At 71.6% G+C, this 57671-nt stretch carries 48 protein-coding genes and 14 pseudogenes (2 of these 62 cut by a window edge); 31 read left to right on the top strand and 31 right to left on the bottom strand.

Going from position 1 to position 57671, the window contains the following annotated elements:
* The 9 genes and pseudogenes from H0S67_RS26585 to ppdK form a co-directional block, all read left to right on the top strand.
* Nucleotides 1-2271 carry the 3' portion of a maltotransferase domain-containing protein gene (locus H0S67_RS26585; protein WP_281368986.1) on the top strand. It extends 1497 nt beyond the left edge of the window, so only the last 2271 of its 3768 coding nucleotides appear in the window; its start codon lies beyond the left edge, outside the window; the stop codon is at nt 2269-2271.
* Nucleotides 2272-2302: 31 nt separating this feature from the next.
* Nucleotides 2303-2542 (top strand): annotated as a pseudogene (locus H0S67_RS28015) (maltotransferase domain-containing protein); the annotation flags it as partial.
* A 37-nt stretch (nt 2543-2579) separates the two neighbouring features.
* Nucleotides 2580-4027 (top strand): annotated as a pseudogene (locus H0S67_RS26580) (alpha-1,4-glucan--maltose-1-phosphate maltosyltransferase); the annotation flags it as partial.
* Between the two features lie 119 nt (nt 4028-4146).
* Nucleotides 4147-5797: pseudogene (treS, locus tag H0S67_RS08995) on the top strand (maltose alpha-D-glucosyltransferase).
* Between the two features lie 96 nt (nt 5798-5893).
* A complete protein-coding gene (locus H0S67_RS08990) occupies nt 5894-6676 on the top strand; it encodes a maltokinase N-terminal cap-like domain-containing protein (RefSeq protein WP_246355234.1) in 783 nt (260 codons plus the stop codon).
* A 100-nt stretch (nt 6677-6776) separates the two neighbouring features.
* A complete protein-coding gene (locus H0S67_RS08985; RefSeq protein ID WP_180936312.1) occupies nt 6777-7055 on the top strand; it encodes a hypothetical protein in 279 nt (92 codons plus the stop codon).
* 203 nt (nt 7056-7258) lie between these two features.
* Nucleotides 7259-9401 (top strand): annotated as a pseudogene (gene glgB / locus H0S67_RS28010) (1,4-alpha-glucan branching protein GlgB).
* A 407-nt stretch (nt 9402-9808) separates the two neighbouring features.
* Complete coding sequence (locus H0S67_RS08975) at nt 9809-10198, top strand: NUDIX domain-containing protein (protein WP_281368983.1); 390 nt, start codon at nt 9809-9811, stop codon at nt 10196-10198.
* A 48-nt stretch (nt 10199-10246) separates the two neighbouring features.
* A complete protein-coding gene (ppdK, locus tag H0S67_RS08970; RefSeq protein ID WP_180936310.1) occupies nt 10247-12913 on the top strand; it encodes a pyruvate, phosphate dikinase in 2667 nt (888 codons plus the stop codon).
* A 24-nt stretch (nt 12914-12937) separates the two neighbouring features.
* On the opposite strand, the pseudogene H0S67_RS08965 reads toward ppdK, so the two are convergent.
* Nucleotides 12938-13747 (bottom strand): annotated as a pseudogene (locus H0S67_RS08965) (EamA family transporter); the annotation flags it as partial.
* 92 nt (nt 13748-13839) lie between these two features.
* On the opposite strand from H0S67_RS08965, the gene H0S67_RS08960 reads away from it, so the two are divergent.
* On the top strand, nt 13840-14751 hold the full coding sequence (locus H0S67_RS08960; RefSeq protein WP_180936309.1) for a LysR family transcriptional regulator: 912 nt from the start codon (nt 13840-13842) through the stop codon (nt 14749-14751).
* Here the strand turns inward: H0S67_RS08960 and H0S67_RS08955 are convergent.
* Nucleotides 14748-15722 (bottom strand): co-chaperone YbbN, encoded by a 975-nt coding sequence (locus H0S67_RS08955; protein ID WP_180936308.1) that lies wholly within the window; start codon nt 15720-15722, stop codon nt 14748-14750. The two genes, H0S67_RS08960 and H0S67_RS08955, sit on opposite strands and share 4 nt — an antisense overlap.
* Nucleotides 15723-15837: 115 nt before the next feature.
* Between H0S67_RS08955 and H0S67_RS08950 the strand changes: the two genes are divergently transcribed.
* Nucleotides 15838-18939 (top strand): ATP-binding protein, encoded by a 3102-nt coding sequence (locus H0S67_RS08950; RefSeq protein WP_180936307.1) that lies wholly within the window; start codon nt 15838-15840, stop codon nt 18937-18939.
* Nucleotides 18940-19065: 126 nt separating this feature from the next.
* Entirely contained in the window at nt 19066-20397 is a 1332-nt protein-coding gene (locus tag H0S67_RS08945) for an FAD-binding oxidoreductase (RefSeq protein WP_219635586.1), read from the top strand.
* 546 nt (nt 20398-20943) lie between these two features.
* Here H0S67_RS08945 and icmA read toward each other — a convergent pair.
* From icmA to H0S67_RS08910, 8 genes and pseudogenes are all read right to left on the bottom strand, one after another.
* Nucleotides 20944-22153 (bottom strand): annotated as a pseudogene (gene icmA / locus H0S67_RS08940) (coenzyme B12-dependent isobutyryl-CoA mutase large subunit); the annotation flags it as partial.
* Nucleotides 22154-22190: 37 nt separating this feature from the next.
* On the bottom strand, nt 22191-22739 hold the full coding sequence (locus tag H0S67_RS26565) for an MmcQ/YjbR family DNA-binding protein (protein ID WP_180936306.1): 549 nt from the start codon (nt 22737-22739) through the stop codon (nt 22191-22193).
* Between the two features lie 6 nt (nt 22740-22745).
* Entirely contained in the window at nt 22746-23237 is a 492-nt protein-coding gene (locus H0S67_RS08930) for a MarR family winged helix-turn-helix transcriptional regulator (RefSeq protein WP_180936305.1), read from the bottom strand.
* Nucleotides 23238-23272: 35 nt separating this feature from the next.
* Nucleotides 23273-23794, bottom strand: coding sequence for a PH domain-containing protein (locus H0S67_RS08925; RefSeq protein WP_180936304.1), 522 nt, complete (start codon nt 23792-23794; stop codon nt 23273-23275).
* On the bottom strand, nt 23791-23961 hold the full coding sequence (locus tag H0S67_RS08920) for a hypothetical protein (RefSeq protein WP_180936303.1): 171 nt from the start codon (nt 23959-23961) through the stop codon (nt 23791-23793). Before H0S67_RS08920 ends, H0S67_RS08925 begins: the two co-directional genes overlap by 4 nt.
* A 112-nt stretch (nt 23962-24073) precedes the next feature.
* Entirely contained in the window at nt 24074-25189 is a 1116-nt protein-coding gene (locus H0S67_RS08915) for a UDP-glucose dehydrogenase family protein (protein WP_343050495.1), read from the bottom strand.
* A gap of 70 nt (nt 25190-25259) precedes the next feature.
* Nucleotides 25260-25343, bottom strand: a pseudogene (locus H0S67_RS27275) (hypothetical protein); the annotation flags it as partial.
* Between the two features lie 188 nt (nt 25344-25531).
* A pseudogene (locus H0S67_RS08910) lies at nt 25532-26587 on the bottom strand (glycosyltransferase family 4 protein); the annotation flags it as partial.
* A gap of 77 nt (nt 26588-26664) precedes the next feature.
* On the opposite strand from H0S67_RS08910, the gene H0S67_RS08905 reads away from it, so the two are divergent.
* The gene (locus H0S67_RS08905) at nt 26665-27543 is read left to right on the top strand and encodes an alpha/beta hydrolase (protein ID WP_180936302.1); all 879 of its coding nucleotides are present in this window, start codon (nt 26665-26667) and stop codon (nt 27541-27543) included.
* 9 nt (nt 27544-27552) lie between these two features.
* Here H0S67_RS08905 and meaB read toward each other — a convergent pair whose 3' ends face one another.
* Both meaB and H0S67_RS08895 read right to left on the bottom strand, forming a co-directional pair.
* Nucleotides 27553-28527: a methylmalonyl Co-A mutase-associated GTPase MeaB gene (gene meaB, locus H0S67_RS08900; protein ID WP_180936301.1), complete on the bottom strand. Its 975-nt coding sequence runs from the start codon at nt 28525-28527 to the stop codon at nt 27553-27555.
* 8 nt (nt 28528-28535) lie between these two features.
* The gene (locus tag H0S67_RS08895; RefSeq protein ID WP_180936300.1) at nt 28536-29717 is read right to left on the bottom strand and encodes an acetyl-CoA C-acetyltransferase; all 1182 of its coding nucleotides are present in this window, start codon (nt 29715-29717) and stop codon (nt 28536-28538) included.
* A gap of 163 nt (nt 29718-29880) precedes the next feature.
* Here H0S67_RS08895 and mce point away from each other — a divergent pair, with 163 nt between their 5' ends.
* On the top strand, nt 29881-30336 hold the full coding sequence (gene mce / locus H0S67_RS08890; protein WP_180936299.1) for a methylmalonyl-CoA epimerase: 456 nt from the start codon (nt 29881-29883) through the stop codon (nt 30334-30336).
* A 100-nt stretch (nt 30337-30436) separates the two neighbouring features.
* Nucleotides 30437-30730, top strand: coding sequence for a hypothetical protein (locus H0S67_RS08885; protein WP_180936298.1), 294 nt, complete (start codon nt 30437-30439; stop codon nt 30728-30730).
* A 25-nt stretch (nt 30731-30755) separates the two neighbouring features.
* Here the strand turns inward: H0S67_RS08885 and H0S67_RS08880 are convergent, their stop codons facing one another.
* Nucleotides 30756-31139, bottom strand: coding sequence for a hypothetical protein (locus H0S67_RS08880; protein ID WP_180936297.1), 384 nt, complete (start codon nt 31137-31139; stop codon nt 30756-30758).
* Between the two features lie 248 nt (nt 31140-31387).
* Between H0S67_RS08880 and ccrA the strand changes: the two genes are divergently transcribed.
* The 4 genes and pseudogenes from ccrA (at nt 31388) to H0S67_RS26555 (ending at nt 35346) form a co-directional block, all read left to right on the top strand.
* Nucleotides 31388-32725: a crotonyl-CoA carboxylase/reductase gene (ccrA, locus tag H0S67_RS08875; RefSeq protein WP_180936296.1), complete on the top strand. Its 1338-nt coding sequence runs from the start codon at nt 31388-31390 to the stop codon at nt 32723-32725.
* A gap of 128 nt (nt 32726-32853) precedes the next feature.
* A complete protein-coding gene (locus tag H0S67_RS08870) occupies nt 32854-34191 on the top strand; it encodes a coiled-coil domain-containing protein (RefSeq protein ID WP_180936295.1) in 1338 nt (445 codons plus the stop codon).
* A pseudogene (locus H0S67_RS26560) lies at nt 34188-34934 on the top strand (AI-2E family transporter); the annotation flags it as partial. The gene H0S67_RS08870 and the pseudogene H0S67_RS26560, both read left to right, overlap by 4 nt.
* Before the next feature lie 115 nt (nt 34935-35049).
* A complete protein-coding gene (locus H0S67_RS26555; protein ID WP_281369033.1) occupies nt 35050-35346 on the top strand; it encodes an AI-2E family transporter in 297 nt (98 codons plus the stop codon).
* Here H0S67_RS26555 and H0S67_RS28005 read toward each other — a convergent pair.
* Nucleotides 35343-35486, bottom strand: a complete 144-nt coding sequence (locus H0S67_RS28005) for a hypothetical protein (RefSeq protein WP_425489902.1) — start codon at nt 35484-35486, stop codon at nt 35343-35345. The two genes, H0S67_RS26555 and H0S67_RS28005, sit on opposite strands and share 4 nt — an antisense overlap.
* Before the next feature lie 416 nt (nt 35487-35902).
* A pseudogene (locus H0S67_RS28000) lies at nt 35903-36220 on the bottom strand (EamA family transporter); the annotation flags it as partial.
* A gap of 132 nt (nt 36221-36352) precedes the next feature.
* Between H0S67_RS28000 and H0S67_RS08855 the strand changes: the two are divergent.
* Both H0S67_RS08855 and H0S67_RS08850 read left to right on the top strand, forming a co-directional pair.
* Entirely contained in the window at nt 36353-36889 is a 537-nt protein-coding gene (locus tag H0S67_RS08855) for a CGNR zinc finger domain-containing protein (protein ID WP_180936294.1), read from the top strand.
* 141 nt (nt 36890-37030) lie between these two features.
* A complete protein-coding gene (locus H0S67_RS08850; RefSeq protein ID WP_180936293.1) occupies nt 37031-38221 on the top strand; it encodes a M23 family metallopeptidase in 1191 nt (396 codons plus the stop codon).
* Nucleotides 38222-39094: 873 nt separating this feature from the next.
* Here H0S67_RS08850 and H0S67_RS24765 read toward each other — a convergent pair.
* The 5 genes and pseudogenes from H0S67_RS24765 to H0S67_RS08830 form a co-directional block, all read right to left on the bottom strand.
* Entirely contained in the window at nt 39095-39475 is a 381-nt protein-coding gene (locus H0S67_RS24765) for an endo alpha-1,4 polygalactosaminidase (protein ID WP_425489927.1), read from the bottom strand.
* Nucleotides 39427-39849: pseudogene (locus tag H0S67_RS27995) on the bottom strand (endo alpha-1,4 polygalactosaminidase); the annotation flags it as partial. The pseudogene H0S67_RS27995 and the gene H0S67_RS24765, both read right to left, overlap by 49 nt.
* 48 nt (nt 39850-39897) lie before the next feature.
* Complete coding sequence (locus tag H0S67_RS24760) at nt 39898-40260, bottom strand: hypothetical protein (RefSeq protein WP_246355233.1); 363 nt, start codon at nt 40258-40260, stop codon at nt 39898-39900.
* Complete coding sequence (locus H0S67_RS24755) at nt 40257-40673, bottom strand: hypothetical protein (protein WP_246355232.1); 417 nt, start codon at nt 40671-40673, stop codon at nt 40257-40259. The genes H0S67_RS24760 and H0S67_RS24755 overlap by 4 nt, the downstream gene beginning before the upstream one ends.
* Nucleotides 40674-40677: 4 nt before the next feature.
* Nucleotides 40678-41634: a helix-turn-helix transcriptional regulator gene (locus H0S67_RS08830; protein WP_180936291.1), complete on the bottom strand. Its 957-nt coding sequence runs from the start codon at nt 41632-41634 to the stop codon at nt 40678-40680.
* Between the two features lie 61 nt (nt 41635-41695).
* Between H0S67_RS08830 and H0S67_RS08825 the strand changes: the two genes are divergently transcribed.
* Nucleotides 41696-42277, top strand: coding sequence for a DinB family protein (locus H0S67_RS08825; protein ID WP_180936290.1), 582 nt, complete (start codon nt 41696-41698; stop codon nt 42275-42277).
* Between the two features lie 137 nt (nt 42278-42414).
* Nucleotides 42415-42870, top strand: a pseudogene (locus tag H0S67_RS08820) (mycothiol transferase); the annotation flags it as partial.
* On the opposite strand, the gene H0S67_RS08815 reads toward H0S67_RS08820, so the two are convergent.
* The 5 genes from H0S67_RS08815 to H0S67_RS08805 all read right to left on the bottom strand — a co-directional run bounded on the left by H0S67_RS08815 (nt 42867) and on the right by H0S67_RS08805 (nt 47479).
* Nucleotides 42867-44009 carry an MFS transporter gene (locus tag H0S67_RS08815; RefSeq protein WP_281369032.1) on the bottom strand — a complete coding sequence of 381 codons (1143 nt, stop codon included), beginning with the start codon at nt 44007-44009 and terminating at the stop codon, nt 42867-42869. The pseudogene H0S67_RS08820 and the gene H0S67_RS08815 sit on opposite strands and share 4 nt — an antisense overlap.
* A gap of 167 nt (nt 44010-44176) precedes the next feature.
* Nucleotides 44177-44311 carry a hypothetical protein gene (locus H0S67_RS26550; RefSeq protein ID WP_281369031.1) on the bottom strand — a complete coding sequence of 45 codons (135 nt, stop codon included), beginning with the start codon at nt 44309-44311 and terminating at the stop codon, nt 44177-44179.
* Between the two features lie 2 nt (nt 44312-44313).
* Nucleotides 44314-44469 (bottom strand): hypothetical protein, encoded by a 156-nt coding sequence (locus tag H0S67_RS24750; RefSeq protein ID WP_246355231.1) that lies wholly within the window; start codon nt 44467-44469, stop codon nt 44314-44316.
* A gap of 603 nt (nt 44470-45072) precedes the next feature.
* The gene (locus H0S67_RS08810; protein ID WP_246355230.1) at nt 45073-46875 is read right to left on the bottom strand and encodes a 3-hydroxyacyl-CoA dehydrogenase family protein; all 1803 of its coding nucleotides are present in this window, start codon (nt 46873-46875) and stop codon (nt 45073-45075) included.
* A gap of 73 nt (nt 46876-46948) precedes the next feature.
* On the bottom strand, nt 46949-47479 hold the full coding sequence (locus H0S67_RS08805) for a GNAT family N-acetyltransferase (protein ID WP_180936288.1): 531 nt from the start codon (nt 47477-47479) through the stop codon (nt 46949-46951).
* A gap of 25 nt (nt 47480-47504) precedes the next feature.
* On the opposite strand from H0S67_RS08805, the gene nucS reads away from it, so the two are divergent.
* The 3 genes from nucS to H0S67_RS08790 are packed head-to-tail and all read left to right on the top strand — an operon-like array spanning nt 47505 to nt 49293.
* Nucleotides 47505-48203 carry an endonuclease NucS gene (gene nucS, locus H0S67_RS08800; protein WP_180936287.1) on the top strand — a complete coding sequence of 233 codons (699 nt, stop codon included), beginning with the start codon at nt 47505-47507 and terminating at the stop codon, nt 48201-48203.
* Nucleotides 48204-48250: 47 nt separating this feature from the next.
* Complete coding sequence (locus tag H0S67_RS08795; protein ID WP_180936286.1) at nt 48251-48976, top strand: class I SAM-dependent DNA methyltransferase; 726 nt, start codon at nt 48251-48253, stop codon at nt 48974-48976.
* A gap of 2 nt (nt 48977-48978) precedes the next feature.
* Nucleotides 48979-49293, top strand: coding sequence for a DUF952 domain-containing protein (locus tag H0S67_RS08790; RefSeq protein ID WP_180936285.1), 315 nt, complete (start codon nt 48979-48981; stop codon nt 49291-49293).
* Nucleotides 49294-49304: 11 nt separating this feature from the next.
* Here H0S67_RS08790 and H0S67_RS08785 read toward each other — a convergent pair whose 3' ends face one another.
* Both H0S67_RS08785 and H0S67_RS08780 read right to left on the bottom strand, forming a co-directional pair.
* Nucleotides 49305-49814, bottom strand: coding sequence for a SixA phosphatase family protein (locus H0S67_RS08785; RefSeq protein WP_180936284.1), 510 nt, complete (start codon nt 49812-49814; stop codon nt 49305-49307).
* A gap of 8 nt (nt 49815-49822) precedes the next feature.
* A complete protein-coding gene (locus H0S67_RS08780; RefSeq protein WP_180936283.1) occupies nt 49823-50758 on the bottom strand; it encodes an FAD-dependent oxidoreductase in 936 nt (311 codons plus the stop codon).
* A 144-nt stretch (nt 50759-50902) separates the two neighbouring features.
* On the opposite strand from H0S67_RS08780, the gene H0S67_RS08775 reads away from it, so the two are divergent.
* The gene (locus tag H0S67_RS08775) at nt 50903-51973 is read left to right on the top strand and encodes an alpha/beta fold hydrolase (protein ID WP_180936281.1); all 1071 of its coding nucleotides are present in this window, start codon (nt 50903-50905) and stop codon (nt 51971-51973) included.
* A 22-nt stretch (nt 51974-51995) separates the two neighbouring features.
* Here H0S67_RS08775 and H0S67_RS08770 read toward each other — a convergent pair.
* From H0S67_RS08770 to H0S67_RS08760, 4 genes and pseudogenes are all read right to left on the bottom strand, one after another.
* A pseudogene (locus tag H0S67_RS08770) lies at nt 51996-52603 on the bottom strand (histidine phosphatase family protein).
* 23 nt (nt 52604-52626) lie between these two features.
* Entirely contained in the window at nt 52627-53334 is a 708-nt protein-coding gene (locus H0S67_RS24745) for a cobalamin B12-binding domain-containing protein (RefSeq protein ID WP_281368980.1), read from the bottom strand.
* Nucleotides 53335-53470: 136 nt separating this feature from the next.
* Nucleotides 53471-54619, bottom strand: a pseudogene (locus H0S67_RS08765) (methylmalonyl-CoA mutase family protein); the annotation flags it as partial.
* Between the two features lie 131 nt (nt 54620-54750).
* A complete protein-coding gene (locus tag H0S67_RS08760; protein ID WP_246355229.1) occupies nt 54751-55050 on the bottom strand; it encodes an STAS domain-containing protein in 300 nt (99 codons plus the stop codon).
* 160 nt (nt 55051-55210) lie between these two features.
* On the opposite strand from H0S67_RS08760, the gene H0S67_RS08755 reads away from it, so the two are divergent.
* The 4 genes from H0S67_RS08755 to H0S67_RS08740 form a co-directional block, all read left to right on the top strand.
* Complete coding sequence (locus H0S67_RS08755; RefSeq protein WP_180936276.1) at nt 55211-55783, top strand: cob(I)yrinic acid a,c-diamide adenosyltransferase; 573 nt, start codon at nt 55211-55213, stop codon at nt 55781-55783.
* Between the two features lie 85 nt (nt 55784-55868).
* Entirely contained in the window at nt 55869-56657 is a 789-nt protein-coding gene (locus H0S67_RS08750) for a basic amino acid ABC transporter substrate-binding protein (protein ID WP_180936275.1), read from the top strand.
* 40 nt (nt 56658-56697) lie between these two features.
* Entirely contained in the window at nt 56698-57498 is an 801-nt protein-coding gene (locus tag H0S67_RS08745; protein WP_180936274.1) for an amino acid ABC transporter permease, read from the top strand.
* 4 nt (nt 57499-57502) lie between these two features.
* On the top strand, nt 57503-57671 hold the 5' end (the start) of the coding sequence (locus H0S67_RS08740; RefSeq protein WP_180936273.1) for an amino acid ABC transporter ATP-binding protein. 584 nt of this gene lie beyond the right edge of the window; 169 of the gene's 753 nt are visible here — the first part of the coding sequence; it begins with the start codon at nt 57503-57505; its stop codon lies beyond the right edge, outside the window.

Raw genomic sequence — 57671 nt, 5'->3', positions numbered from 1 at the left:
GCCCAGGCCCCGGTCTCGCCGACCCGCGACTACACCGGGAAGTTCACCGACGCCTGGAACAACTCCCGGTGCGACCCGACCCAGCTGCACCCCGGCGGCAACGACATCGACCAGGTCGTGACCAACCTGTTCGTCGCCCACAACCGGATGCACGACTTCTCCTACTACCTCGGCTTCACCGAGGCGAACTACAACCTCCAGCAGGACAACATGGGCCGCGGTGGCGTCGCCAACGACTCCGAGACCGGCAATGCCCAGGCCGGCGCCCTCGATGGCGGGTCGCCGTCGTACCTCGGCCGCGACAACGCCAACCAGGTCACGCTGCAGGACGGCACCCCCGGCATCACCAACCAGTACCTCTTCCAGCCGATCGCCGGTGCGTTCTACTCCCCCTGCACCGACGGCGCCCTCGACATGAGCGTGGTCGGGCACGAGTACACCCACGCCATCAGCAACCGGATGATCGGCGGCCCCGACGAAGGCATCACCTCCGCACAGGGCGGTGCGATGGGCGAGTCGTGGGGCGACCTGACCGCGGGCGAGTACATGTTCAGCCACGGCTACTCGACCGGGACCAACCCGTGGGTGGTCGGCCCCTACGCCACCGGCAACAGGTCGGCGGGCATCCGGGACTACGCGATCGACAAGAACCCGCTCAACTACTCCGACATCGGGTTCGACAGCACCGGTGTCGAGGTGCACGCCGACGGTGAGATCTGGAACGGCACCCAGTGGCAGGTCCGCCAGGCGCTGGTGAAGAAGTGGAACGCCAGGTTCCCCTACGACGACCGGGGGCTGCAGCTCAAGTGCGCCCAGGCCGGTCCCACCCGGTCGCCGCTGCCGCCGAGCCGATGCCCCGGCAACCGCCGCTGGATCCAGCTGGTGTTCGACGCCTTCCTGCTCCAGCAGGGAGCGACCTCCATGCTCGACGCGCGCGACGCCATGATCGCCGCCGACACGATGCGCTTCGGCGGCCGGGACCGCACCGTCCTGTGGAACGCCTTCGCCCGTCGCGGCATGGGTGCGGGTGCCTCGACGCCGAACGCCGACTCGGGCCAGCCGACGCCGAGCTTCGCCTCCCCCCGGGCACGCAACGCCACGGTGACCTTCCGGTCCCCGGCCGCGGGCAAGCTCTACGTCGGCCGCTACGAGGCCCGCGTGACCCCGGTGGCCGACACGGTGCGCCGGAGCAAGCTGGGCAACGTCGTGCACCTGGTGCCCGGCCGACACCAGATGCTCTTCACGTCCAAGGGGCGCGGCTTCACCCGCTTCGCCGTCGCCGTGAAGCCGGGCGAGCACCGGACCGTGCGCCTGCACGCGCCTCGGAACCTCGCGTCGGGCCCCGGCGGGGGCGAAGGTGATCGGCGCCAGCGCGGGCTCGCTGAACCCGAAGCTCCTCATCGACGGCACCGAGGGCACCGCGTGGGGCGGCGTGAGCGACAGCAACGTCGACGCCACCCACCCGTACGTGGACGTCGACCTCGCCGGCCGGGTGCACCGGGTCCGGCGCGTGCAGGTGAGCGCGATGCTGGACCCCGCGCCCTCGAGCGGCACCGAGGTTCCCCTCGCGGCCGACCCGGACACCGGGTCGCGGTTCACGGCGCTGCGCCAGTTCGCGCTGGAGGCCTGCCTGAGGCACTGCTCGTCGGACCGGGCCACGTGGAAGCGGTTCTACACCTCCCCCGCCGACGCGTTCCCGGCGCTCCGCCCCCGGCCGGTGGCGCCCAACCTGCTCCTGCGCTCGTTCAAGGTCCCGGCCACGCGCGCCGCCGCGATCCGGTTCGTGGCACTGGAGAACCAGTGCACGGGCTTCCGTGGATACGCCGGCGAGCAGGACGCCGACCCGACCAACGACACCGACTGCAAGACGGCGTCCGACCGCGGCTCGATCGTCCACGCGGCCGAGCTGCAGGTGTACTAGTACGCACATCGGGTACGCATCCACTCGCGATCCACGGTGGGCTCCGCTCCGGAGTCCACCCGTTGGTCGTTCCGCTCCCCGGCGGCTTGCGCCGCGCGGGGCGAGTCCGAAAGTGTGGAGGCATGGTCGGTCGAATCCCTGTCATGAACGTCATGCCCGTCGTCGACCTCGGCCGACAGTCGGCCAAGGCCACGGTCGGTGAGCCCTTCCCGGTCTCGGCGACGGTCTTCCGCGAGGGCCACGACAAGCTCGGTGCCGAGGTCGTGCTGACCGGTCCGGACGGCCACCGCCGTCCGCCGGTGCGCATGGTCAAGCACCCCGAGATCCCCGACCGTACGACGCTTCGGTGACCCCCGACGCCGCGGCGCATGGACGTTCGAGGTGCAGGCCTGGTCCGACCCGGTCGCCACGTGGCAGCACGCCGCCGGCCTGAAGATCCCCGCCGGTGTGGACGTCGACCTCATGTTCGTCGAGGGACGGCTGCTGCTCGAGCGCGTCAAGGCCGACCTCGACCGCAGCGACCGTCGCGGCCACGAGATCCTGGACGGTGCCATCGAGGCGGCAGCCGACGAGAAGCGCCCGGTCGGGGCCCGGCTCGCGGCGCTCCAGGCCCCCGAGCTGGACGCTGTGCTCCTGGCCAACCCGCTGCGCGAGCTGGTCACCGTGGAGGGTCCCTACCCGGCGACGCCGACCGCCCGCGCCGCTGTTCGGCAGCTGGTACGAGTTCTTCCCCGCTCCGAGGGCGCGACCCGCGACGCCGTGACCGGCAAGGTGACCAGCGGCAACTTCCGGACCGCCGCCAAGCGCCTGGACGCCGTGGCGTCGATGGGCTTCGACGTGATCTACCTGCCGCCGATCCACCCCATCGCGAGGTCAACCGCAAGGGCCCCAACACACACCCTGACGCCCGGCCCCGACGACACCGGCTCGCCGTGGGCCATCGGGTCCAAGGACGGCGGCCACGACGCGATCCACCCTGACCTGGGGACCTTCGAGGACTTCGACGCCTTCGTCGCCCACGCGCGCGGCCTGGGCCTGGAGGTCGCCCTCGACCTGGCCCTGCAGGCCGCGCCCGACCATCCCTGGGTGACCAGCCACCCGGAGTGGTTCACGACCCGCGCCGACGGGACGATCGCCTACGCGGAGAACCCACCCAAGAAGTACCAGGACATCTACCCGGTCAACTTCGACAACGACCCCACCGGCATCTGCCGCGAGGTGCTGCGCGTGGTCCGGATGTGGATGTCCCACGGGGTGCGGATCTTCCGCGTCGACAACCCGCACACCAAGCCCGTGGCGTTCTGGGAGTGGCTGCTCAAGGAGATCCGCCGCACCGACCCCGACGTGCTCTTCCTGGCCGAGGCGTTCACCCGCCCGGCGATGATGCAGGGCCTGGGCGCGATCGGCTTCCAGCAGTCCTACACGTACTTCACCTGGCGCAACGCCAAGTGGGAGCTCGAGGAGTACCTCCGCGAGCTCGCCACCGAGACCGACCACCTGATGCGGCCGAACTTCTTCGTCAACACCCGACATCCTGCACGCCTACCTGCAGTACGGCGGGCCTGGCGCGTTCAAGATCCGGGCGGCCGTGGCGGCGACCGGATCGCCCAGCTGGGGCGTGTACGCCGGCTTCGAGCTCTTCGAGCACGTGGCGGTCAAGCCCGGGAGCGAGGAGTACCTCGACTCGGAGAAGTACCAGATCCGGATCCGGGACTGGGACGCCGCGGAGCGCGAGGGCCGCACCCTGGCGCCGTACCTCACCCGCCTCAACGAGATCCGGCGCGCGCACCCCGCGCTGCAGTGCTCCGCAACGTCCACATCCACCACAGCGACGACGAGAACATCCTGGTGTTCTCCAAGCGGGCGGCCGGGCCGGCGGGCGGCGAGGACGACGTCGTCATCGTCGTGGTCAACCTCGACCCGCACGCGACCCGCGAGACGATGGTGCACCTCGACCTGCCCGCGCTCGGCCTGGCCTGGGACGACTCCTTCGTCGTGCACGACGAGATCACCCGTGAGGACTGGAGCTGGGGCCAGCACAACTACGTGCGCCTCGACCCGTCGTACGAACCCGCCCACATCCTGACCGTGAGGAGCCCCCGTTGACCGAGCTCTCGACCAGCCCGACCGACGACCCCGCTCCCACCGCACCGACCGACGACACGCTCGACGCCGACCCGTTCCCGGACACCGTCGGGAGCACCCCGGACTGGTTCAAGACGGCGGTGTTCTACGAGGTGCTGGTGCGGTCCTTCCGGGACTCCAATGGCGACGGCACCGGCGACTTCAAGGGCCTGACCGAGAAGCTCGACTACCTGCAGTGGCTGGGGGTCGACTGCCTGTGGGTGCCGCCGTTCTTCAGCTCCCCGCTGCGCGACGGCGGCTACGACGTCGCCGACTACACGAACATCCTCCCCGAGTGCGGCTCCGTCGAGGACTTCCACCACTTCCTCGACGAGGCCCACAAGCGCGACATCCGCGTGATCATCGACTTCGTCATGAACCACACCAGCGACCAGCACCCGTGGTTCCAGGCCAGCCGGGAGGATCCCACCGGCCCGTACGGCGACTTCTACGTCTGGTCCGACACCGACGACCTCTACCAGGAGGCCCGGATCATCTTCGTCGACACCGAGCCGTCCAACTGGACCTGGGACCCGGTCCGCCAGCAGTACTTCTGGCACCGGTTCTTCTCCCACCAGCCGGACCTCAACTTCGACAACCCGAAGGTCCACGAGGCGATGCTCGAGGCGATGTCGTTCTGGCTGGACATGGGCCTGGACGGCTTCCGCCTCGACGCGGTGCCGTACCTCTACGAGCGTCCCGGCACCAACGGCGAGAACCTCCCCGAGACCCACGAGTTCCTGCGCAAGTGCCGCCGCTTCGTCGACGACAACTACCCCGGCCGGGTGCTGCTCTGCGAGGCGAACCAGTGGCCGGCGGACGTCGTCGAGTACTTCGGCGGACCCGGCCGTCGGCGGCGACGAGTGCCAGATGGCCTTCCACTTCCCGGTGATGCCGCGCATCTTCATGGCCGTGCGCCGGGAGTCGCGCTTCCCGATCTCGGAGATCCTCGAGCAGACCCCGCCCATCCCGGACGGCTGCCAGTGGGGCATCTTCCTGCGCAACCACGACGAGCTCACCCTCGAGATGGTCACCGACGAGGACCGCGACTACATGTGGGGCGAGTACGCCAAGGACCCCCGCATGAAGGCCAACATCGGCATCCGGCGGCGGCTGGCGCCCCTGCTCGACAACGACATCAACCAGATCGAGCTCACCGCCCTGCTGCTCTCGCTGCCGGCTCCCCCGTCCTGTACTACGGCGACGAGATCGGGATGGGCGACAACATCTGGCTCGGTGACCGGGACGGGGTCCGCACCCCGATGCAGTGGACGCCCGACCGCAACGCCGGCTTCTCCTCCGCGACCCCCGGCAAGCTGCACCTGCCCGCATCCAGGACCCGGTCTACGGCTACCAGAGCGTCAACGTCGAGGCGCAGCTGGAGAACTCATCCTCGCTGCTGCACTGGACCCGCCGGATGATCCAGGCCCGCCGGCGCCACGAGGCGTTCGGCCTCGGCTCCTTCGTCGACCTGGGCGGGTCGAACCCGACGGTGCTGTCCTACCGCGCGCGAGCACGAGGGCGACGACGGCCGCCACGACGTCATCGTGTGCGTCAACAACCTCTCCCCGCTTCCCGCAACCGGTCGAGCTCGACCTGCGCCGCTGGGAGGGCATGATCCCGGTCGAGCTGCTCGGCGGAGTGCCCTTCCCCCCGGTCGGCGAGCTGCCCTACCTCCTCACGCTGGGCGGGTACGGCTTCTACTGGTTCCGCCTGACCCGGCCCGAGACCGACGAGGGGATGAGCCAGTGACCGAGCCCGTCGGTCCCCGCGCAGGACCTCCTCAAGCCCTTCATCGAGCAGAGCCGCTGGTTCGGTGGCAAGGGACGCGCGTTCTCGATCACCGGCGTGCGCCGGCTCGGGGAGGTGCCGCGGCACGTCGCCGACGGCCCACGGGTCTCGATCGACCTCGCCACGATCAGGTACGAGGACGGCGGCGAGGACGAGTACTACCAGCTGCCGCTGGCCTTCTACCCCGAGCCGCAGTCGCGCCTCGAGCACGCCTTCGTCGGCTCGTGGGCGGACGAGGACTTCGGCACCAGCTACGTGTACGACGCGGTGCACGACCGCGAGGCGATGGCCTGCTGGCTGCGCTCGTTCGCCGATCCGCCCGCGGGCGGCCCGCTGGCCTTCCACCGGCTGCCGGGGCACGAGCTGGACCTCGAGGCCCACTCCACGCTGTTCAGCGGCGAGCAGTCCAACTCCTCGGTCGCCTTCGGCGAGGACGCCCTGATGAAGGTGTTCCGCAAGATCACGCCCGGGGTCAATCCCGACATCGCCATCCACGACGTGCTGACCCGGGCGGGCTCGGACCACGTGGCGGCGCTCTACGGCTGGCTGGAGTGTCCTGCCGCCTGCGGCGGGAGGGCGACAGCGGCGACGCCGTGCTGCAGCTCGCCATGCTCCAGCAGTTCCTGCGCACCGCCACCGACGGCTGGGACCTGGCGCTCGCGAGCGTCCGCAACCTCTTCGCCGAGGCCGACCTGCACGCCGACGAGGTCGGCGGTGACTTCGCCGGCGAGGCCGCCCGTCTGGGCGAGGCCCTGGCCCAGACCCACCGGGCGCTGGCCGAGCACTTCCCCGTCGAGGAGCGCTCGAACGATGCCCTCGGCGCCCTGGCGGCCGCGATGAACCCGGCGCCTGGACGACGCGCTCATCGTCGTACCCGAGCTCGCACCGCACGCCGACCGCCTGCGCCGGGCCTTCGACGCCGTCAGCAGGGGTCGCGGGAGTGCGGGTCCAGCGGATCCACGGCGACCTGCACCTGGGGCAGACCCTGCGCACCGTGCGGGGCTGGAAGATCGTCGACTTCGAGGGCGAGCCGGCCAAGCCGCTCGCCGACCGCGCGCTGCCGGACTCCCCCTGGCGCGACGTGGCGGCATGCTGCGCTCCTTCGACTACGCACCGCGGGTCGTGGAGCGCACCTGGGGCGAGGACTACGACGACGCCGCCGAACAGCGGTCCTACCGCGCCGCGGAGTGGGCCGAGCGCAATCGCGAGGCCTTCCTGACCGCCTACGCGGGACGGGACCTGAGCGCCGACGAGAAGACCCTGCTCGAGGCGTACGTCGCCGACAAGGCCGTCTACGAGACCGTGTACGAAACCCGCAACCGCCGACCTGGGTGGGCATCCCGCTCGAGGCCGTCGCGAGGATCGGAGTGTCATGACCAGCACCCCCACCGCCAAGCCAGTCGCCGTCGAGGTGCTCTCCAGATCGTCCGGGGTGAGCACGGCGACCCGCACTCCGTGCTGGGTGCGCACCCCACGAGGGGGGTGTCACCGTGCGCGTCCTGCGGCCCCTGGCCTCCCGGGTCACGGCCGGTACGACGGGCAGGTCGCCGAGCTGGGCCACGAGCACGAGGGCATCTGGGTCGGGGTCCTCCCCGTCGCCGAGGTGCCGGACTACCGCGTCTCCGTGGCCTACGACGGCGAGCCGGTCGAGACCGACGACCCGTACCGCTTCCTCCCGACGCTCGGCGAGATCGACCTGCACCTGATCAACGAGGGTCGGCACGAGCAGCTGTGGGACGTCCTCGGCGCCCACGTGCACCACTACCGCACCCCCCTCGGCGAGACGATCAGCGGGACTGCGTTCGCGGTCTGGGCGCCCTCGGCCCGCGGTGTCCGGCTCAAGGCGTCCTCCTTCAACAGCTGGGACGGCCGCGAGCACCCCATGCGCCAGCTCGGCACGTCGGTGTCTGGGAGCTCTTCGTCCCGGGTGTCGGCAGCGGCACGGGCTACAAGTTCGTGATCCTCGGCGCCGACGGCCAGTGGCGCGAGAAGGCCGACCCGATGGCCTACCACACCGAGATCCCCCCGGCGACGTCGGTCGGTGGTCTTCGAGTCGACCTACACCTGGGGCGACCAGGAGTGGATGACCTCGCGCGCCGGCCGGCAGCCCGTCAGCGAGGCGATGTCGGTCTACGAGGTGCACCTCGCTCGTGGAAGAAGCACCACGGCGGAGGGCTCTACTCCTACGCCGACCTGGCCGACCACCTGGTCCCCTACCTGACCGACCTGGGCTTCACCCACGTCGAGTTCATGCCCGTCATGGAGCACCCGTTCGGCGGCTCCTGGGGCTACCAGGTGACGTCGTACTTCGCACCGACGGCGCGGTTCGGCGACCCCGACGGGTTCCGGCACCTCGTCGACCGGCTCCACCAGGCCGGCATCGGCGTGATCGTCGACGGGTTCCTGCGCACTTCCCGAAGGACGAGTTCGCCCTCTCCCGCTTCGACGGCACCCGCTCTACGAGGACCCCAACCCCTCGCGCGGCGAGCACCCCGACTGGGGCACCTACGTCTTCAACTTCGGCCGCCGCGAGGTGCGCAACTTCCTCGTGGCCAACGCGCTCTACTGGCTCGAGGAGTTCCACATCGACGGGCTGCGCGTCGACGCCGTGGCCTCGATGCTCTACCTCGACTACTCGCGCGAGCCGGTGAGTGGACGCCCAACGTGCACGGCGCCGGGAGAACCTCGAGGCCGTGCAGTTCCTCCAGGAGATGAACGGCACCGTCTACAAGCGGGTCCCCGGCGCGATCACGATCGCGGAGGAGTCCACGTCCTGGGAGGGCGTCACCCGACCCACGTCCGACGGTGGGCTCGGCTTCGGCTTCAAGTGGAACATGGGCTGGATGCACGACTCGCTCGGCTACATGCAGCACGAGCCGGTGCACCGCTCCTACCACCACGGCGAGATGACCTTCTCGCTCGTCTACGCCTGGTCGGAGAACTACGTCCTCCCGATCAGCCACGACGAGGTCGTGCACGGCAAGGGCTCGCTGCTGCGCAAGATGCCGGGCGACCGGTGGCAGCAGCTGGCCAACCTGCGCGCCTACCTCGGCTTCATGTGGGCCCACCCCGGCAAGCAGCTGCTCTTCATGGGCGCCGAGATGGGCCAGGAGTCGGAGTGGGCCGAGGCCCGCGAGCTCGACTGGTGGCTCCTCGACCACCCCGAGCACCGGGGTGTCCAGTCGCTGGTGCGCGACCTGAACAGGGTGTACGCCGAGACCCGGCCGCCTGGACCCGCGACAACGACCCGGGCACGTTCCAGTGGATCGACGCCAACGACGCCGGCCACAACGTCTTCTCGTTCATCCGGCGTGGCAGCACCGGCCCCGACCTCGTGTGCGTCGCCAACTTCGCGGCGATCCCCCACGAGGGCTACCGGCTCGGGCTCCCCGAGACCGGCGCCTGGGACGAGGTGCTCAACACCGACGCCGACTCCTACACCGGCTCCGGAGTGGGCAACATGGGCTCGGTGACCGCGGTAGAGGGCGACTGGTCGGGCCAGCCCGCCCACGCCGACATCGTGGTGCCGCCCCTGGCCACGGTCTGGTTCAGGCGTCGCGACTAGGGTTGTTGCGTGTCCGAGCAGCCCACCACCGTCTTCACGGTCGCCGACGGGGTCGCCCGCATCGAGTGGGTCCCCGAGCTGCACGACGAGGGGCTCTCGGCCGCGGTCGACGTCGTACGTCGTGAGGTCGAGGCCGCGCTCGTCGCCCACCCGCGGGTCGAGGCCCTGGTCGCGCCCGACGACGAGCTGGCCCAACGGGTCGCCACCTGGTCGGGGCTGCGCCGCGAGGGCGTGATGCGCGGCGTCACCGTCGGGGGCGAGCCGGTGGACCGGATCGTCTACGCGCGGCTGGTGACCGACGCGCCGGCGCACGAGCCGGACGGCTTCCGGGCCCTGCTCAACTCGTTCCTGCCCCGCAAGCGGGCGATCAGCCAGATGCTGCTGCGCGACCCGACGAGCGGGTGCTGTTGTGCCAGCTCACCTACAAGCAGGACTGGGACCTCCCCGGCGGCGTCGTCGAGGTCGGCGAGTCCCCGCAGCTGGCCGTGGCCCGCGAGGTGGAGGAGGAGCTCGGCCTGGAGATCGCGGCGGGCGGGCTGCTGCTGACCGACTGGCTGCCGCCGTGGGGCGGCTGGGACGACGCGCTGTGCCTGGTCTTCGACGGAGGCACCCACGAGGCCGCGATCGTGGACCGGATCGTCAAGCAGGCCCGCGAGATCCGGTCCGCGGAGTTCTGCACCCTCGAGCAGGTCGAGAAGCGCTGCGCCGACTTCACGGCCCGGCGCATCCGGGCCGCGCTGGAGCAGCTCGCGGACGGTGGCGGCCGGGCGCCGGCGTACACCGAGTCAGGGATCTGACCCCCCTGGGCCCTCCCCAAGTCGCCCGAAACGGGGTACAGATGCCCTGTGACCACCTACGTGTTCGACTTCGCCCAGGGGAACAAGGAACAGAAGGACCTGCTCGGTGGCAAGGGGGCCAACCTCGCCGAGATGACCAACCTCGGCCTGCCGGTCCCACCGGGCTTCACGATCACCACCGAGGCCTGCCGCGCCTACCTCGCCCAGGGCAGCCAGCCCGAGGCCCTCGCCGCGGAGATCGACGAGCACCTGGCCCGCCTCGAGGAGGCGATGGGCCGCCGGCTCGGTGACGCCGAGGACCCCCTGCTCGTCTCGGTCCGCTCAGGCGCCAAGCACTCGATGCCCGGAATGATGGACACGGTCCTCAACATCGGGCTGAACGACGAGTCCGTGCACGGTCTGGCCGCCCAGAGCGACAATCCGCGCTTCGCGATGGACTCCTACCGTCGGCTGCTCTCGATGTTCGGCTCCACGGTCATGGGCATCCACGACGACGTCTTCTCGGCCGAGCACGACGAGCTCAAGCGGCGCAAGGACACCACGGCCGACCTCGACCTCGACGTCGACGACCTGCGCGAGCTGGTGTCGGCGTACAAGAAGGCGATCGAGGAGCATGCCGGCCGCCCGTTCCCGCAGGACCCCCGCGAGCAGATGGAGCTCGCCGTCCGCGCCGTCTTCGACTCCTGGAACACCGAGCGCGCCGTGCTCTACCGACGCCAGGAGCAGATCCCCGAAGACGACGGGACGGCGGTCAACATCCAGGCGATGGTCTTCGGCAACCGGGGCATGGACTCGGGCTCGGGCGTCGCGTTCACGCGTGACCCGGCCTCGGGCTCCCAGGGCGTCTACGGCGACTACCTGCAGAACGCGCAGGGCGAGGACGTGGTGGCCGGGATCCGCAACACCGTCTCGCTGGCGGACCTCGGCGAGCTCGACCCGAAGTCCCACGACGAGCTCCTCGGGATCATGAAGAAGCTCGAGGACCACTACCGGGACATGTGCGACATCGAGTTCACCATCGAGCAGGGCAAGCTCTGGATGCTCCAGACCCGGGTGGGCAAGCGGACGCCGGAGGCGGCGTTCCGGATCGCGGTGCACATGGTCGACGAGGGGCTGATCGACCTCGACGAGGCGCTGGGGCGAGTCAACGGCGCGCAGCTGGCGCAGCTGATGTTCCCCCGGTTCGACGAGAACGCCGAGCGGACGCTGCTGACCACGGGCATGAACGCCTCCCCCGGCGCGGCGGTCGGCAGGGCGGTCTTCGACTGGGCCACGGCCGTGGAGTGGGCCGAGCGCGGCGAGGACGTGATCCTGGTGCGCAAGGAGACCAGCCCCGACGACCTGCACGGCATGGTGGTCGCCAAGGGCATCCTCACCAGCCGCGGCGGCAAGACGTCGCACGCCGCGGTGGTGGCCCGGGGCATGGGCCGCACCTGCGTGTGCGGGGCCGAGGCACTGGAGGTCGACGTCCACGCCGGCCGGTTCACCGTGCGCGACGGCAAGACCGTCCACGAGGGCGACGTGATCTCGATCGACGGCACCACCGGCGAGGTCTTCGACGGCGCCGTGCCGGTGGCGGACTCGCTCGTCGTGCAGTTCTTCGAGGGCGAGCAGGTCGACGACCCGCTCGTCGAGGCCGTCGCGCGGCTGATGGAGCACGCGGACGCCCAACGGCGGATGCAGGTCCGCTCCAACGTCGACAAGGCCGAGGACGCGGCCCGGGCCCGCCGGTTCGGCGCCCAGGGGATCGGCCTGTGCCGCACCGAGCACATGTTCCTCGGCGAGCGGCGCGAGCTGGTGGAGAACCTCATCGTCGCCGACGACGAGCAGGGCCAGGAGAAGGCGCTCTCGGCGCTGCTGCCCATGCAGCGTCAGGACTTCACCGAGATCCTCGAGTCGATGGACGGGCTGCCGGTGACGATCCGGCTGATCGACCCGCCCCTGCACGAGTTCCTCCCCGACCTCACCGACCTCTCCGTCACGATCGCCCTGGCGGACTCCCGGGGCCACCGCAAGAAGCGGCAGCGCAAGCTGCTCGACGCGGTGCGGCGCCTCCACGAGCAGAACCCCATGCTCGGCCTGCGGGGCGTGCGGCTCGGCATCGTGATCCCCGGTCTGTTCACGATGCAGGCGCGGGCGATCCTCGAGGCGGCGGCGTTCCGGAAGAAGGAGGGCGGGGACCCGCGCCCGGAGATCATGATCCCGCTGGTCGCCTCGGTGCGGGAGCTCGAGATCGTCAAGCGTCGGATCATCGACGTGGCCCGCGAGGTGCGGGACGAGACGGGGGTCGACCTCGCCTTCAAGGTCGGCACCATGATCGAGCTTCCCCGGGCCGCGATCACCGCCGACAAGATCGCCGCCGCCGCCGAGTTCTTCTCCTTCGGCACCAACGACCTGACCCAGATGACGTGGGGCTTCTCGCGCGACGACGTGGAGGCCTCGTTCTTCAGCACCTACCTCCAGCAGGGCGTCTTCCCGGTCTCCCCCTTCGAGTCCCTCGACACCGAGGGAGTCGGGTCACTGGTCCGGACTGCGGTCCGTCTCGGTCGCGAGGCACGCCCCGACCTGCACCTCGGTGTCTGCGGCGAGCACGGGGGCGACCCGGCGTCGATCCACTTCTTCGACGAGGTGGGGCTGGACTACGTCTCCTGCTCGCCGTTCCGGGTCCCGGTCGCACGCCTCGAGGCCGGCCGCTCCGCCCTGGGCGGCGGCTGAGCGGGCCGGACGCAGGGCCACCAGCACCCCCGCGACCAGCACGAGCCCGCCCAGGGCCTCCGCGGGCGCCGGACGCTCGCCCAGCAGCAGCCAGGCCGCGGCCATCGCGACCACCGGGGCGAGCAGCACCCAGGGCACCACCGCGGCGGACGGGTTGCGCGAGAGCAGCGAGTTGAAGATGCCGTAGCCCACGAGGGAGGCCAGCCCGGCGGTGTAGAGCGTCGAGACGGCTGCCTGCCACGTGAACCCCGCCAGGGCGGATGCGACCGCGTGCGGACCGTCGACCGCGAAGGACAGCGCCAGCAGGGGCACCGGCACCACGGTTGCCGACCAGACGGTGAGGGAGAGTCCGCCGGCGACCCCGGAGGCCCGGGACACGACGTTGCCGATGCCCCAGGAGAGCGCGCCCAGCAGGCACAGCGCCAGGGCGGCCCGGCTCACGTGTCCCCCACGCCCGAGTGCCACGACGACCAGCCCGGCCGAGCCGAGCAGGACGCCGGCGACCTGGGTCCGCGTCGGCCGCTCCCGGAGCGCCCCCGCGGCGATCACGACCGTGAAGATCACCTGCGCCTGCAGGACGAGTGCCGCCAGGCCCGGGGGCATCCCCGCGGCCATGGAGACGTAGAGGAAGCCGAACTGGCCCAGGGACATGAAGAGGCCGACCGCGGCCACCACCCGCCAGGGCGCCGACGGGCGTCGCACCAGGAGCGCGGAGGGGACGACGACCGCGGTGAAGCGGACGGCTGCGAAGAGGAGTGGCGGCACGCCGTGCATCCCCCAGTCGATGACGACGAAGTTGAACCCCCAGATCGTCGCCACGACAGCAGCCAGCATCGAGTCCCTGCGGTCCATGCCGCCCAGCGTGCCCGGCCACAATCATGCAGCACCAGCGAATGATGATGCACCGATCCATGTAGCATCGCTGCATGATCGACCTGCCCGCCCTGACCTCCCTCCGGGCCGTCGCCACCCACGGCTCGGTGGTGGCCGCCGCCGACGCCCTCGGCTTCACCCCTAGTGCGGTCTCGCAGCAGGTCAAGAGGCTGGAGCGGCAGACCGGGGTGCCCCTGCTCGAGCGGGTGGGCCGCGGGGTCATGCTCACCGGGCACGGCCGTCACCTCGTCGACGCCGGCTCACGGCTGCTCGCGGACCTCGAGGAGGTCGAGGCGGGGCTGCACCGGCAGGCCGGCGCGGTCGCGGGCCGGCTGCGGCTGACCGCCTTCTCCACGGCCATGCGCGGCATGGTGGCGCCCGTCGTACGCCGCCTGCGCGACGAGCACCCGGACCTGGCGCTCGCCCTCACGGAGCGGGAGCCGTGGGACACCGTCGACCTGGTCGCCTCCGGCCAGACCGACATCGGCGTGGCGCACAGCTGGGGCGACGTCCCGCTGGCGATCCCCGACCACCTGGCCACGACTCCCCTGGCGAGCGACGTCGCCGACGTCGTCGTGTCCCTGGACCACCCGCTCGCCACCCGGAGCCGGGTCAGCCCGCGCGACCTCGTCGACGAGGACTGGATCGCCACCCCCGAGGGCACGATCTGCCGCCAGTGGCTGACCCGCATGTACGACGGCACCGGGCGCCTCCCGCGGATCGCGCACACCTCGATGGAGTTCGACTCCCACCTCGCGCTGGTGCGCGCCGGCCTGGGCATCGCCCTGGTGCCGCGCCTGGGTCGTCAGCCGCTCGGCGACGAGCTGGTCGCCCTGCGCGCGCACGACCCGGTGCCCACCCGCGACATCGTCGCGGTCCACCGCCGCTCCATGACCGACTCGCCCGCGGTCAGCGCCGTGCTGGAGGCGCTGGCGGGCCAGGTCTCGACACGCCGGTCGCGCTAGAACAGCGCGGAGGCGAGGTTCTGCCGGCCGCGCAGCACCCGCGGGTCGTCGTTGCCGACAGCACCGAAGAGGCCGAGCAGGTGCTCCCGGGCCTGGTTGCGCTCGTCGCCCGAGCTGCGGCGCACGAGCTCGACGAGACGGTTGAACGCGTCGTCGACGTGGCCCCCGAGCATGTCGAGGTCGGCCACCATCGTCTGGGCGTCGACGTCGTCGGGGTTCGCAGCCGCGGCCTCGCGCGCCTTCTGGAGGTCGACGCCCTGGGTGCGCTGGAGCACCTTGGCCATCGCCAGACCGGCGGCGGCCTCGGCGTCGGCGGGGTTGGCGTCGACGAGCTTCTGGTACTCCGCGACGGCGCGGTCGATGTCCCCGTCTCCGAGCGCCTCCTGGGCGGCGGCGTACCTCGGGTCGACCTGCGGCTCCTCCCCCTCGTCGGTGGCCTCGACGGGCGCGCCCGCACGCGGCTGGTGGCGGCCGGTGATGCCCTGCGAGGTGAGTTGCTGCATGACCTGGGTCATGGCGGTGCGCAGCTCCTCGAGGGGCAGCGGGTCCTGCAGCAGCGGGGCCGGACGACCGTCGATGACGGCGACCACGAGCGGGATCGAGGGGATCTGCATCGCCTGCGCGATCGAGGGGGCGGCGTCGATGTCGACGAGGCCGGCGAGGAACCGGCCCTCGAACTCGTCGGCCACGGTCTGCAGGTCGTCGGCCAGCTGGCCGCTCTCGGGCATCCGGGTGCGGGAGTAGAACACGAGCACGACCGGCGCGGTCATCGAGGCCTCGATGGTCGCCTGGAAGTTCTCCTCGGTGATGTCCACGGAGTACGACGTCCCGCCTCCCGCCGATCCGGCAGGAGCCCCGGGGGCACCGGGGGCACCGGGGGCTCCTGAGGCCGGCGACGGCGCCGGCGCCGCCGGGCGCTTGAGGGCCGAGAGGTCGATCGCACCGGGACGGCTGAACGGCTGCTGCGTCATGGACCCAATCCTAGGGATCCCCCGGGGCGGGGACGCCAGTGCACCCGGGCTGGTCCGCAACCGCCTGTCGCGAGCCGCGTCGGCCTGCGACACTGGGGCCGGGAGGAGCAACGCCATGCTGCACGTCTCCCTGTTGGGAGAACGCACCGTCGTCGACGACGCGACCGGCGAGGTCCGGTCGAGGTCGTCTCGCACGTTGGCGCTCATCGCCTTCCTCGCCGCACGCGCCGGCAGCCCCCAGCCGCGAGCCCGGATCGCGGGCACGTTCTGGCCTTCCTCGCCCGAGCAGCAGGCGCTGACCAACCTGCGCCGCGAGCTCCACCAGCTGCGCCGGACGCTCGAGGACGACGACTCGCTCGAGGTGACCTCGACCGACCTGACCTGGCGGGACCGGGACACCTGCCGGGTCGACCTCCGGGTCTTCGAGCGGGCCAGGGAGGCCGCGCTGCACGCGACCCCGGACGACACCGCGACGATCCTCGAGCGGGGCGGCGAGGCGCTGGCTGCCTACCGAGGCGAGCTGCTCCCCGGCCTCTACGACGACTGGACCCTCGCGCGCCGCGACGAGCTCACGGCCGAGTGCGTGGAGGTGTGCGGCCTGGTCGCCGATGCGGCCCGGCGCGCGGGGCAGTGGACGGTCGCCCTCCAGGCAGCGCGTCGGCGCGTGGACCTCGCTCCCCTCGACGAGGTGGGCTACCGGGAGCTGATCCGGCTCCAGGCAGCGCGGGGAGATCGCGCCGGCGCCGTGAGCACCTACCACCACTGCGCCACGGTCCTGCAGCAGGAGCTGGGCATCGAGCCCGACCCCGCCACCCGCAGCCTCCTCGCGGACCTGGTGGACCGGCCCTCGACCCCGTCGGCGGCCCCACGCGCCGGCCCGGTGGTGGCATCGGTGGACTTCGTGGGCCGCCAGGAGGAGCTGGCCGGCCTCACCGCGACCATGGACAAGGCGTTCGCCGGTTCGGTCCGTGCGGCCCTGGTGGTCGGCGAGCCGGGCGTCGGCAAGAGCCGCCTCGTGGCGGAGGCCGCGCGCCTCGCCCGCCAGCACGACGCCACCGTGGCGGTCGCGCACTGCTACGGCGCGCCGGGCCGACTGGCTCTCGCCCCGGTGGCGGAGTGGCTCGCGCACCCGACCCTGGCGGCGGGGGTCGCCACGCTGCCAGCGGTGTGGCGTGCCGAGGTCGAGCGCCTCCTGCCGAGCACCGATGACGCGACCCGCCCCGACGGCTCCCGCGGGGTCGTGGACTCCTGGCAGCGCCATCGCTTCTTCCAGGGCCTCGCCCGCGCGCTGTGCAGCACCTCGCGGCCCGTCCTGCTGGTGCTCGAAAACCTCCAGTGGTGCGACGACGAGACGTTGGACTTCCTGTCCTTCCTGCTCACGTCCGAGGCGCGCGCCCCGCTGCTGGTCGCCCTCACGGGCCGCGCCGGCGAGCTGGGCGACGGTCGCGGCGACCACGGGGACTGGGTACGCCGCACCCGCGCGACGGGGCAGCTCTCGGAGATCGACCTCGCACCGTTCGAGCGCGCGGAGACCGGGCAGCTGGTCCGGCTCCTCACCGGCCGCGACGTCCCGGACGCGGTGGTGGAGGTCCTCGCCTCGGCCACTGGGGGCTTCCCGCTGTTCGTCGTCGAGGCCGCGCGGCACGGCGACGGCCTGGTCGCGGCCGACCACGCCCCGACGGACCTCGACACCGTCCTGCGGGGCCGCTTCGAGCAGCTCGGCCCGTCCTCGGGCCAGATCGTCGGGCTGGCCGCGGCGACCGGCCGCGACTTCGACCTCGACCTGCTCTGCGAGGCCTCCGACCTCGATCCCGACGAGGTGGTCCGGGCCGTCGACGAGCTGTGGCGCCTGCGCATCCTGCAGGAGCGCCGGGCCGGCTACGACTTCTCCCACGACCTGCTGCGCAGCACGGCGTACCAGATGGTCAGCCCGGCGGGCCGCTGGCTGCTGCACCGCCGCCTCGCCCAGGCGCTGGAGATCCTGTACGCCGGCCGGACCGACGAGGTGGCCGCCCAGCTGGCCGACCAGTACTCCCGGGCCCGCAACCCCGCGCGGGCGATCGAGCACTACCACCGGGCCGCCGAGGTGGCCTCCCGGGTCTTCGCGCACGCCGAGGCCATCCGGCTGCACCACGCGGCGCTGGTCCAGCTCGCCGAGCTGCCGCCCGGTGCCGACCGGGACCTGCGCGAGATCCGCACCCTCACCTCGATGTCCACGGCCCTCAACGCACACCGGGGCTACTCCGACCCCGAGCTCGCCGTCGCCTTGGAGCGCACCGTCTCGCTGGCCGAGCGGCTCTCCCAGCGCGCGGTCCTCATGGACGCCCTGGTCGGCCTGTGGACCTCGCGGTTCGTGCGCGGTGACGTGGTGCGCGCCCACGAGCTCGCCACCCGTGCGATCGAGCTCGCGGTCGTGACGCCGGACGCCGACCCCGCGCCGGGCACCGAGTCGCTGTCCGCCCAGGCCCACTTCGCCTTCGCCGGCTCCGCGCTCTCGCTGGGCATGCCGGCCGTGGCGGCCCGGCACTTCGAGCTGGTCTGCGAGCACTCGTCCGACGAGCAGTCGCTGAGCATCGGCAGCCACCCCACGATCCACGCCCGCGCCTGGTCGGCGCACGCGTACTGGCTCCTCGGGGACCCCACCCGGGCAGCGAGCTGCGCGTCCGAGGCGATCGACCGGGCCAGGGCCGCCGAGCACCCCTACAGCCTGGCGATCGCCCTGGGCTACGCCGCCGTCACCTGGCAGCTGCTCGGCGAGCCGGCATCGCTGGAGGCCGCCACCGCCGAGCTCGGACAGCTCAGCACCCGCCACGGGTTCGCCTACTACCCCGAGTGGGGCCGGGTGCTCAGCGGCTGGGTGAGGAACGACCCGACCGGCAACCTCCTGATGGAGCGCGGGATCGCCAACCTGCGGGAGGCCGGCGCCTTCGCCCGGATGCCGTACTGGCTGAGCCTGCTCGCCGAGCGGGTCGACCCCGAGCGGGCGCGGGCCATCCTCGACAGCGCGCTGGTCTCGGCCCGGGTGCGCGAGGACCGCTGGTGGCTGCCGGAGGTGATGCGCCAGCGGGCGGCCTGGTTCCTCACCGCCGAGGAGGCCACCGAGCACCTGGAGTCGGCGCTGGCCCTGGCGCAGGAGCAGGGCAGCGTCGCCCTGGCCGAACGCTGCCGCCACGACCTCGACCTCGCGCGAACGCCTGCCGAACGCCTGCCCTCCTAACGTCCGCAGGGACCGCTCGAGGGAGCGGCACTGACCTGGGAGGACACAGCATGACCACGACCGACACGGCGCTCGGCACCGCTGCGTACGTACGACGACCTGGCAGCCCTGCTGCGGGGCCGCTTGGTGACTCCGGACCACGCGGACTACGACGCGGTCCGGGCCGTCTACAACGGGATGATCGACAGGCGACCGGCAGCCATCGCGCAGTGCCGCGACGCCTTCGACGTCTCCAGCGCGATCAGGTTCGCGCGTCAGCACGGGCTGGAGATCGCGATCCGCGGCGGCGGTCACAACGCCGGCGGGCTGGGCGTCTGGGACGACGCGCTCGTCGTGGACCTGTCCCAGATGCACAGCGTGCGCGTCGACCCCGCCCGCGGCACGGTGCGGGTCGAAGGCGGCGCCACCTGGGCCGATGTCGACCATGCCACCGTGGGCTTCGGCCTGGCCACGCCGTGCGGCTTCCTCGCCTCCACGGGCGTCGGCGGCCTGGCCCTGGGCGGCGGGGTGGGCTACCTCACGCGCCGCTACGGCATGACCGTGGACAACCTGGTCGAGGCGGACGTCGTCCTCGCGGACGGGTCCCTGGTCACGGCGAGCGAGTCTGAGCACCCGGACCTCTACTGGGCCTTGCGAGGCGGGGGCGGCAACTTCGGCGCCGTCACGTCCTTCGAGTTCCGCTGCCACCCCGTCGGCGAGGAAGGCGTGATCATCGGCGGACCGGTGCTCTACGACCTGGCCGACACGGCCGAGGTGATGCGGTGGTACCGGGAGCTGCTCCCGACGCTGCCCGAGGAGCTGAGCGGCTGGATCGGCCTCCTCACGATCCCGCCGGCACCGCCGTTCCCCGAGGAGCTCTGGGGTCGCAAGGCCTGCGGCATCGTGTGGTGCTACACGGGGCCGCACGACCGGGCCGACGAGGCCCTCCAGGCCGTGCGCAGCTTCGGGAACCCGCTGCTGGTGGGTATCCAGCCGATGCCCTTCAACATCCTGCAGTCGGCGTTCGACGCGCTCTACCCAGCGGGGCTGCAGTGGTACTGGCGGACCGACGTGTTCGAGGAGATCAGCGACGAGTCGATCGCCGTTCACGAGCAGTACGGTGCGACCCTGCCGACCGGGCACTCGACCATGCACCTGTACCCCATCGACGGAGCAGCCGAGCGGGTGCCCGCCGACGCGACGGCGTTCCCGTTCCGGTCCGGCGGCTGGGTGGGCGTGATCGTCGGGGTCGACCCCGATCCGGCCAACGCCAACCTGATCTCGCAGTGGGCCAAGGACTACTGGACGGCCCTGCACCCCTCGTCGGCAGGCGGCGGCTACGTGAACATGATGATGGAGGAGGGCGACGACCGGATCCGGGCGGCGTACCAGGACAACTACCCGCGACTCGCAGGCGTGAAGCGGGCCTACGACCCGGACAACGCCTTCCACATCAACCAGAACATCAAGCCGGCCTGACGGCCGAGCGCTGACGAGACGCGGGCCGGTCGCTCCTGAGGGTGCTCAGAAGCGGGCCGGCTCGCGGTACTCGCCCCACTCGGCGCGGAGCGCGTCGCAGATCTCGCCCAGCGTGGCCTCGGCGCGCACCGCCTCGAGCATCGACTCGATCATGTTCTCGTCGGTGCGGGAGACCTCCACCATGCGCTGCACGGCCGCCTGAGCGGCGGCCTCGTCGCGCGCCTGACGGCGGCCGGCGAGCTCCCGGACCTGCTCGACCTCGACCTCGTGGGAGACGCGCAGGATCTCCAGGTCGTGCGTGACCGAGTCGGTGTGACAGTTGACTCCGACGATCCGCTTGTCGCCCTTCTCGAGCGCCACCTGGTACTGGAAGGCGGCCTCGGCGATCTCGCCCATGAACCAGCCCTCCTCGATGCGCGCGCAGCAGGCCACGCGTCATCGGCCACTCGGCGGCGTCCGCCTCGCCGGTCGAGGCGCGCATCTTCTCGGCCAGCTGCGCGGTGTCGGCGTGGGTGAGGGTGGAGCCGCCCATGGCCAGGATCTTGTCGAAGATCGCGTTGGCCTCTGCCTCGATGCGGTCGGTGAGCGCCTCGACGTACCAGGAGCCACCGAGCGGGTCGGCGACGTTGACGACGCCGGTCTCCTCCATGATCACCTGCTGGGTGCGCAGCGCGATCTCGGCGGCCTGCTCCGAGGGCAGCGCGAGGGTCTCGTCGAGGGCGTTGGTGTGCAGCGAGTTGGTGCCACCGAGCACCGCGGAGAGCGCCTCGATGCCGGTGCGCACGACGTTGTTGTAGGGCTGCTGCGCGGTGAGCGAGACGCCCGCGGTCTGGGTGTGGAACCGCAGCCACTGGGCCTTCTCGGACTTCGCGCCGTAGACGTCGCGCATCCAGCGGGCCCAGATCCGGCGGGCGGCGCGGAACTTCGCGATCTCCTCGAAGAAGTCCACGTGGGCGTCGAAGAAGAACGACAGGCCGGGCGCGAAGACGTCGACGTCCAGGCCGCGGGAGAGCCCCAGCTCGACGTACCCGAAGCCGTCGGCGAGGGTGAAGGCGAGCTCCTGCGCGGCCGTCGAGCCGGCCTCGCGGATGTGGTAGCCGGAGACCGAGAGCGGCTTGTACGCCGGGATCTCCTCGGCGCAGTACTCCATCAGGTCGCCGATCAGGCGCAGGTGCGGCTCGGGACCGAAGAGCCACTCCTTCTGTGCGATGTACTCCTTGAAGATGTCGGTCTGCAGGGTGCCGTTGAGCTTGCCCGTGTCGACCCCGGCCCGCTCGGCGGCGACGATCATCATGCAGAAGACCGGGACGGCCGGGCCGCTGATCGTCATCGAGGTGGTGACGTCACCGAGGTCGATGCCGTCGAAGAGCACCTCCATGTCGGCGGCGCTGTCGATCGCGACCCCGCAGTGGCCCACCTCGCCCAGCGACTTGGGGTCGTCGGAGTCGCGACCCATCAGCGTGGGCATGTCGAAGGCGACCGAGAGCCCGCCGCCGCCGCGACCGAGGATCATCTTGTAGCGCTCGTTGGTCTGCTGGGCGTTGCCGAAGCCGGCGAACTGGCGGATCGTCCAGGTGCGACCGCGGTAGCCGGTCGGGTACAGGCCGCGGGTGAAGGGGAACTCGCCGGGCCACTCGGACTCCTCGGTCCCGTACGCCGGCTCCACCTCCAGACCGCCCAGTGTCGTGAAGTCGACGTCTCGCACACGGGACTGCTCGTAGCGGGACTGCCAGCGGGAACGCGCGTCTTCGGCCATGGTCGAATAGTAGGACGCCCTACTAAATTTCGTGAAGTCACCGGACCCAGCGCACGAGCAGGCCGTCACGAACCTCCACCCTCGTGGGCGGCCTCGGGCGCGGGTGCGCACGAAGGTGCTCGAGCACCCTGAGGCGACCGGTCAGCCGCACCGGTCCGTCCGACCAGCGCACCTGCGGGTGCAGGAGCGGCCCGACCAGGTCCCACTCCCCCGCATCCATCGCCGCCCACGCCGCGGCCGCCGGCTCCGGCAGCTCCGGCAGGTCGTGCAGCATGCGTGGCACGCACATCCGCCACGCGTCGGTCACCAGCTCGCGCATCTCCACGGGGTCCAGCCGGTCGAGCCGCGCGCAGACCCACTGGTACCGGAGGTCGGCCGTCGGCGGCAGGAAGAACGTCTCGGGATCGGATGCGACCAGCCCGTCCCGCTCCGCGCGGGGGAAGCCGAAGCCCATCGACGTCTCGTCGGCCGAGAACGCCACGAACACGATCTGGCCCACCCGGAGCTTCCACCGCCCGCGGACCTGGACCTCGTAGGCCCGGGGCAGGGCCAGCCCGACGCGTCGTACGTCGTCGGCGGTGGCCATGTTCGTCTAGAAGTCGCCGGCTGCGTGCCGGACCGGGGCGAGCAGGCGGGAGAGCGTCGCGAGGTCGTCGTCGGAGAGTGCACCGAGCGCGAAGTCGGCGCCCACCAGGTCGCTGGTGGCGACCTCGACCAGTGCCCGGCCGGCGTCGGTGATCTCGGCGAGCACGGCCCGGCCGTCGTCGGGGTGCGGGCGTCGCGAGACCAGCCCGTCCGCCTCGAGGCGCCGGGCGATCGACGTGATCGACGTGGGGTGCACCTGGAGCCGCTCCCCCATCTTGCCCAGCGGCAGCGAGCCCCGCGAGGAGAAGACCAGCAGGACGAGGGCCTCGTAGCGGGCGAACGTCAGACCGTGCGGCCGCAGGATCGCGTCGAGGCGACCGATGACCAGCTGCTGCACCCGCATCAGCGACGTCACCGCATGCATCGCGGGCACGCCGTCCCAGCGCTCCCCCCACTGCCGGGCAGCCTCGTCGATCGGGTCGAAGGGCAGGCGCGACATGCGCGCACACTATCCGCCCGGCGGCGCGCAGCCCGCTAGTTGACCACCTTCGGGCCGCGCAGCCCGGACCGTTGCACGACCCGCTGGATGGCGAGGTCCCGCTGGTCGGGACGCCCGACGTACCGGATGTCACGCAGCCCCTGCTCCTGCGCGGCCGACTCGAAGACGAAGTGGCCGAAGCCCAGGATCCGCCCGTGCAGCGGCTTGACCACGGTGATGTCGAGGATGCGGTGGAGCGGCATCGTGGCGAGGGTCTGGGACAGCACGCCGTGGACGCGGAAGACGCGCATGTTGGTGATCACGAACCGGTCCTTGCGCTCCCGCGCGGTGCCCCACGCGGCGTGCGCGAAGACGCCGAGCGCGAGGACGAACACGACGGTCGACAGCTGCACGGGGACGACCGGGGTGAGCACCAGCAGCACCACGCCGAGCGCGGCCTCGAGGAGCGGGACGGTGTACGCCACCCAGTGGTGGTGCACCACGTCGACGATCACCTCGCCCTCGTCCCGGAGCAGGTGCCGCCCGATGTCCGGGTCGACCGGCCGGAGCAGCCTCATCTCAGCTCACGGAAGAACCGGATCAAGCCCGTGAACACGACCGTCAGGGCATCCCACACGCCTCCGGCCAGGTCCTTCGCCGACACGGCGAACCCGTGCGGGTCCTGGAACATCCAGAAGCCGAGGAACACCACCAGCAAGGCCAGGAAGACCTTCTTGCCGTTCATCCCGAGTTACTCCATCCACTACCCCGCGGACTGGTCCAGACGTGTCTAGCAGGACCCGTCGGCCCGTGGGGGCAGGCGCGCAGGCCGGTCTCGTGATGTGATCTGCACCACCTCAGGGCCCGTCGGCGCACCCGAGGGCTCGCAGCGACCAGCCGGCCTCGCGCCAGGTGCGGGCGTCGAGCACGTTGCGCGCGTCCACCACGTGGCGTGACGCCACCACCCGGGCCAGCACCACGGGGTCGAGGGCGCGGAACTGGTCCCACTCCGTGAGCAGGGCGACCACCCGCGCGCCGCTCGCGGCCTCGAGCGCGCTGCCGGCGTAGTGGAGCTGGGGATGGGAGCGCCGGGCGTTGTCGAGGGCCCGGGGGTCGAAGACGACGACCTCGGCGCCGGCGTCGTGCAGCTGGGCCGCGACGTCGAGCGCCGGCGCGTCCCGGGTGTCGTCGGAGTGCGGCTTGAAGGCCGCACCGAGGACGCACACGCGCACGCCGCGCAGGTCGCCACCGACCTCCTCGCGCACCAGGTCGACGGTCCGGCTGCGGCGGCGCTGGTTGATCGCGTCGACCTCGCGCAGGAAGGCCACGCTGTGCCCGGTGCCGAGCTCCTCGGCCCGATGGATGAAGGCCCGGATGTCCTTGGGCAGGCAGCCACCGCCGAACCCGAGGCCCGGCTTGAGGAACCGGCCCCCGATGCGGTCGTCGTGGGCCAGCGCGGTGGCCAGGTCCCGGACGTCGGCGCCCGCCGACTCGCACACCTCGGCCATGGCGTTGATGAACGAGATCTTCGTGGCGAGGAAGGCGTTGGCCGCGACCTTGACCAGCTCGGCCGTGGCGAGGTCGGTCGCCAGCATCGGCACGCCGGCGTCCAGCAGCGGCCGGAACGCGTCCTCGAGCACGAGCCGTGCGCGCTCGGAGGACACTCCGAACACCAGACGTGAGGGCCGCAGCGTGTCCTCCACGGCATGGCCCTCGCGCAGGAACTCGGGGTTCCACGCGAGCTCCACGTCGCTCCCCGACGGCGCCGCCTCCTGCAGGATCGCGTCCAGCCGCTCGGCGGTCCCGACGGGCACGGTCGACTTGCCCACGACCAGGCAGGAGCGGAAGAGGTACGGCGCGAGGGAGCGGACGACGCTCTCCACCTGGCTCAGGTCCGCGCCCATCGAGCCCGGGAGCTGCGGGGTGCCGGTGCAGACGAAGTGGACGTCGCCGAAGGCCGCGACCTCCGCCAGGTCCGTGTGTGAAACGGAGACGTCCGGAGTCCAGGCCCTTGCGGAGCATCTCCGGCAGGCCGGGCTCGTGGAATGGGACGACGCCCGAGGCCAGGGCCTCGACCTTGGTGCGGTCCTGGTCGAGGGCCAGGACCTCGTAGCCCAGGACGGCCATGCAGATCGCGTGGGTGGCTCCGAGGTATCCAGTGCCGATGACGGTGAGGCGCGGCAGGCAGGCGGGCGGGACGACGGACATGGGCTCTCCTCCTCGAGGACGTCAGGCGACCGCGCGGTCGCCCCGGGGCGGGACAGGGGTCGGGCCAGCGGGCGGTAGTGCTTCTCCACGAGCTCGTCGACCAGGTGGCCCCAGCTGCGCCCCGCCACGTCGGCCAGGGCAGCCGCGGCGAGCTCGGCCCGCAGCGAGGGGGCGTCGGCCAGCCGACCCACGGCCGCCCGCAGCGACCGCGGGCCGTGCGGGTCGTAGAGCAGCCCGGTGCGTCCGTGCTCCACGAGGTCGAGGGGGCCACCCGCGGCCGCGGCGACGACCGGGACGCCGCTGGCCTGGGCCTCCTGCACCGTCTGGCAGAACGTCTCGGCCTCGCCGGGGTGGACGAACACGTCGAGGCTGGCGAAGGCGGTCGCGAGCTCCTCGCCGCCCAGCATCCCGGTGAAGCGGGCGCCGGGCAGGTGGCGCTCCAGCCAGCCGCGCTCGGGACCGTCGCCGACCAGGACCAGCCGGGTCCCGGGCAGGTCGGCGAGGTCGCGGAGGCGTCGTACCTGCTTCTCCGCGGCGAGCCGGCCGACGTAGCCCACGAGGAGCTCGCCGTCCGTGCTCCTGGGGCGCGACCAGGCCGCGCGCCGCTCCTCGCTGCGCCGCTCCGGACCGAACAGGTCCAGGGACACGCCGCGTCGCCAGAGGTGCAGGTCATCGACGCCCATGGCCTCGAGCTGGGCGTAGGACGAGCGGGACGGCACCAGCGTGCGGTCGGCGCGCCGGTGGAGGCGCCCCACCCACCTCGCCACCGGGACGTCGGCACGAAGCCGGTAGTGGCGGGCGAACCCGGCGATGTCGGTCTGGTAGACCGCGACGGTCGGGATGCCGAGCCGGCGCGCGGCACGCAGGCCCACGGCGCCGAGCACGATGGGCGACGCCAGGTGGACGACGTCGGGTGCGAAGGCCGCGAGCGCCCGCTCGACCGCGGCGTCGGGCAACCCGATCGGAAAGGACCGGTAGCGGGGCAGCCCGACCGACCGGACGCGCACCACCGGGACGCCGCGATGCTCGGACGGACCCGGACCCGGCGCGATGACCAGCGCCTCGTGCCCCGTCCGGTCGAGGTGCTCGACGACCTGGCGGACGGTGTTGGTGACTCCGTTGACCTGGGGCAGGAACGACTCGGTGACGATCGCTACGCGCATGCTGCCACCGTGGCGGGCCCTGCTGAACGGCCGGTGTCGTCCGTGGTGGGGTTGGCCGACAAGGACATCATCGGGGCATGAACCCCACCTCGGTCTCCTTCGGCGTCAGCGGCGGCACCCTGCACGGCCTGCGCTTCGGCACCGGTCCGCGCACGGTGCTCGCGGTCCACGGCATCACCGCGTCCGCGATGGCCTGGCCCGCCGTGGCCGCTGCGCTCGCCGAGGACTGGAGCCTGGTCGCCGTCGACCTGCGCGGCCGCGGGGCCTCCCGCGACCTGCCCGGCCCCTACGGACTGGGGGTCCACGCAGGCGACGTCGCCGAGGTCGCGTCGGTCCTGCGGACGGACGGCGACGGCCCGGTGCTCCTGGGGCACTCGATGGGCGCCTACGTCTCCGTCCTCGCGGCCGCCGAACGGCCCGACCTCTTCGACCGGGTCGTGCTGGTCGACGGGGGCGTCCCGCTCCCCCTGCCCGAGGGTGCCGACCCCGACGAGGTCCTGGCCGCCACCCTCGGCCCCGCGCTCGAGCGGCTGCGTACGACGTACCCCTCGGTCGAGGCGTACGTCGAGTTCTTCCGCGCGCACCCCGCGCTCGGGCCGTCCTGGGACGACACCATCGAGGCCTACGTGCGCTACGACGCCCTCGAGACGACGTCCGGGGTGCGCTCACGGGCGCTCGACGAGGCGGTCCGGGCCGACGGCCGGGACCTGCTGCTCGCCGGGCCGGCGCTGGACGAGGGCCTGCGCGGGACCCGGCTGCCCACCACCCTGCTGGTCGCGCCGGCCGGGATGTTCGGCCGGCCGCCCGGGCTGCTGCCCGCCGACGCGGTCGCGGCGTACGACGCGGCCGTGCCGGCGCTGACGGTGGAGACGGTCGCCGACACCAACCACTACACGATCCTGTTCCGGGCGGAGGCCGCCCGGCGGGTGGCCGAGATCGTGACCGCGGAGGCCTGAGCGGGAGGCTCAGGCGTCGGTGAAGGCGGCGAGCAGCTCGTCGGCGGCGGCGTACGGGTCGGACTTGCCCGCCGCGACCGCGCCGGCGAGGTCGTCCAGCTCGGAGCGGCCGTGCACGTCGCCCCAGCGCTCTCGCAGCGCGGTGACGGCGATCGCCTCGATCTCGTCACGGGCGCGGCGGGTGCGGCGCTTCTCCAGCTCGCCGGAGGACTGCAGCCACGCGTGGTGCTCGTCCATCTGCTCGACGACCTCGTCGAGCCCCTCTCCGCGCTGGGCGACGGTCTTCACGATCGGCGGCCTCCAGGCACCCGGGGGACGGTCCGCGAGCGCCAGCATCGAGCGCAGGTCTCGCCGGACCTGGTCGGCCCCGTCGCGGTCGGCCTTGTTCACGACATAGAGGTCGCCGATCTCGAGGATGCCGGCCTTGGCCGCCTGGATCCCGTCGCCCATGCCGGGCGCGAGCAGCACCATGGTGGTGTCGGCGAGGCCCGCGATCTCGACCTCGCTCTGCCCGACACCCACCGTCTCGATCAGGATGACGTCGCAGCCGGCGGCGTCGAGCACCCGCAGCGCCTGCGGGGTGGTCCACGACAGGCCGCCGAGGTGGCCGCGCGAGGCCATCGACCGGATGTAGACCTCGCGGTCCAGGGCGTGGTCCTGCATCCGCACCCGGTCGCCGAGCAGGGCGCCTCCCGAGAAGGGCGACGACGGGTCGACGGCGAGCACGCCGACACGCTTGCCGTTCTTGCGCAGCTCGGTCACCAGGGCGTTGGTGGACGTGGACTTGCCGACCCCCGGCGACCCGGTGATGCCGACGATCTGTGCGTGGCCGGTGTACGGCGTCAGCGCCGCCATCACCTCGCGCAGCAGTGGGGACCCGTCCTCGACGAGGGAGATCAGGCGTGCGACTGCACGCGGGTCCCCCTCGCGGGCCCGGGAGACGAGGTCGGGGACCGACGCCGTCGAGCGGCGCCGGCCCCCCACCGTCGTGCTCAGGCCGGGACCCGGATGATCAGCGCGTCGCCCTGGCCACCGCCGCCGCACAGCGCCGCGGCGCCGGTGCCGCCACCGCGGCGCTTGAGCTCCAGCGCGAGGTGCAGGACGATCCGGGCGCCCGACATGCCGACCGGGTGGCCCAGCGCGATGGCGCCGCCGTTGACGTTGACCTTGTCCTCGGAGACGCCCAGCTGGCGGGCCGACTCGATGCCGACGGCGGCGAAAGCCTCGTTGAGCTCGAAGAGGTCGATGTCGGACACCGCGATGCCCTCCTTGGCCACCGCCGCCTCGATGGCGCGGGCCGGCTGGAGCTGCAGGGTGGAGTCGGGTCCGGCCACCTGGCCGGAGGCGCCGATCTCGGCGAGCCAGGTCAGGCCGAGCTCCTCGGCCTTGGCCTTGCTCATCACCACGACGGCGCAGGCACCGTCGGAGATCTGCGACGCGGACCCGGCGGTGATGGTGCCGTCCTTGGAGACCGGGCGCAGGCCGGAGAGGGACTCCACGGTGGTGTCGCCGCGGACGCCCTCGTCCTGGCTGACGGTGATGTCGCCCTTGCGGGAGGGGATGGTGACCGGGACGACCTCGTCGTCGAACAGGCCGTTCTTCCACGCCGCGGCCGCACGCTGGTGCGACTGGGCGGAGAACGCGTCCTGCTCCTCGCGGCTGAGGTTCTTGCCGGCGGAGTTGCAGGTCTCCGTCAGGTTGATCATCGCCTGGTCGGTGAACTGGTCGTAGAGCGCGTCGTAGGCCATCGAGTCGACGAGCGCGGTGTCGCCGTACTTGAACCCCTCGCGGGACTTCGGCAGCAGGTGGGGGGCCTGGGTCATCGACTCCATGCCACCGGCAACCACGATCTCGTGCTCGCCCGCGCGGATCAGCTGGTCGGCCATCGCGATGGCGTTGATGCCGGAGAGGCAGACCTTGTTGATCGTGATCGAGGGGACGGTCATCGGGATGCCGCCCTTGACCGCGGCCTGACGGGCGGTGATCTGGCCGGCGCCGGCCTGGATGACCTGGCCCATGATCACGTAGTCGACCTGGTCGCCGGCGACGCCGGCCTTCTCGAGGGCCCCCTTGATGGCGACGCCCCCCAGGTCGGCAGCGGACTGGCCCTTGAGGCCGCCGAGCAGACGACCGATCGGGGTGCGGGCCCCGGCCACGATCACGGATCCAGACATTGTGGTGCCTCCATCGATGCTGTACGAGTGCCCGCCCGGCTGGTCGCGACGACGCCGGGGGCTGTTGACTGCGACGATACCCACAGGGCCGACCGCGGAGGCAGTGGGTGAGAGATGAGGAAAACCTCACACCCGCTCGCGGCCTCCTCGGCGGCGTACGACGATGTCGGCCATGAGCCCGCAGATCCCCCCGCACCTGTTCACGGCCATCGACCACGTCGGCATCGCGGTGTCCGACCTCGACGCCGCCATCGCGTTCTACCGCGACACCTACGGGATGCGGCTGGCCCACGAGGAGACCAACGAGGAGCAGGGCGTCCGGGAGGCCATGATGGCCGTCGGCGAGTCCGGGTCCTGCATCCAGCTGCTGGCGCCGCTGTCGCCGGAGTCGACGATCGCCAAGTTCCTCGACCGGTCCGGACCCGGGATCCAGCAGATGGCCTACCGCGTCACGGACCTGGACGCGGTCAGCACGATCCTGCGGGAGCGCGGCCTGCGCCTGCTCTACGACGAGCCGCGGCGAGGCACCTCGGACTCGCGCATCAACTTCATCCACCCCAAGGACGCGGGGGGCGTGCTGGTCGAGCTCGTCGAGCCGGCAGGTAAAGCCTCGCACTAAAGCCGGTGCGGCTCACCGGTGTGGGTACGGACATCACGTCATAGCCTCGCCGGGCGATGCCGCGGTCGCACCTGCTCCCGCGGTGGGAAAGGGGATGCGGATGCCGACGGACTCGGGACGCCCTGACTTCGACCCCACCGACGCGATCATGGACGTCACCATGGACGTCTCTCGCGCCCACCTGCTCCTCACGGGGACCCTCGAGTGGGTCCCCAGGCCGGTGCGCCGCCACACCGACGAGGCCCTGGTCATCCTCGATGACGCGATCACGGCACTGCGGGAGATCGCCGTGGTGCTGCATGCCCAGGCCCTCGACGCCCGGGACCGCGACGCCCAGGACCGCGACGCCCAGGCCCTCGACCCACAGACGACGTGCGACCCCCAGGACGCCTGAGGACCGCGCGTCGTCACGCGTCGGCTCACTCCCCGGTGGCGGCCTCCCCCTCGCTGCGCATGGCCGCGAGGGCCGTCCAGTGGTGGATGCTCGCGAGGTCGCCCATCACGTCGTGGATGTTCTCGTAGGCCGCCCGGAGCTCCGGGTCCTGCGAGTCGCGCAGTGGAGCCAGCAGGAGCATCGCGCGGCAGACGCGCCGCGACGCCTCGTGCAGGCTGGTGTCGACGCGGCGCGAGGCCAGGTCGACCAGCGGCGGACTCGGATGCCGACCCGCCGGCGTCGCGGACCGCCGCGGGCCGGGCTGGCTCGAGGCGAATGCCCGCTGTCGCCAGAACCCGGTGAGCGCGGCGGCGTAGTCACGTGCTGTGTGGATCAGGCGCTCCCGAGGGTGCGCGTCGATGATCGCCATACTTGATCCCCCCTGGACTGTCGATGGCGTACCCCGTGACCGTAGGGACTCCCCGGGTTGATCGCACAGGGACCAAAGACCCCTGCAGATGACTAGTCCGTGATGGGGACGACCCGCGCCAGATAGGTCACACGAGGCTGACACTCGTGGCTACTCCTGAGTAGATTTCGACGCCACGACCGGCAGCCCGGACGTCACCGACGTGACCCCCCGGGAGCCCGCGCCGACCCAATCGATCAGGAGCACTCGTGAAGCAGATCCTCGACGCCATCCTCGCCGGCGACACCTCGGCGGAGGACTTCGCCGCCCTCTCCCTGCCCGAGTCCTACCGTGCCGTGACGGTGCACAAGGACGAGGTCGACATGTTCGAGGGCGTCCCGACCCGTGAGAAGGACCCGCGCAAGTCGTTGCACGTGGAGGACGTCGCGCTGCCCGAGCTCGGGCCGGGCGAGGCGCTGGTCGCGGTGATGGCGAGCGCCATCAACTACAACACCGTGTGGACCTCGATCTTCGAGCCGGTCTCCACCTTCGGCTTCCTCGAGCGCTACGGCCGCCTCTCGCCCCTGGCCAAGCGGCACGACCTGCCCTACCACGTGGTCGGCTCCGACCTGGCCGGCGTGGTCCTCCAGACCGGCCCCGGCGTGCACTCGTGGAAGCCCGGAGCCGAGGTCGTCGCCCACTGCCTGTCGGTCGAGCTCGAGCACCCGGACGGGCACAACGACACGATGCTCGACCCCGAGCAGAGGATCTGGGGCTTCGAGACCAACTTCGGCGGCCTCGCGCACATCGCCCTGGTCAAGGCCAACCAGCTCATGCCGAAGCCCGAGCACCTCACCTGGGAGGAGGCCGCCTCCCCCGGCCTGGTCAACTGCACCGCCTACCGCCAGCTGGTCAGCAAGAACGGCGGCGACATGAAGCAGGGCGACAACGTCCTGATCTGGGGCGCCTCCGGCGGCCTCGGCGGGTTCGCCACCCAGTACGCCCTCAACGGCGGCGCCACCCCGGTGTGCGTGGTCTCCAACGAGGAGAAGGCCGCCATCGCCCGCTCCATGGGCGCGGAGCTGATCATCAACCGGTCCGAGGAGGACTACCGGTTCTGGAAGGACGAGCACACCCAGGACCCCAAGGAGTGGAAGCGCTTCGGCGCGAAGATCCGCGAGCTCACCGGCGGCGAGGACATCGACATCGTCTTCGAGCACCCGGGCCGGGAGACCTTCGGCGCGAGCGTCTACGTCACCCGCAAGGGCGGCACCATCACCACCTGCGCCTCGACCTCGGGCTACATGCACGAGTACGACAACCGCTACCTGTGGATGAACCTGAAGAGGATCATCTCCTCGCACTTCGCCAACTACCGCGAGTCCTGGGAGGCCAACCGGCTGATCGCCAAGGGCAAGATCCACCCGACCCTCTCGAGGACCTACTCCCTCGACGAGGTCGGCCAGGCGGCGCTCGACGTGCACAAGAACGCCCACCAGGGCAAGGTCGGCGTGCTCTGCCTGGCGCCCGAGGAGGGCCTCGGCGTCCGCAATGCGGAGCTCCGCGCCGCACATGTGGACGAGATCAACCGGTTCCGCGGCGTCTGAGAGCCTGATCACGCACGCAACACCCCGGTTCGCGGATTCGGTCCGCGAGCCGGGGTGGGTTGTTTCCCGCCCATCAGGGAGACTGTGGACCTACGACACGACGTACTGCACGCGAGAGGTAGCCACACATGAGCGACGAGGGTCTGTCCATCTTCGACAACGAGCCGGAGGCCACCGACGCGTCCGTCGACCATGAGGCGACCCAGGTGATGCCAGCGGTGGGAAAGTCCGCCCCGGCAGCGGACGGGGAGAAGGTCGAGAAGGACAAGGCCGCGGCTCCCAAGCCCACCGACACCCAGTCCATCGAGACCCAGCCCAACGAGCGCCAGTCGACCGAGCGCCCCTCCACCGAGCGCCCGTCGACCGGGCCCAAGGCGCCCAGCGGCACTGCCGCCCGGCCGACGCCGAGCCCTGTCCTGCCCCCGTCGGCCGCGCCGGCGGCCCGCGTCACCCCGGCAGCCGCGGCGGTCACCGGGTTCCCGGTCGTGCGACGCGGCGGCTACGACCGCGAGGCCGTGGACGCACGCGTGCGCCAGCTCGGTGACGAGCGGTCCGACCTCACCGCGCGGGTCACCCAGGCCGAGCGCCGCGTCGCCGAGCTCACGTCCCAGCTCGAGTCGACCCGCACCGAGCTCGCGGAGAACCAGAACCCCTCGTACGCCGGCCTCGGCGGCCGCGCCAGCGCGATGCTGCGCCTGGCCGAGGAGGAGGCGGCCGAGGTCCGGGCGACTGCCAAGCGCGATGCCGAGGAGATCCTGCACCAGGCCGGGCGTGATGCCAAGGCGATCCGGGCCGAGGCCGCCAACGAGGCCGAGGACATGCGGATGGTGCAGCTCAAGGAGCTCGACGAGAACCGCGCCCGCCTGATGGCCGACGCCGAGCAGGACCGGGCCATGGCCCGCAGCGAGGCCGAGGACATGCTGGCCTCGGCCAAGCGCGAGGCGGACCAGATCCGGTTGGCTGCCCAGCAGGAGACCAACGAGCAGCGGATCGCCGCCAAGCGCGAGGCGGAGCAGGCCCGCGCCGCTGCCGACCGCGAGGTGCAGGAGGCCCGCCGCACGCTGGCCGTGGAGAAGGAGCGGCTCGCCCGCGAGGCGACCGACCACCACAGCAACGCCACGGCGGAGACGCGGCGTCTGGTCGAGGAGGCCGAGCAGCGCGCGGTCGCCGCCGAGCAGCGCGCTCGCGAGGCCGCCAAGCAGGCCAACGACCTGCGCAACCAGACCCAGAAGGAGGCGGAGTCCCTCCTGACCCGGGCCCGCCGCGAGGCCGAGCAGATCGTCGCCTCGGCCCGCACCCAGGCCGACTCGATCACCTCGGCCGGCAACGCCGAGGCCGAGCGGGAGCTGGCCGCGACGCGTGCCGAGTTGGACCGGATGACCAAGCGCCGCGACGCGATCACCGCCCAGCTGGCATCGCTGCGTGACGTCGTGGCCGGCTTCGGCGAGGACAAGGACGACGAGTGAGCTCTGACTCGGCGGCGGCCACCGACGGGGACTCCGCCGCCGAGCCGGGCGACACGGCCGAGGCCGAGGCCGAAGACGGGTCGCAGGACGACTCGGAACGCGACCTCGGCGAGCCGGGAGCGCCGCTCTCCAGGCGCTCCCCGTTCGTCATCGGGTTCTTCGCCGGGCTCGGCCTCTTCCTGGCCTGGACGCTCGGCGGGGTGATCGTCTCGCTGAGCTCGGTGCTCATCGAGATCGTGGTCGCGCTGTTCCTGGCGGCCGGGCTCAACCCGCTGGTCGAGTGGTTCGAGCGCCGCGGCATGCGGCGCTCGTTCGCCGTCCTCACGGTGATCAGCGGGGTGATCCTGGCCCTGGCGCTGTTCCTGGTGGCGATCGTCCCGGTGATCACCGACCAGGTCACCGCGATCTCCCAGACTGCCCCCGACTGGCTGACGTCCTTCCAGCGCAACCACTGGGTCCGCAACCTGGACCGGCAGTACGACGTCATCGACAAGGTCAAGTCCTACGTCTCGGACGGCAAGTTCGTCAGCGGGCTCTTCGGCGGCGTGCTGGGCATCGGCCTGGCCGTGCTCTCGGTGGTGCTGAACTCCTTCGTGGTGACCGTGATGACGCTGTACTTCCTCGCGTCGCTGGACAGGACCAAGCACGCGCTCTACGGCCTGGCCCCAGCGTCCCGCCGGGACCGGGTGACCAAGCTCGGGGACGAGATCATCAAGCGGGTCGGTGGCTACGTCTCGGGCGCGTTCATCGTCGCGCTCTGCGCCGGGATCTCCTCGCTGGTCTTCCTGTTCGTGGTGGGCATGGGCCAGTACGCCGTGGGCGCTCGCGTTCGTGGTCGCGTTGCTCGACGTGATCCCGATGATCGGCGCGACGATCGGCGCCGTCATCGTCACCGCGATCGGGTTCGCGACCGACCCGAAGATCGGGCTCATCTGCATCGTCTTCTACGTCGTCTACCAGCAGCTCGAGAACTACGTGATCTACCCGCGCGTGATGTCGAAGTCCGTCGACGTCCCCGGCGCCGTCACCGTGATCGCGGCCCTGATCGGGGCCTCGCTGCTCGGTGTGGTGGGGGCGCTGCTGGCGATCCCCACGGCCGCCGCGATCCTGATGCTCACTCGCGAGGTCTTCCTGCGGCGACAGGACGCGCGCTAGCTCCTGTGGCCCGCCGCGGTCCCACGCTCACCGAGCTTGACCACGACGACCCCCGCCAGGATCAGCACTCCCCCGGCGACCTGGACGGTCCTCGGCAGCTCGCCGAGCAGGATCCAGGCGAAGACCAGGGCGAAGAGCACCTCGAGCAGGGCGACGAACGACGCGAGCCGCGACCCCAGCCGTCGCCGGCCGCGATGCCGGTGACGTAGGACAGGGCCGCGGTCACGATGCCCAGACCCAGGAGGGGCAGCCACCAGGCGACGGTGGTGCCGTCGTAGGACACCGACGCGGTGGAGGCATGCATCGGCACGATCCCCACCGCGCCCGCCACGAGCAGCGCGACGGCGCCCAGGCTGAGCCCGGCGGCGGCGAGCACCAGGGGCGGGAGCCCGTTGTCCTCGTTGGCCGAGAGCACGAAGTACGTCGCCGCGCCGGCCATCGCGCCCAGCGCCCAGAGCACCCCGGGGACGCTGAGGGCGGCACCGGAGAGCAGGTCGAGCACCAGCACCAGCCCGGCGGCCGCCACGACCGCACCCACCAGCGTCAGCACCGTCGGCCGGTGCCCGTGGCGCAGCCACATCCACCCGATCACGGCGACGGGAGCGGTGTACTCGATCAGCAAGGCCACGCTCACCTGCATGTGCACGACGGCGTTGAAGTAGGCGAGCTGGCAGCCGGCGACGGCGACCAGGCCGTACACCGCGACCAGGCCGGCGTTGCGGCGCAGCAGCCCCCAGCGGCCGCGCAGCGACACGACGGCCGGCACGGCGAGCACCGCCGCAGCGAGCAGCACCCGCACGGCCACCGCGGCTCCGGCCGTCCAGCCGCTGTCGAGCAGCCCCTTGGCCAGCGAGCCGGACAGCCCGAAGGACATCGCGGACAGCACCGCGAACCCGAGGCCCGGCAGCAGCCGCGACGTCCCCGGGGTCGTCGTCCCCACTCGCATGTCATCGGCAACTGTGCTCATGACTCATGACGCTAGCTCCGGATGCGGTAACCTGTCAACATGCTTTTTGCTCATGACACGGAAGCTTCGCTGCTCGCGGCGGTGGCGCTGGTCAACTCCGCCGAGGAGCCGGACACCCTGACGACGGTCGGCGAGCTCGACGCCTTCTACCGGGAGCACGTCTACACGGGGTCCCGGACCCACGACTGGGTCGAGCTGGACCAGGTCCGGGCGTTGCGGGCTCCCCTGCGCGACCTGCTGACCAGCAGCCGCGACGACGCGGTCGCGATCGTCAACCGGATGCTCGCCGACGCGCAGGCGGTCCCGCAGCTCGTACGCCACGACGACGAGGACTGGCACCTCCACGCGACCGACCGGTCCGCACCCTTCGCCCAACGGATCGCCGTCGAGACCGCGATGGCGATGGTGGACGTCATCCGCGCCGACGAGATGTCGCGCCTGGGCGTCTGCGCCGACGACGGCTGCGGCGGTGTCGTGCTCGACCTCTCCCGCAACCGCTCGAAGCGCTTCTGCAGCCCCGCGTGCAGCAACCGCAACGCAGTGGCGGCCTACCGTGCGCGCCAGGCGAACGCCTGATCCCTACCCCAATTCTGGTGAGGGCTACCCAGTTCTGAGATGCCCGGCCGGCTGCGGCCGTTGGCTGTCCACATGCACGCCCACCGGGCGACTCGGGCAACCGCCATCCCCGTACTCGCCGCTCTGCTTACCACGCTCCTCGTGGTCGGACCGGCACCCCGCCCGGCGGCGGCCGCGCCCGTGGACCTGACCCCTCGCACCCGGCCGCACGGGCCGCCGGGTGCCGGGCAGGACGTCCCCCACGGCCGGGCCACCCAGGAGCGCGCCCAGCGTGACATCGCCCTGGCCGCGACCTGGCACCTCGAGCCCAGCCTCCTGACGCCGCAGCCGGCGGACAGCGACGCCACCGCGGAGGCGCGCAGCCGGCTCGCCGCGATCAACGCCCGGGTCGGCGACGTCGTCGCCGCCTACGACGACGCACGCACCGCGGCCGAAGCGGCAGGGGTCGACGCACGCAACGCCCGGGTCGCCCTGGCCCAGGCGCAGGCCGAACTGCGGGCCGCCGCCGCGGCGTACCGCGCCGACCGCTCCCTGCTCGTCTCGGTCATCGACCAGTCCTACTCGACGACCCAGATGGGCGCGCTGAGCCTCGTACTCTCCGCCGACGGGGACGACGACCTCCTCCAGGGCGTCACCGTCCTCGAGGAGATGGGGCGCGTCCAGGCCTCGGCAGTGCAGGCCTCCGAGCTCTCCCGGGAGCGGCTGCAGCGGGCGACCGAGGCCGTGGCCGCGGCCGACCGCCGCGCCCGCGAGACGCTGGCGGCGTCCAGGGAGGCGCTGGCGCGCGCCACCGCGGCCCGCGACCAGGTCCTGACGGACGTGCGCACCGCCCGGCGGCTGCTCGAGACGTCGGTGCTCTCCGACCGCGCGGTGCGCGACGAGGCCGCCAACGGATACGTCGGCGCGCTGCGGTTCCCGCTGCCTGCGGGCACCGCGTTCGTCGACCAGCACAACTGGGGCCACCGCAGCCACCACTGGGCCTCGGTGCACACCGGCGACGACTTCTCCACCGCGTGCGGGACGCCGGTCCTGGCGGTCAACGACGGGACGGTCGTGATCCGGACCGACCAGGCCTGGTCGGGCCCGTGGCTGCTCATGGTGTCGACGGGCGACGGCGGGCTGACCACGTGGTACGCCCACATGCAGTCGCTCGGTGTCACCAACGGCCAGCAGGTCCACGCCGGTCAGCAGATCGGCGTGGTCGGCCAGCAGGGCAACGCCACCGGCTGCCACCTGCACCTCGAGGTGCACCCCGAGGGCGGCACCATCTACGCCGACGACATCGACCCGTCGGCCTGGCTGCACACCGTGGGGGTCTACCCGGGCGCCTGACCGTCCTCGCCCGCGTCGCCGGCGTCCCCGTGCGCGGGCCTCTGGGCCGGCCCCGGGACTTCACGTCCTTGTACGCCGCGAGGTTGTGCGCGTTGTAGGCGCTGGTGTCGGCGGTCTCCATCGGCCCGTCCCACTCGGTGGGCAGCGGCACGGCCACTCCCGGGGCCACCCGGCGCACGATCTCGTCGAGCACGCGCTCGGCGTCGCCGACCCACAGGTGCTTGCTGCCCTCGAACGGCACCACCTCGGCCTGCGGGACGGCGCGGAAGCGCTCCCTGGCCTCCTCGGGACGCAGGTAGTCGTCGAGCTCCGGGACGAACGCGCTCACCGGCTTGCCCGAGTCCGCCCACTGCTCGAGGTGCGTCGCATCGCTGAACCGCAGCGGCGGGCTCAGCAGGATCGCGCCCTGGACGAGGGGGTCGTGGCCGTGCATGAGGGCGAGGTCGGTGCCGAAGGACCAGCCGACCAGCCACACGTTCGGGAGGTCGTGGAACTCGGCGTACTCGATGGCGGCCGCGACGTCGTACTGCTCCCCCACGGCGTTGTCGAAGGACCCCTCGCTGGTGCCCTGCTCGCTCCAGGTCCCGCGGGTGTTGAAGCGCAGCACCGCGACCCCCGCCAGCGCGGGCAGCCGAAAGGCGGCCTTGCGGTAGACGTGGCTGTCCATCATCCCGCCGTGCGTGGGCAGCGGGTGCAGGCAGATCAGCGTCGCGACCGGGTCGCGGTCGGCCGGCACCGCGAGCTCGGCGACGAGGTCCAGGCCGTCCGCGGTGGTGAGCGTGACCGGTTCGCGGCGGGCAGGCAGGACGGAGTTCGCGCGGATCTTCTGGCTGGTCACGGTGAGCAGGCTACCCAGCGCCCCACGTGCCCCGGTCAGCACCAGCGGCGCACGCCCGTCGGCGACAGGTCGAGGTCGCGGAGCTCCACCGGGAGCCTGGCCCCGACGTGGCGGCAGGTCCAGCGGAAGTCCCTGCGGCGGTACTCGACCGCCAGCACCCGCCGCCCGTAGTGGCGGACGTACGACGCGCACTCGCGGTAGCGGCCGCACTCCTCGGCCACGGCGAAGTCGTAGCTGACCTTCGTCCCGTCGAAGCCGGCGAGGTTCTTCTGGCCGACGGCCAGACCGGCGTCGTGGGCCCGGCGCACGAGCAGGCGGGCGTAGGCCACCGCCTCCTGCCGGTCAGCAACCGGTGGCTGCGCGTGAACGAGTCCAGGTTGTCGAGCTCGACCGCGTCGAAGCCGTCGTCGGCACAGCCCTGCGTCCAGCGGCCGACGATGCGGGCGAGGTGCTCTCGCTTGGCGCTGGTGCGCAGGTCGAGCAGCCACTCGCCCCACGCCTCGTCCACGACGGGCTTCCCGTCCTGCTTGAGGACCAGGCCCCAGTGACGGTGCCAGAACCGCCGCTCGTCGGCCTGGGTCTGGAAGCCGTTGACGTAGCACACGTCGTAGCGGTCCCCGGTCGGCGCGGCGTTGCGGTCGCGCACCACGATGCCGACGTGCCGCGGCACCGCACGGTTGCCGCCGAGCTGGTAGTCGACGTCGGTGCCGACCGGCAGTGGCTCGACCTGGGGCTGGACCCGGGGCCGGCCCTGCGGCTGGGCGTACGCCGGAGCCCCGGCGAGCAGCACGAGCAGGGTGAGGAGCGGAGCGAGGACCCGGGAGGACACCCGCGCATCCTAGAAGTCGAACATGTCCCCGATGTCGCCGAACATGTCACCCACGCCGTCACCGATCGCGTCGATGCCGTCACCGACCCCGTCCCCGAGGGCGCCGAGACCGTCACCGAGCGCGTCGAAGCCGCCCAGCCCGCCGAACATCATGCCCATGAACATCATGTCCATGACACCGGTGCGGCCGAAGTAGCCCGCGGCGTACGGCTGGTAGGCGCGACCGCCCTCCCAGTAGGGCACGCGCTGCGAGCCGACCATCACCTTGCGGATGTCGGGGTCGGCACCGGCGCGGACCCGCTCGGCGTCGAGCGCGCAGGCCGGGACGTCGCGCACCGTGCCGCCGGGCGGGGCGTACGGCACGTCGGTCACGGACAGGCCGTGACGGGGTCGAAGAAGCACGGCGGACGGCGGGTCGGCAACGGCTGCCCGTCGACGCGGGCCCGCACGCAGGCCATGGCGTAGCGCCCGTCCTCGAGGATCTCCGTCACGTGGCGGATGTCGTCGGGCTGGGCGATCCGGTCGCCCGCGGTCTTGGCCGACTCGTAGGCATCCAGGGCGCGCTGGTAGTCGGCGTTGGCGCCGGGGTCCAGCTCGCGGCCGGCGAGGTCGAGGTCGAGGGACTGCAGCTCCTCGCCGAGCGCGGTGATGTCCTCGAAGGCGAACTTCTTGACCGGCTCGAGCTCGGCCTGCCGCTGCGCGAGGGCGCGCTCCTTGCTCCGGCGGCCGGAGACGACGACGGCGGCCACCACGGCGACCAGGAGCAGCAGAACGACCCATCCCATGGGGTCAGGATACGGAGGCGCGGGTGAACCGGGCGCCGAGCTCCGCGACGGCGTCCCGCAGCTCGGGCGGTTCGAGCACCTCGAAGTCCCAACCGAGCATCCCGACGTGCAGCGTCAGCGAGTAGACGCTCTGCGAGCCCGCCACCAGCACGCACGTCGACGCCGACTCGCGCTCGACGGTCGCGCTCGCCGGCGTGGTGCGCGAGACGACGTCGTCGTACGGCGCATGCACCCGGATCCGCGCCTGCACGGGATAGCTCGCCGTCGTGACCGCCCGCTGGACGAACGTCGCCGGGTCGGGGTGCTCACGCCGGGAGAACCGCCACGTGGTGGGCCGCACGTCGTGCATCCGATCGAGCCGGAAGGTCCGCCAGTCCTCGCGGTCGAGGTCCCAGGCCATGAGGTACCACCGGCGACCGGTCGCCACCAGCTGGTAGGGCTCGACCCGTCGCGCGGTCACCTCGCCGCGCAGCGAGGTGTAGCCGAGCTCGACCCGCACCGTGTCGCGCGTCGCCCGGGCGAGCGCCAGAAGCGCGTCGGCGTCGACCTCGATCCGCCCGCCCTCGAGCGTCACGATCGCACCGTGCAGGGCGCGGACCTCCGCGCGCAACCGCGCGGGCAGCACCTGGTCGAGCTTCGCGAGGGTGCGCACCGCCGCCTCGCTCGCCCCGGCCACCGTGCCCCCGGCCGCGAGCCGGAGTGACACCGCCGTCGCGATCGCCTCCTCGTCGTCGAGCAGCAACGGTGGCAGCGCCTTGCCGGCACCGAGCCGGTAGCCGCCCGCCGCACCCTGGGTCGCGTTGACCGGGTAGCCGAGGTTGCGCAGTCGCTCCACGTCGCGCCGGACGCTGCGCGTCGTCACCCCCAGGCGCTCGGCCAGCTCGGTGCCGCTCCACACCGGACGTTGCTGCAGGAGGGCGAGCAGGCGGAGCACCCTCTCGGTCGTGCCGCTCTCGGACATGTGCCCATCGTGTCAGACGTAGCGGACCGATACTGTCCTAGTTCGGCGCCAGACTGTCGGCATGACGACGACAACCGTGACCGACTGGAACTCCCTCCTCCTCGACCAGCTCGAATGGCACTGGACCCACACGCTGCGGCCCCGGCTCGAGGGGCTCAGCGACGAGGAGTACCTCTGGGAGCCGACGCCCGGCGCCTGGAACATCGCGCCCCGAGGTTCCTCGACGGCGCAGATCCAGGGCGGACAGGGAGACTTCACCATCGACTTCGCGTTCCCCCAGCCCCAGCCCGCGCCGATGACGACGATCGCCTGGCGGATGGCGCACGTGACCGTCGGCTGCCTCGCCATGCGCTCCGCCTCCCACTTCGGACGGGAGGCGACCGACTACGAGAGCTGGACCTACGCCGGCACCGCGCGCGAGGCGCTGGCCCAGCTCGACGAGGAGCACGCCCGCTGGTGCGCGGGGGTTCGGTCGCTCGGCGAGGAAGGGCTGCTCGAGCCCTGCGGCCCCGCCGAGGGACCGTTTGCCGACGTCTCCCTGGCCACGCTGGTCCTGCACATCAACCGCGAGGTCATCCACCACGGCGCCGAGATGTGCCTGCTCCGCGACCTCTACCTGCACACCCACCGGAAGGACTCCTGACATGCCCGCCCAGGCCCCGCCCGTGACCGACGAGCGCTCGGCGCTCACCGCCTACCTCGTCCAGCAGCAGGACGCGTTCCGCTGCGCCGCCTTCGGACTCACCGACGGCCAGGCCTCCCGCCGCCTCGTCGCCGAGCACGCTCACCATCGGCTCGCTGGTCAAGCACGTCACCCAGACCCAGGGGCACTGGCTCGCCGTGGCCCTGGCCGCCCCCGACCGGCCGCAGGACGACCGGACCATGGAGCAGAAGTACGCCGCCCACCAGGACGGCTGGACCTGGCACCCGCACGACACGCTCGCAGCCGCGATGGCGGCGTACGACGACGTCTGCGCGCAGGTGCTCCGTGCCGTGGCGGATCTCGACCTGGACACCACGGTCCCGGTCCCGCCGGCGCCGTGGAACCCGACGGACATCGAGGGTTGGTCGGTGCGCTGGGTGTGGTTCCACCTGATCGAGGAGCTGGCCCGGCACGCCGGTCACGCCGACATCGTCCGTGAAGCCGTCGACGGGGCGACGATGTACGAGCTGGTCGCGGGCCGCGAGGGCTGGCCGGAGACCGACTGGCTCAAGCCCTGGCGACCCGCGCCCTAGACCTGGACCGAGCTCGTCGCCACGGTGCCGTCCGCGCTGCGGTGGACGACGCCGTCTGTGACCGCGAAGGCCAGGGCCTTCTCGAACCGTCCCGGCTCCCAGTACTCGACGCCGAGCAGCCGTGCTAGGTCGGCGGGGTGCTGGGGGCCGTTGACGCTCAGCGCCCGGACGATCTGGGCCATCTCGTGGGCGACGTGGCGGTCCCGGTGACCCTCGACCGAGGGCTTGGGGGGTGGCATGGGCATGACGAGCTCCTCCTCAGGCGGGTTGCGGGCGGTGCGGCCGCCACTGCCGGAATCGGTCGACGCGTCCTCGGCCGTCAACGGCTGGGCGATGCTCTCGAGCGACTGGCCCTCGGCCTTGACGCCGAGGAACGCCTCGACGAGACCGCCCCCGATCATGAGCGCGGCACCGATGTAGTAGCCGACCGCGATCTGGGTGATGTCCATGCTGGCTGCGGCCTGGTCGATGAGGTAGCCGAAGAAGAGCGGGCCCGAGATGCCGCCGGCCGCGGTGCCGATGGCGTAGAAGAACGCGATGCACAGAGCCCGGGTCTCCATCGGGAAGACCTCGCTCGCGGTGAGGTAGGCCGCGCTGGCGCCGGCCGAGGCCATGAAGAAGATGATCGCGCCCATCAGGGTGAGCGTCTGGGCGTTGAAGCTGCCGAGGAAGAACCCCGTGACGCCCAGCAGCGCACCCGAGAGCACGTAGGTGGCGGTGATCATCTTGACCCGGCCGACGCTGTCGAATAGCCGGCTCAGCAGCAGCGCGCCCAGGAAGTTGCTGACCGCGAAGACCGCGATGTACCAGCCGGTCTGCTTGACGCCCATGAACGTCGTCAACGTGTCGCCGTAGGTGAAGAAGAACGCGTTGTAGAGGAACGCCTGGCCCACGAAGAGCGAGAAGCACAGCACGGTCCGCTTGGGATACATCGTGAACACGGTCTTGGCGATCAGGCCGATCCCGATCGCCTTGCGCTGGCGGATGGTGATCGTGTCCGAGACGTCGTGCAGGGTCTTGCCGGACTCGCGGGACACCGTCCCCTCGATGTCGCGGACGATCTCCTCGGCCTCGTCCTCGCGGCCGTGGATGAACAGCCAGCGCGGGCTCTCCGGCACGTTGCGGCGCACGAGCAGGATGCCGATCGCGAGGATCGCACCCAGGCCGAAGGCGAGCCGCCAGCCCCAGGCCTGGTTTGACCGTGGGGTCGAGCAGTGGGATGGTCAGCAGCGCGCCACCGGCGGCACCGACCCAGAAGGAGCCGTTTGATGGCCACGTCGACGCGGCGGCCGGTACTTCGCCGGGATCAGCTCGTCGATCGCGGAGTTGATGCGGCGTACTCACCGCCGATGCCGGCACCGGTGAGGAAGCGGGCGCCGAAGTACCACATGACGTTCATCGAGAACGCCGTGAGGACCGTCGCGACGGTGTAGACCGCCAGGGTCAGCAGGAAGAGCTTCTTGCGGCCGAGCCGGTCGGTGAGCTGGCCGAAAACAGCGCACCGAGGCAGGCGCCGGCGACGTAGACCGCCCCGGCCATGCCGACCTGGAAGCTGCTCATGCCCAGGCCGGTCGTCGGGTTGGCCAGCGCGTCGGACATCGATCGACGATGGTCACCTCGAGCCCGTCCAGGATCCAGACGGTCCCGAGCCCGATCACGACCATCCAGTGCCATCTGGCCCAGGGCAACCGGTCCAACCTCGCCGGATGTCCGTGGTGATGCGTCCTGTCTCGACAGCCATGAGTCTTCCTCCCAGATTCAGGCTCTGCGCTTGCGCCGGCGCATGCGCTCTGCGAGGAGACGTTACCCACACTCGGGCCGAACAATCCTCCCGGTGTCGAGACGAGTTCAGCCCAGCCCCGGGCACCAGCCACTGCGCGTGATGCTCGGCGAGGTTCCGGCGGGCGGGAGGAGGCGTCCGTGCAGCTGCCAGTCCTCGCCGTCCCACGACCGTGGAGCAGGTCCTCCAGCCACGGGCTGTTGCGCAGCAGCACGCGCTCGTGGAGCTCTACCTGGGTGGCGTGGGCCTCTCGGACGCGGGCCAGCAGGCGTGACCAGCGGTCGTGCGGCCGCGATGGCGTGGCTGCAGGATCGACATGCGTCCATGCTCGAACGCCTGCGCGACGTCGACCAGTGGCAGGAATGTCGGGTTGCATCGATTTCCTGCCAACGCCCGCTGGGTGAGCGGGTGGCCGGAACCGATCAGCGGCGGCTGTAGTCCCGGAAGCCCCGCCCGGTCTTGCGACCGAGGTAGCCGGCGGTCACCAGGTGCTCGAGCAGCGGCGCGGGCGCGAAGCCCGGCTCGCGGAACTCGAGGTAGAGCTCGCGCTGGATCGCCAGCGAGACGTCGTTGCCCACCACGTCGAGCAGCTCGAAGGGGCCCATCGGCAGCGCACAGCCCTGCTTCATCGCGACGTCGATGTCGTCGGCCGTGGCGTAGTGCGCCTCCAGCATCTTCACCGCGTCGTTGAGGTAGGGGAACAGCAGCGCGTTCACGATGAAGCCGGCGCGGTCACCGCAGGAGACGGCCACCTTGCCGATCCGCTCGCACAGGGCGCGCGTGGTCTCGGTGACCTCGTCGGAGGTGGTGACGGTCGAGACGACCTCCACCAGCTTCATGATCGCGGCGGGGTTGAAGAAGTGCATGCCGATGACGTCCTGGGGGCGCTTGGTCACCCGGGCCATCTCGATGATCGGCAGGCTCGAGGTCGTGGTCGCCAGGATCGCGCCCTGCTTGCAGATCTCGTCGAGGTTCTCGAACAGCGTGGTCTTGACGTTGAGGTCCTCGGCGATCGCCTCCACGACGAGGTCCACGGTCGCGAGGTCGTCCAGGGAGGTCGTCCCGCGGACGCGACCGAGCACCTCGGCCTTGACCTCCTCCGTCGCCTTGCCGCGCTGGATCTGCTTGTCGAAGTTCCGCGTGATGGTGGCGACCACGCCGTCCACCTTGTCCTGCGAGCGACCGACGAACAGCACGTCGTACCCCGCCTTGGCGAAGACCTCGACGATGCCGCTGGCCATCGTGCCGGTGCCGACCACGCCGACGAGCCCGATGTCGTGGCGCAGCTGCGGCTTGTCGGACTCGCTCGGGGTCTGCGCGTCGGCGACCACGATCGGGCTGTCGGGCGCCTCGTAGGTGTAGAAGCCGCGGCCGGACTTGCGGCCGAGCAGGCCAGCCGTGACGTACTGCTTGAGCAGCGGCGCCGGCGCGTGCAGCCGGTCGCGACCCTGCTTGTACATCGTGTCCAGGATCTCGTACGCCGTGTCGAGGCCGATCAGGTCGAGCAGCGCCAGCGGCCCCATCGGGTAGCCGCAGCCGAAGCGCATCGCGGCGTCGATGTCCTCCCGCGAGGCGTAGCGGCCCTCGTACATCGCGACGGCGTGGTTGAGGTAGCCGAACAGCAGCGTGTTGGCGATGAAGCCGGCCTTGTCGCCGCACACCACGGGGTTCTTCCCGAGCCGCTCCACGAGCGCGGTCACGTCGTCGAGGACCGACGGCTCGGTGACCACCGTGCGCACGATCTCGACGAGGTTCTGCACGGGCGCCGGGTTGAAGAAGTGCACGCCCACGACCCGACCCGGGTGCGCGTTGGCCGTCGAGATCTCCGTGACCGACAGCGAGGAGGTGTTCGTCGCGAGGATGGCCGACGGCGCGACGATCGCCTCCAGCTCGCGGAAGATCCCCTTCTTGACCTCGAGCGACTCCACCACGGCCTCGACCACGAAGTCGGCGTCCGCGAGGTCCTTCATCTCGGTCGTGAGCGTGATCCGGCCCAGGATCTCGGCCTGCTCGGCCTCGGTGATCTTGCCGCGCTTGACCGCGCGCGCCGTGGAGTGCTCGAGGTGCTGGCGGCCGCGGGCCACCGCGTCCTCGCTGATCTCGACGCCCTTGACGGACAGGCCGTTGCGGGCGAAGACCTCGGCGATGCCGGCACCCATGGTGCCCAGGCCGACGACGCCGATGGTGCGGAACTCACGGGGGGACTCGACAGAGCTGCTGGTCATGCTGCGCATCGTGTCATGCGCCACTTCGGGGGCGCATCGTGAGTAAGTTCACCCGTCGGTAACTTGTGTGGCCTCAGTGTCGGGAGAGCCGCCGGGACATCACGACGCGCGCACCGTTGGCCTCCAGCCCGAGCGCGTTCTCGTGGTCCCGCAGCCGTTGCTGGTACGCCGAGAGCCGCTCGACCTCGGCGAACCCGAGGCGGGCGTAGAACGGGCCGTTCCACGGGACGTCCCGGTAGGTGCACAGCGACATCGCGTCGTACCCCGACCAGCGGGCCTCCTCCATCGCGGCACGGACCAGGGCACCGCCGATCCCGCGACGACCGTGCTCGGGCAGCACGGACAGCTGCTCGAGGTGGGCCTGGCCGTCGAGGTGGAGGACGTGCACGAACCCGACGATCCGGCCGCCGGCGACGGCGACGAGCAGGAACCCGGGCTCGAGGTCCCGGTCGAGGCCGGACCGGGCGGGGCCGAGCAGCACCGGGGCCGTGGCCTCCCCGAAGTACTCGGTGAACAGCGCCCCACCGGAGTCCTCGACCGCCGCGAGGTGGCGCAGGTCGGAGGGTCGGGCCGCGCGGATGGCGACGCCGGGCAGGACGGACATGGCGACCACTGTAGATTCCTCGCCCGTGAGACTCGTCGTTGCGCGCTGCCAGGTCGACTACGCGGGACGCCTGACGGCGCACCTCCCCATGGCCACGCGGGTGCTGATGATCAAGGCCGACGGGTCGGTGCTCGTGCACTCCGACGGCGGCTCGTACAAGCCGCTGAACTGGATGTCGCCGCCGTGCACGCTCCGCGAGGGCGTCACCGAGGACGGCACCGTCGAGTGGACGGTCACGAGTCGGGGCACGTCGAAGGGGCCGGATGACACCCTGCGCATCCTGCTCGAGGAGGTCCACCACGACTCCTCCCACGACCTCGGGCTCGACCCGGGCCTGCAGAAGGACGGCGTCGAGAAGCACCTCCAGGCCCTGCTGGCCGAGCATCCCGCGACCCTCTCCCCCGGGCTCACGCTGGTCCGTCGGGAGTTCCCGACGGCGATCGGCCCGGTCGACCTGATGTGCCGTGACGCAGAGGGGCTCAGCGTGGCGGTCGAGATCAAGCGCCGCGGCGAGATCGACGGGGTCGAGCAGCTGACCCGCTATCTCGAGCTGCTCAACCGCGAGCCGCTGCTCACCGCCAAGGGTCCGGTGCGCGGCATCTTCGCCGCCCAGGAGATCAAGCCCCAGGCCCGGGTCCTGGCCACCGACCGCGGGATCGCCTGCGCCGTCGTCGACTACGACGCGCTGCGGGGCATCGACGACTCCGAGCACCGGCTCTTCTGACCGATAACCGGTGGCCCTCGGGGGCCAGCGCCCACCACGATGGCCGGATGCGCCACAACTACTTCGACGGCGTCGTCGCCGAGCAGTACGACCGCTCCGAGGACCGGATGTTCGCGCCGGAGGTCCTGGACCCGACGGCGGACTTCCTCGTCGGCCTCGCCGGCGGCCGGCCCGCCCTGGAGCTCGCGATCGGCACCGGGCGCGTCGCCCTGCCGCTGAGCGCCCGCGGAGTGCGGGTCAGCGGGATCGAGCTCTCCGCGGCCATGGTCGAGCAGCTGCGGGTGAAGCCCGGCGCGGAGTGCATCGACGTGACGATCGGGGACATGACATCCACCCGGGTGGCCGGCAGGTTCGGGCTCGTCTACCTCGTGTTCAACACGATCATGAACCTGCTCACCCAGGACGACCAGGTGCGGTGCTTCGAGAACGCCGCCGCCCACCTGGAGCCCGGCGGCTGCTTCGTGGTCGAGACCGGCATGCCCATCCTGCAGCGGCTGCCACCGGGCGAGGTGTTCCGCACCTTCGACCACACCGAGACCCACCTGGGCTTCGACGAGTACGACGTCGCCACGCAGCGGCTCTTCTCCCACCACTACACCTTCGACGGCACCACCTACCGGCGGAACTCGGTGCCGTTCCGCTACGTCTGGCCCGCGGAGCTGGACCTGATGGCCCGGATCGCGGGCCTGCGGCTGCGTGAGCGCTGGGCCGGCTGGGACCGGTCGCCGTTCACGAGCGAGAGCCCGAGCCACGTGTCGGTCTGGGAGAAGTGAGCATGCGGATCTTCCACATCGCGACCCTGAGCGACTGGGACTCGGCGCAGCAGTCCGGCGCCTACACGACCTCGACCCTGGGCGTGACGCTCGAGCAGGAGGGCTACATCCACGCCAGCCGGGCCGACCAGTGGGAGGGCGTACGGGCTGCGTTCTACAGCGAGGTGACCGAGCCCCTGGTGCTGCTGGAGATCGACACCGACCTGCTCGCCGTGCCCGTCGTCGAGGAGGTGCCGGCGCCCGGCATGACCGAGACGTTCCCTCACGTCTACGGCGCCATCCCGCCGTCCGCGGTCGTGGGCGTCGTCCGGCTCTGAGGCCGCCGCGCTCAGACGTCGTCGTGGCCTACAGGCGGCCGTCCCGACGCGCGCAGCGTCGCATCCCCCGGACCGGCGTCGGCCCACGAGCCGGTCAGCGTGAGGACGGTGAGCGCCGAGGTCTTCATCGGCACCCACTCCCCCACCAGCTCCGCGGCGAGGTCCTCCAGCCCCGGGTTGTGCGCCACCAGGACCACGACGCCGAGGTCGGCGTCCAACCCGCGCACGACCTCGAGCAGCTCCTCCTCGTCCGCGGCGTAGACCCGCTCGTCCACCCGGACCTGCGGCGGCGCCTCGAGCTCGGCCGCCACGAGGTCCCACGTGCTGCGGGCGCGGGTGGCGGGCGAGACGACCGCGAGGTCGATGCCGCCGACGTTCGAGGCCAGCCAGCGGCCCGCCTCGGGGGCCTGCCGGCGTCCCCGCTCCGCGAGCGGACGCCGCACGTCGGGCTCGCCGCCCGACCAGTCCGACTTGGCGTGCCTGAGCAGCACCAGCGTGCGGCCCGACGTCGGCTCAGCCATGCCGTCCATCATGCCTCCGAGCCGTTCGACACGAGTGCCACCACCTCGTCGGCGCACCCCCAGCTCAGGGTGACGCCCGCCCCGCCGTGGCCGTAGCAGTGCACGACGTGGCCGGTGCGCTCGAGCCGGACGGCCGGCCGCACCGGTCGCAGCCCGACCTTGTGCCGCAGCACCGGCGCCCCGCGCAGCTCCGGCACCAGCCGGGACGCCCGCTCGATGATGTCCGTCGCGCTCTCCGGCGAGGGGGTCCGGCTCCAGTCACCCTCCTGGTCGGTCCCGCCGACGACGATGTCGTGCTCGCGGGGCACGACGTAGGTCGGTCCGGCGCCGTCCAGCCACCACCGGTCCAGCCCGACCTGCTCGAGGTACACGACCTGGCCGCGGACGGGCACCACGGTCCGATCGGAACCGAGCAGCCGGGCGCCGAGGCCCGAGCAGTTGACGACCACGTCCGCCCCCTCCGGCAGCGCGCGGAGGTTCAACCGGGTCACCGTGCCACCGAGCTCCTCGACGCGTGTGGTCAGCCACCGCAGGTAGATCGGCATCTCGACGATCGGGGTGGTGAAGGTCCAGCCGTCGACGTAGCCCTCCGGCAGCAGCGACGCCCGGTCGAGCGACGGGACCGCCGGACGCCACCACGGGTCGGGCTGGCGGCGCGCGAAGACCTCCGTGCCGCGCACCATCCGCACTCCGGCCTCGGGCGACCCGGCGTACTCCTCGGGGGCGGCCAGGGCGTCGAAGACGGCGTACGACGTGGCCGCCCAGGCCGAGACGCGGTCCTGCGGCAGGGCCCGGTAGGGGTACCAGATCGCCGCCGCGACGGCCGAGGTCGTCTCCAGCGGCAGGTCCCGGGCGACCACGTCGACGCGGTGCCCGGCCTCGAGCAGCCGGAGCGCGCAGGTCAGCCCGACGACGCCCGCGCCGGCCACGATCACCCTGCTCATGGGTGAGAGTCTGTCCTACGGTTGCGTAACCCGGGTCACATCCGCACCCTTCGTCCCACCTGCCGCGGCGGCGACACGTACCGCCGGTATGGCATCCTTGACGTCGTCGCCTTATTGACACGCATTCAACAAGGAGCCCTCCTCGTGCGCAGACCGTTCCCGACCGCCCTGACCTCGCTGGCCGGGTCCGCCGCCCTCCTCGCCGGCGCCCTCACGCTCCTCCCCCTCTCCCCCGCCGAGGCGGGCACCGGTCACGGGTCGGAGGTGGTCAGCCGGGACGTCGTGTTCCACGTCGAGAACACCAATGCGACGCCCGTGGCGTGCGCGCCCGACGACAAGTCCTACGTGCTCCGCGCCGAGCTGGTCGGACCGCGTCGCGAGGTGCTCGGCTCCAGCGTCCCCCGCCTGAACGTGCTGGTGCACGACCTCGCCACCGGCTCGTGGTTCTGGCACCTGCGCGGCCACCCGGCGTACGACTACGCGGGCCGGCTCGCACGGTCCGGCGAGACCTCGCTGGTCCTCGACCGCCTCGGGTACGGCGCCAGCAGGCTCGGCGACGGCAACGCCACCTGCCTGGGAGCCCAGGCGGACATGCTCCACCAGGTCGTGCAGCACCTGCGGTCGGGCAGCTACGACTTCCGTGACTCCACCCGGGGCACCCCGGCGGCGGAGCACGTCGTCGTCCAGGGTCACTCGGTGGGCGCCGCGATCGCCCAGGTGGAGGCCGCGACCTTCGACGACGTGGACGGGCTGGTGCTGATGTCGTGGACCGACAGCGGCGCCTCCTCCCGCGCGGTCGACGAGGCCTCGCGCCAGTCGGCCACCTGCGCCAGCGGTGAGGACTACGTGAAGTTCGGCACCAGCGGCAAGGACTACCGCGGCCTGCTCTTCCGGACCGCCCCGGGCTCCGTCCAGCGGGCGGCCCTCGCCCGTCGCGACGAGCACCCGTGCGGGGACTCGCTGAGCCTGGGCCAGATGGCCGCGACGTCGGCGCTCACCGCCCGTCAGGTCGAGGCGCCGGTGCTGCTGCTCTTCGGCGGGCGGGACGCCCTCAACCGCGGCACCGCGGTGAAGCAGCAGCGCCAGTCCTACACGTCCTCGACCGGCGTCACGTCGCACACCGTCAGGGGCGCGGGCAGCGCGCTGCCGCTGGAGCGGTCGGCGGCCCGGACCCGGGCTCGCGTGCTGGACTGGTTGTCCGGCCTCCCGGGCTGATACCGGGCTGACACTGGGCTGATCAGGCTCCGTCGCCGTCCCAGCGGACCAGGCGCCACCCGTCGGCGTCCGCCTCCACCTCGATCACGCCGCAGTTGGGCAGCGTCAGCCCGCGGACCCGCTCCGGCGGGATCCCGACCAGCGGTGGCAGCGCGGCCAGGATGGCGCCGCCGTGGCTGACGACCAGGACCGCCTCGCCGGGTGCTGGTCGGCCACCTCCTCCAGCGAGCCGGTGACGCGCGCGACGAACTCGTCGATGCGGTCCCCGCCCGGGATCTGCGCCTCGGGGTCGCCACCCAGCCACGCGTCGAACGCCGCGCCCGCGTACGCACGCTCGTTCAGCGTGGTGCCGGCCAGGTCCCCCACGGCGTACTCACGCAGACCCTCGCGGACCAGCACGTCCACCCCCAGCTCGGCGGCCACGATCTCGGCCGTCTGCACCGCCCGCGACATCGAGCTCGTCCAGACCCGAGAGATCCGGGCGTCACGCAGCCGCTCGGCCAGACGCCGCGCCTGCTCACGACCGTCAGGGGTGAGGCTGCCGCCGTCGTCGGTGACGAGCTCGGTCTCGTACGCCGCCTCACCGTGGCGCGCGACGAAGACCCGTGCCGGGCACTGGAGCGAGCTCATCCCCCGACGCTAGCGGCCCGGGCTCAGTCCAGGTCGTTGGCGCGACGGATCACGTCGACGATGCCGCCCATGATCTCGGTGAGCCCGAAGTCCTTGGGCGTGAAGACCGCGGCCACGCCCAGCTCGCGGAGGCGGCGCCCGTCGGAGTCGGGGATGATGCCGCCCACGATGACCGGGACGTCTCCGAGACCCGCCTCGCGCAGGCCGTCGAGGACCGCGGGCACCAGCTCCATGTGGGACCCGGACAGGATCGAGAGGCCGACGCAGTGCACGTCCTCGGCCACCGCGGCCGAGACGATCTGCTCCGGAGTGAGGCGGATGCCCTGGTAGATGACCTCGAAGCCGGCGTCGCGGGCGCGGACCGCGACCTGCTCGGCGCCGTTGGAGTGGCCGTCGAGGCCGGGCTTCCCGACGAGCAGCCGCAGCCGGCCGCCCTTGTTCCCGGCGAGCTCGTCCCCGGTGGCCCTGACCTTCTCGCGGACGGCCGCGAGCTCGGCGCCCGCCTCCCCGATCGCCTCGGAGACGCCGACGGCACCGCTGACCCCGGTGGGGGCGCGGAACTCGCCGAAGACCTCGCGCAGGGCGCCCGCCCACTCGCCGGTCGTGGCCCCGGCGCGGGCGGCGACCAGGGTGGGACCCATCAGGTTGGCGTCGGTCTTGGCCGCCTCGGCCAGCTTCGCCAGGGCGTCGGCGACCTCGGCCTCGTCGCGCTGGTCCTTCCAGGCCGCCACGCTGTCGAGCGCTGCCTGCTCGGCCGCCGGATCCGCGGTCTGGATGGCGGTCGAGGTCGGCGGTCAGCGGCGAGGGCGCGGTGGTCTCGTAGATGTTGACCCCGACGATCTTCTCCTCGCCGGACTCGATCCGGGCCCGCCGGGCTGCGTGCGCGGAGACGAGCTCCTGCTTCATGTAGCCGGAGTCCACGGCGGCGATGGCACCGCCCATGGCCTGGACGCGGTCGATCTCGGCACGGGCGCCCTCGACGAGCTCGGTCACCTTCTTCTGGATGACCGGGGAGCCGTCGAAGATGTCGTCGTACTCCAGGAGGTCGGACTCGAAGGCGAGCACCTGCTGCAGGCGCAGCGACCACTGCTGGTCCCAGGGCCGGGGCAGGCCGAGCGCCTCGTTCCACGCCGGCAGCTGGACCGCCCGCGCACGGGCCCCCTTGGAGAGGGTCACGCCGAGCATCTCCAGCACGATCCGCTGGACGTTGTTCTCGGGCTGGGCCTCGGTCAGGCCGAGTGAGTTCACCTGGACGCCGTACCGGAACCGCCGCATCTTCGGGTCCTGCACGCCGTACCGCTCGCGGGTGATCTCGTCCCACAGCTCGACGAAGGCGCGCATCTTGCACATCTCCTCGATGAACCGGACCCCGGCGTTGACGAAGAAGGAGATCCGGCCGACGACCTTCTCGAAGTCGTCCTCGGAGACCTGGCCGGACGCCTTGACCTGGTCGAGGACCGCGATCGCGGTGCACAGGGAGTAGGCGAGCTCCTGCGTCGGCGTGGCCCCGGCCTCCTGCAGGTGGTAGCTGCAGATGTTGATCGGGTTCCACTTGGGGATCCGGTGGACCGTGTAGGCGATCATGTCGCCGATCAGCCTCATGGAGTGCTCGGGCGGGAAGGCGTAGGTCCCGCGGGAGAGGTACTCCTTGATGATGTCGTTCTGGGTGGTGCCGGCCAGCTTCGCCGCGACCTCCCCGGGGGCCAGGTCGGGGTTCTGCTCCTCGGCCACGACCTGGTAGAGCGCCAGCAGCCACATCGCGGTGGCGTTGATCGTCATGGAGGTGTTCATCTCGACCAGCGGGATGTCCTCGAAGAGGCGACGCATCTCCCCGAGGTGCGGCACCGGGACGCCCACCTTGCCGACCTCGCCGCGCGCGAGCGGCGAGTCGGGGTCGTAGCCGGTCTGGGTCGGCAGGTCGAAGGCGACCGAGAGGCCGGTCTGCCCCTTGGCGAGGTTGGTGCGGTACAGCTCGTTGGACGCCGCGGCCGTCGAGTGGCCGGCGTAGGTGCGCATCACCCAGGGGCGGTCTTTGGCGGGACGGTCCGTCTCGGTCATGGTCCGAGCGTAGGACGAGAACTACTCGGAGGTAACCGGTCCTCGGTGTGGGATGTCCGACACGTTGCCGGGACTCACGCGGACCGGCCTCACGCGGACCGGGCGACCCGTTCGACCTCGACGACGCGGATCAGGTGCGAGAGGTGCAGCAGGCGGCGCACCGCGGGCCCGCAGCCGCGCAGGGTGAGGTGGTGTCCGGCACGGCTCGCCTCGCGGGTCGCTACGGCGAGCACCTTCAGTGCAGTGACGTCGACGCTGTCGACGTCGGTGAGGTCGACGACCACGTCCTCGTCGTGGCCCTCGAGGTGGTCGTAGAGTGCCTGGCGCACCCGCCAGGTGCTGCGCACGTCGAAGTCCCCGCTGAGCACGAGCGTCGGACCGTCGGTCATGATGTCCATCGTCTGTCGCCGTTCCCCCAGGGCCAGAGATACCCCGGCTTCTCCCCGTCGATGTCCTCTCTGTACCCACTATGACGCTGCTCACCCCGGTTGGGTTGCCTGAAGATCCCGAAAAGTTCGCGGTCGCTCGGGAGGCGTCTACTCTCCCCTCATGGTCAACCTCACCCGGATCTACACGCGCACCGGCGACCACGGCGAGACCCGCCTGGGCGACATGAGCACCACCACCAAGAACGACCTGCGCCTGCACGCCTACGCCGACGTCGACGAGGCCAACGCGCACCTCGGGGTGGCCCTGGCGCAGGGGGACCTCGAGGAGGACGTGGTCGCGGTGCTGACCCGGATCCAGAACGACCTCTTCGACGTGGGCGCGGACTTCTGCACCCCGGTCGTGGAGAACCCGGAGTTCCCCCCGCTGCGCATCGAGCAGGAGTACGTCGACCGGCTCGAGCAGTGGTGCGACCACTACAACGCCGAGCTGCCCAACCTGCGGTCCTTCATCCTCAACGGCGGCACCCCCGGTGCCGCCCTGCTCCACGTCGCGCGCACCGTCGTACGCCGTGCGGAGCGGTCCGCGTGGGCGGCCTACGGCGAGCACGCCGAGACCATGAACGAGCTGGCGATCACCTACCTCAACCGGCTCTCCGACCTGCTGTTCATCCTGGCCCGCCACGCCAACCGCGCGGCCGGCGACGTGCTGTGGGTGCCCGGCGGGGAGCGCTGACCCCGGCGCCCGTACCCAGAACGGGGTAGCCCCATCGCCCGCTCCGGACGAGGCGCACGGGGTTCTTCGGGCCTAGCGTGACGGCATGAAGGCACGCCGCACCGCGGTCGTCCTGGCCGCCTCCCTGCTCGGTCTGTCGCTCTCCGCGTGTGGCGGAGGGGGCGGCAGCACCACGTCCAGCGGGGCCAAGCTGATCACGTCGGGCACCCTCACCGACTGCTCCGACGTCCCCTACCCGCCGTTCGAGGACTTCGACAAGTCCTCCCCCACCGGGTTCAAGGGGTTCGACATCGACATCATCTCCGAGATCGCCAAGGGCATGAACCTCAAGCTGGTGGTCAAGGACTCCGCGTTCGACCCGCTGCAGAGCGGCCTGGCGCTGAACTCCGGCCAGTGCGACATCGTGGCCAGCGCGATGACGATCACCCCGGACCGCAAGCAGAACCTCGACTTCAGCGACGGCTACTACGACTCGAAGCAGTCGCTCCTGGTCCCGAACGGCTCCGACATCAAGAGCATCAACGACCTCTCCGGCAAGAAGGTCGGCGTCCAGCAGGGAACCACCGGCAAGACCTATGCCGAGGAGAACGCCACCGGCGCGGACATCGTGAGCTTCCCGAGCGACGCGGAGATGTACCAGGCGATCAAGGCGGGGCAGGTCGACGCGCTGCTCCAGGACCTGCCGGTGAACCTGAACCACCAGCAGGACGGTGGCTTCACCATCGTCCAGACCTACTCCACCAACGAGCAGTACGGCATCGCCATCAAGAAGGGGAACACCGCGCTGGTCAACGACGTCAACGCGCAGCTGAAGAAGATGCGCAGCAACGGCACCTACGACCAGCTCTACAACAAGTACTTCTCGCCCAGCTGACGGCGCAGCAGGCCTCGGCGGAGTCCCGGAGGGTTGGCTCGTGAAGCGCACCACCAAGCGCAAGCTCACCGACGCGATCCTCTACGCCGTCCTCGTCCTCGCCGTCGTCCTCGCGGGGGCACTCATCGACTGGAGCGCCGTCAAGGCGAACTTCTTCGACCCCGCAGGCTGGAAGCGTGGCGGCAACTGGGGCGACCTCATCACGATCGGCGTCAAGAACACGATCGTCTACACGCTCGTCGCCTTCGTCTTCGGCTTCGGACTGGCGATCTTCCTCGCCCTGATGAAGCTGTCGCCGGTCGCGCCGTACCGGTGGCTGGCGACGGGCTACATCGAGTTCTTCCGCGGGCTCCCGGCGCTGATCGTCATCCTGGTGATGGCGTTCGGCGTCCCGATCGCCTTCAACTGGCAACCTCCGGGCGGCCTCGTGGGTGCCGGCCTGATCGGGCTCATCCTGGTGGCGGGCGCCTACATGGCCGAGACCCTGCGCGCCGGCATCCAGGCGGTGCCCAAGGGGCAGACCGAGGCGGCCAGGTCGCTGGGCATGAGCGCCGGACGGACCACGCTCTCGGTGGTGCTCCCCCAGGCCCTGCGCATCGTCATCCCGCCGCTCACCAACGAGTTCGTGCTGCTGATCAAGGACACGGCGCTGCTGTTCGTGATCGGTGTCCAGGTCGGCCAGCGCGAGCTGACCAGCGTCGCTCGCGACCTCACCACCTCCGGGCCGACGGCGGGCACGTCCACGAGCCTGATCCAGGCCGCCATCCTCTACCTGATCATCACGCTGCCGCTGACGCGCCTGGTCGCGTTGCTCGAGAAGCGTCAGCAGAGGGCCCGGTGACGACATGACGGTCCCCCAGCAGACGTCCGGGCGAGCCATCGAGGTGCGCGACCTGCACAAGTACTTCGGCGAGAACGAGGTGCTCAAGGGCATCGACTTCCACGTCGACCACGGCCAGGTGGTGTGCGTGATCGGCCCGTCGGGGTCGGGCAAGTCGACGCTGCTGCGCTGCG

Origin of the sequence: Nocardioides ungokensis (genome assembly GCF_013466985.1) — a bacterium.
Classification (GTDB): Bacteria; Actinomycetota; Actinomycetes; order Propionibacteriales; family Nocardioidaceae; genus Nocardioides; species Nocardioides ungokensis.
This window is presented reverse-complemented; position numbering and strand designations above follow the sequence as displayed.

Coding starts and splice junctions, on each gene's coding strand:
- H0S67_RS08960 (WP_180936309.1), top strand. CDS start 13,840: ATGATCGACCTGCCCGCCCTGACCTCCCTCCGGGCCGTCGCCACCCAC.
- H0S67_RS08955 (WP_180936308.1), bottom strand. CDS start 15,722: ATGACGCAGCAGCCGTTCAGCCGTCCCGGTGCGATCGACCTCTCGGCC.
- H0S67_RS08950 (WP_180936307.1), top strand. CDS start 15,838: ATGCTGCACGTCTCCCTGTTGGGAGAACGCACCGTCGTCGACGACGCG.
- H0S67_RS26565 (WP_180936306.1), bottom strand. CDS start 22,739: ATGGCCACCGCCGACGACGTACGACGCGTCGGGCTGGCCCTGCCCCGG.
- H0S67_RS08930 (WP_180936305.1), bottom strand. CDS start 23,237: ATGTCGCGCCTGCCCTTCGACCCGATCGACGAGGCTGCCCGGCAGTGG.
- H0S67_RS08925 (WP_180936304.1), bottom strand. CDS start 23,794: ATGAGGCTGCTCCGGCCGGTCGACCCGGACATCGGGCGGCACCTGCTC.
- H0S67_RS08920 (WP_180936303.1), bottom strand. CDS start 23,961: ATGAACGGCAAGAAGGTCTTCCTGGCCTTGCTGGTGGTGTTCCTCGGC.
- H0S67_RS08905 (WP_180936302.1), top strand. CDS start 26,665: ATGAACCCCACCTCGGTCTCCTTCGGCGTCAGCGGCGGCACCCTGCAC.
- H0S67_RS08895 (WP_180936300.1), bottom strand. CDS start 29,717: ATGTCTGGATCCGTGATCGTGGCCGGGGCCCGCACCCCGATCGGTCGT.
- mce (WP_180936299.1), top strand. CDS start 29,881: ATGTCGGCCATGAGCCCGCAGATCCCCCCGCACCTGTTCACGGCCATC.
- H0S67_RS08885 (WP_180936298.1), top strand. CDS start 30,437: ATGCCGACGGACTCGGGACGCCCTGACTTCGACCCCACCGACGCGATC.
- H0S67_RS08880 (WP_180936297.1), bottom strand. CDS start 31,139: ATGGCGATCATCGACGCGCACCCTCGGGAGCGCCTGATCCACACAGCA.
- H0S67_RS08870 (WP_180936295.1), top strand. CDS start 32,854: ATGAGCGACGAGGGTCTGTCCATCTTCGACAACGAGCCGGAGGCCACC.
- H0S67_RS26555 (WP_281369033.1), top strand. CDS start 35,050: ATGATCGGCGCGACGATCGGCGCCGTCATCGTCACCGCGATCGGGTTC.
- H0S67_RS08855 (WP_180936294.1), top strand. CDS start 36,353: ATGCTTTTTGCTCATGACACGGAAGCTTCGCTGCTCGCGGCGGTGGCG.
- H0S67_RS24755 (WP_246355232.1), bottom strand. CDS start 40,673: ATGGGATGGGTCGTTCTGCTGCTCCTGGTCGCCGTGGTGGCCGCCGTC.
- H0S67_RS08830 (WP_180936291.1), bottom strand. CDS start 41,634: ATGTCCGAGAGCGGCACGACCGAGAGGGTGCTCCGCCTGCTCGCCCTC.
- H0S67_RS08825 (WP_180936290.1), top strand. CDS start 41,696: ATGACGACGACAACCGTGACCGACTGGAACTCCCTCCTCCTCGACCAG.
- H0S67_RS24750 (WP_246355231.1), bottom strand. CDS start 44,469: ATGTCCGACGCGCTGGCCAACCCGACGACCGGCCTGGGCATGAGCAGC.
- H0S67_RS08810 (WP_246355230.1), bottom strand. CDS start 46,875: ATGACCAGCAGCTCTGTCGAGTCCCCCCGTGAGTTCCGCACCATCGGC.
- H0S67_RS08805 (WP_180936288.1), bottom strand. CDS start 47,479: ATGTCCGTCCTGCCCGGCGTCGCCATCCGCGCGGCCCGACCCTCCGAC.
- H0S67_RS08795 (WP_180936286.1), top strand. CDS start 48,251: ATGCGCCACAACTACTTCGACGGCGTCGTCGCCGAGCAGTACGACCGC.
- H0S67_RS08790 (WP_180936285.1), top strand. CDS start 48,979: ATGCGGATCTTCCACATCGCGACCCTGAGCGACTGGGACTCGGCGCAG.
- H0S67_RS08785 (WP_180936284.1), bottom strand. CDS start 49,814: ATGGCTGAGCCGACGTCGGGCCGCACGCTGGTGCTGCTCAGGCACGCC.
- H0S67_RS08780 (WP_180936283.1), bottom strand. CDS start 50,758: ATGAGCAGGGTGATCGTGGCCGGCGCGGGCGTCGTCGGGCTGACCTGC.
- H0S67_RS08760 (WP_246355229.1), bottom strand. CDS start 55,050: ATGACCGACGGTCCGACGCTCGTGCTCAGCGGGGACTTCGACGTGCGC.
- H0S67_RS08755 (WP_180936276.1), top strand. CDS start 55,211: ATGGTCAACCTCACCCGGATCTACACGCGCACCGGCGACCACGGCGAG.
- H0S67_RS08750 (WP_180936275.1), top strand. CDS start 55,869: ATGAAGGCACGCCGCACCGCGGTCGTCCTGGCCGCCTCCCTGCTCGGT.